Raw genomic sequence first — 57,671 nt, 5'->3', positions numbered from 1 at the left:
GGCGCCCTCCGGGTGGCCCTCGACCAGGTCGAGGAACAGCTCTTCGCCGTCAACCCGCCGGCCACGGACCCGGCGGCCCCCGCCCGCGTGTGAACGGCGACGGCGTCGGCGGGGTGAGTCCCGCCGACGCCGATCCGTTCGCACCTCGGGGGTTCCCGGATTCAGACCTCCAGCCGCCGCTGCGCCTCGTCGAGCGCCCGGCGGACGAACGCCACGGGTAGCGGGCCCGCCTCGGGCGGAACACTCACGACGGTCTCCGCCCAGGTGCCGTGCTCCGGGCTGATCATCGCGAGCTCCGAACCCCGCTCGTCGAGCCGCCGGTCACGGAACTCAGTTCTCGGGCACCTGGGACAGGGCGACCGAGACGGTCCGCGCCACCACCTGGATGTACATCGGCCCCACGAGGGACAGCCACGCCGTCTCCCCGGGACCCGCCGGGGAGCGGGGGCCGAGCGGTGGCAGCCCCTCGGGCCACTCCGGCTGGTCCGAGGGGATGTGGGTCAGGGTGATCTCGTCGACGAAGGCGCCGGCGAGGTCGAGGAAGTTCCCGGCCGAGACGTACACGATGCCCGTCATCGACACGATGGCGTCGGGGCGTTCGGGGCCGTACCGGAGGAAGACGTCCACGCCGCCTCCCTCCCGTGAGCTGTCGACGAGGAACCTTTCGATGAAGTGCCCGTCCAGGGAACGGAGGATCTCCGAGACCCTCCCGCAATAGACCGCAAAGTCACTACTCGCAGGCAATGTTCTCTCCGTGATCGTGCAGCTGGGTCTTGTCCCCGTTCTGATCCCAGCGCTGCGGACGGTTCTTCATGCGGGGCCCGCGGTCGACGACCGTTGTCCGCGTCACCCGCCCGTCGCTCAGCCGAATGGTCAGCTTACTTCCGTTGCTGCCGTCGTAGGTGACGTATCCGCCAGGCGAGGTCGAGCGGTAGGTGAACCCGCCGGCGACCGCGAGGACGTCGGCCTCGGCCAGGGTCTTCCCGGAGAGATCGGGGAGGCGGGCGACATCGGGCAGATCGTCCTTGTCACCCGGTTCCCCCTCCGGGTACCCGTCGCAGGACGGGGCGTCGACCGTCGGCGGCTTCTTGCCGCCCCTGCCCGCGTCGTCGGTGCGCGGCGTCCCGTCGAGGGCGCCGAGCGGGAGACGGCCGGCGGCCTGGGAGTCGGCGCAGGCGTCGAGGGTCCCTCCGGTGCCGCAGCCCGCGCCGGGATCGGCGGGGTTGTCGATGTGCGGGTCGGGGCTGCCGCTGTCGAGCGGGGTGGGGAGCTGGACGGGGTCGGAGAAGTCGATCAGCAGCCGGCTGAGCGTCTCCCAGAGGTGCCGGATGCTGACCTGCGGCCCGCTCTTGGTCCAGGAGCCGTCGGAGTAGTGGGAGGTGATGAAGGTGGTGTCGGTGATCCAGGTGTCGGTGCGGGTGTAGAGGTAGGTGTCGTCCCACCAGTGGCTGACCTCGGTGCGGACGTCCTGGGTGACGGCCCGGGTGGTGCCGGTGAGGTACGGGGGCGGGGGCGGTGTGGGCCGGGGCTTGGGCGGCTGCGTTCCGGTGCCTGTGCCGGTGCCCTTGGCCGTGCCGGTGCCCTTACCCGTTCCGGTGCCCTTGCCGGTACCGGTGCCGGTGACCCCGACCGCCTTCGGCACGCCGCTGGTGCCCGGGTCGGTCGCGGCCTGCGGGCTCGCGCCGGTGCCGTTGGAGACCGGGGTCAGGCTGCCGTCGGCGTTGACCAGCTCGTAGATGAGGTAGCCGGCGACGGCCACCACGACGATGGTGCCGACGACGAGCGCGACGACGCAGCCGACGCTGCAGAGGGCGGCGGCGCCGGCCGCCTCGGCGACCGTGGCCCCGGCGGCGATGATCTCGCCGCCCGCGACGGCGACCGTCTCGGCGGCGACGGCGCCCGCGCTGAGCGCCGTCTCCACGACGGCCGCTCCCGCGCCGGCGAGGGCCCGGAGGCCGGACGTGATGGCCCCCGCACTGATGTTGAACCCGCCGATGCTGAAGTGGCCGCTCGGGTCCCAGTTGCCGACCGGGTCGGCGTTGCCGTACGCGTAGCGGTTGGTGGCGGCGGCGGAGCCGAGACCGGGCACGCGGTCGTCGGCGGAGGTGAAGGTACCGGTGCCCGGGTCGTACCAGCGGGCCTGGGCGTGGACCCGGCCGGTGGCGGGATCCGTCCAACCGCCCTGGTAGCCGAGGTCGGGGGCGCTGCCGGAGGAGGCGGTGCGCTTGCCGAAGGCGCTGTAGGAGCGGCCGGCCGCCAGCGCGCCGCTGCCGGTGTCGGTGGTGCCGAGGACGTCGTGGTGGGCGTTGGTGAGCAGGGTGCGGGCGGCGCCGCCGCCCGCGGGGGCGGCCGCGAGCGGGGTGCCGTCGAGGGTCCGGGCGTAGGCGTAACTGCCGTCGGAGTCGGGCTCCTTGGCGAGGCCGGGGTAGGTGAACGCGGCGGCAGCGGCGCCACCGGCGGTCGCGGCGGTGAGCCGGTCGAGGGCGTCGTAGGCGTAGGAGCGGCCGTCGACGCCGGTCAGCCGGCCGAGCGCGTCGTAGCGGTTGGTGGAGGAGCCTGTGACGGCGCCGGACGCGTTCTTCGTCGTGGCGGTGGCGAGGGTGCCGCGCGGGGTGAACGTGTAGGCGGTGGTGGAGCCGTCGGGCGCGGTGGTGCCGGTCAGGCGGTTGCGCGGGTCGTAGGCGGCCGTGGTGGTCCCGGTGGTGGTGTGCTGCGCGGGCGTGCCGGTCCAGTCGACGACGGAGGTGCGGTTGCCGACGGCGTCCCAGGTGTAGTCGGTGCCGGTGGCGGCGGTGGTGTTGTGCGTCCGGGTGAGGCGGCCCGCCGGGTCGTAGCCGTACTGCTCGCCGTGCGGGTCGGCGGTGCCGGTGGAACCGCTGGTGAGCATGCGGCCCGACGGGTCCCAGCTGTAGGTGAGCTGGGTGGAGACGTGGCCGGTCGGGTCGGTGACGGTGTCGGTGGTGATCCGGCCGAGCCCGTCGTGGCCGAGGGTGCGGCTGGGGCCGGCGGTCTGGCCCGAGCGGCGCTGTTCGGTGGTGACCTGGCCGGCCAGGTCGTGGGTCAGGGTGCGGGTGAGGCCGGAGAGGCTGTCGGTGACGGTGCCGAGGTCGTCGTTGCCGCTCCACGTGTAGGTGACGCGGGCGCCGCCGGGGGCGGTCTCGGTGAGCGGACGGGCCGCGGTGTCGTAGGTGTAGGCGCTGGTGCCGAGCGGGCCCTGGCTGCCCTTCAGCAGCCCGCGGTCGTCCCAGGCGAACGTCTGGGTACCGCCGGGCGCGGAGGCGGAGGTGATGCGGCCGGCGAGGTCGTAGCCGAACGCGCGGGAGGCGTCGGCGTCGCCGCCGGTGCCGTTCTCGGCGACCGTCCGGCCGAGTCCGTCGTACGTGAACGCCCTGCGGACGCCGCCGGGTTCGGTGACGGTGACGGGCTGTCCGGCCGCGTCGTAGGCGCTGGTCGTGGTCCGGTCCGCGGCGGACTGGTCGGCGGGCACGGCCGGCAGGGACTGCGCCTCGGCCAGGCCGAGGGTGTTGTACCGCTGGTGGGTCGCGTTGCCGTTGGCGTCGGTGATCCGGGTGAGCCGGCCGAGCAGGTCGTGGCCGAGGCCGGTGACCGGGGCGGACGCGGCGTCGCCGGGGCGGACCTGCGGGTCCGTGAAGGAGGTGGCCTGGTTGCGGGCGTCGTACGCGGTGCGCCAGACCTGGCCGCCGGGGTCGGTGAGGGTGACGACGTTCCCGGCGGCGTCGTAGCCGTAGCCGGTCCGGGTGAGCACGGTGCCGGCCTGGTCGGCGGCCGACGTGGCGGTGGCCCGGCCGGCCAGGTCGTACGTGGTGGTGGAGGTGCGGCCGAGCGGGTCGGTGACGGTCGAGACGCGGCCCGCCAGGTCGTAGGCGTAGCGGGTGGTGCCGCGGCCCGCCGGGGTGCTGGAGGTCAGCTCGCCGAGCTTGTCGTAGGTGTAGCCGGTGGAGGTGTCGCCGAGGGTCTCGGAGAGCACGTCGCCGAAGTCGTCGTAGGTGTAGGTGGTGGTGTACCGGTCCGGGGTGGCGGTGCCGTTGCGGACCACCGAGGTGGCGGAGAGCCGTCGGTCCATGCCGTCGTAGACGGCGAGGGACTGGGCGCCGGAGGGGTCGATGACCGACAGGACGTTGCCGTTGTCGTCACGGGCGACGACGGTGACGCCGGGCGTGGCTCCCGGGGCGGCCGGCGGGAGGGTGGTGCGGACGAGCCGGTCCCGCAGGTCGTAGGTGAAGGTGGTGGTGCGGCCGAGCGCGTCGGTGGCCGAGGTGGTGTTGCCGTCCGCGTCGTACGTCCACTTCCGCACCGGGTTCAGCGCGGTGCCGGCGCCCGGCGGGGTGTAGGCCGGCAGCCTGGCCTCGGTCCGGTGGCCCTGCTTGTCGTAGAGGTAGCGGGTGACCAGGCCGGTGGCGTCCCGGACGTCGGTCAGTTCGCCGAAGGTGTTGTAGCCCCGGGTGCCGGTGGCCTGCTGGGCGGCGGGGGCGGCGCCGGGGGTGCCGTCCTCGACCGGGGTCGCGGGGGTGCTCGTGGCGGAGAGCCGGCCGAGCAGGTCGTAGCCGTGCGTGGTGGTGTACGCCGGGTCGGCCTGGCCGGGGGCGCCGGGCTGCGGCATGCCGCGCGGGTCGGTGGTGGCGAGGACCCGGCCCTGGGTGTCCCGGCGGAAGCCGGTCACCAGGGCGGTGCCGGCGTCGGGCCGGACGAGCGTGCGGACGAGCTGGCCGGTGGTCTGGTCCCAGACGTTCTCGCGGGTCTCGGTCCGGGTGCCGTCGCTGATCGTGGTCGCGGTGACCAGCCCGGCCGTGTCGTAGGCGCTGGTGGCTGTCCGGCCGAGGCCGCCCGGGTCGGCGGTGGTGGTGGTGAGGCGGTTGGCGGCGTCGTAGGCGTAGGTCGTGGTGCGGGCGGTCGGACCGCTGCCTCGGACGTCCTTGACGACGTTGCCGGCCTTGTCGTACGTGAAGGTGTGGAGGGTGATCTCGCGGGTGCTCGTACCCGCCTGGTTCACCAGGGAGTAGGTCTCGGTGAGCACCAGGTCGTCGGCCGTGTAGGTGTACGTGACCAGGTGCTGCATGGCGTCGGTGGCTGCGGCGAGACGGCCGCCGGCGTCGTAGGCGAAGGTCTGCAGCCGGACGCTGCGGGGCGGCGAGTCGGCGGCGGGGTCGTCGACGAAGTTCTTCAGGTCGACGGCGGTGAGTCGGCCGTTGGTGTCGTAGCCGTAGACGTAGTGCGCGCCGTTCGGGCTCCAGGTGTCGGTGACGTTGCCGAGCTGGTCGTACGTCACGCGCTTGGTGGTGACGCCGTCCTGGGTGACGGTGGTGAGCCGGTCCTGCGCGTCGTAGCCGTAGGTGGTGGTGCGCGGCGCGTCGCCGCCCTGGGCCTGCGCGGTGAGGTCGGTGACGGTGCGGCTCGCCAGGTTGTTGTCCGGGTCGTAGGCGTAGGTCGTGCGGGCCTGGTGGGTGACGCCGGTGACCGGGTTCGTCACGGCGGCGCCGGTCTCGGTGGCCAGGCGGCCGGCCTTGTCGTAGGTGTAGGCGGTGGCCACGCCGTCGGGGTGGGCGGCGTCGGCGACGGTGCGCCGGACCACCCGGCCGAGGTCGTCGAAGAAGGTGTTGAGGATCTGCCCGGCGGGGGTGGTGACCTGGGACTGGTCGCCGCGGTGGGTGTAGCCGTAGGTGGTGGCCCGGCCCGCCGGGTCGGTCACCGAGACGGGGACGTTGCAGGTCGAACCGTTGTACTGCGGGGTGGAGTTGACGTTGGGCGGGCTGAGCACCTCCTGGCAGGCCCAGGTGGTGGTGGTCACCCCGCCGGCCGGTCCGGTCTCGGTGCGCCGGCTGCCGGCCGTGTTGTAGGTCAGGGTGGTGGTGTGGCCGTTGGCGTCGGTGACCTCCAGCGGCACGCCGTTGCGCGGGTCACCGGCCCAGTCGCCGTTGCCGTAGTAGGTGGTCCGCTCGGTCAGCGGCTCCAGCGCGGTCCGGTACCGGGTGGTGGTGGTCAGCTGGTTGGTGCCGAAGTTCCAGCCGTACCGGACGACGTTGCCGTTCTCGTCGACGGCGGACGTGAGGTGCCCGAAGGCGTCGTACCCGAACATCCGGGTCCGGCCGGGTGGCGGCGTCGGCGTGCCGTACCAGCGGTAGGCCAACTGGCCTTCCTGGTTGTACTGGTAGTAGGTGTGGATGCCACGCGGGTCGGTGCGGTGGACGACCAGGCTGGGGGTCGGGCCGCTGGTGTCGGTGGTGCGGTCGTACGTCCAGCCGTTGTCCACGCCGGTGGCGGCGTTGTCGGCCCTGCCCACGTGCTGGACCAGGTTGCCGTCGTAGGCGACCGTGGTGACGTTCTCCGCGCGGGCCTTCTGGACCTTGACCAGCCGGTTGGGGCCGCTGGCCCGGGACGTCTCGTAGGTGTACGCGGTGCAGTTGCCGCCCGGGTCGCAGACCTTGGTCAGGTAGTCGCCGGTGTAGGTGTAGTACCAGGTGACGGCGCCGGTCTCGAAGTGCCGGGAGCTGGTGGAGACCGAGGTGACGTGGCCCCGGTTGTCCCAGTTGAGGAAGAGCCGGCGGTCGGACGACGCCAGGTTGAGCTGCGAGGTGGAGAGCTGCGAGCCCACGTAGTCGCGGTCCAGCCGCAGGTTTCCGGCCCCCTGCTGGCGGGTGATCTGGCGGACCCTGTCCCCCAGGTAGTAGTCCATGCCGCTCATCCGAAGGTGGCCGGCGTCCACCCACTCGCCGAACCCGCTGCCGCCGAACTCCGGGACGAGGGCGCCCCCGGGGTTCCGGCCGAAGTTGACCTTCCGGCCGTCCTCCAGGGCGAGGGTGGAGATGCCGTTCCCCGCGTCGGTGAGGCCCATGTCCCAGATCGACGTCCAGCCGATCCCGAACGAGCCGTTGGTGGAGCCGGCGCTGTTGTACGTCCGCTTGACCTGGAGTCCGATGCCCGGCTGCGGGAGGTCGAAGTCGGTTTCCTGGCGGGTGTAGTTGCCGAGGTAGAGGTTGACGCCGGTGTCGTCCAGGGCGCCCGGGTCGAGGCCCAGGTGGGCGGCGTCGTTCGGCGGCGGGACGACCACCGCGAACATACTCATCTCGCTGAACGGCGAGGTGTAGCCGGCGTCCTGGACGCGGACCCGCCAGTAGTAGGCGGTGTTCCAGCGCAGCGCGTCGGCCGGCGGCGTGAAGCTCGCGATCGTCCCGAAGGCGCCGGGGTGTGCGGCGACGTTGACCATGCCGGAGCCCCAGCAGCCGCCCACCGCGGGGTCGCTGGTCGGGCAGATCTGGAACTCGGCCGAGGTCTGCGTCGTGCCGTCGTCACCGACGAAGGCGGAGACCGTCGGGGTGCGGGTGGAGACGGTCGCACCGACCGCGGGCCAGCCGTCGCTCGCGGTGGGCGCGTAGTGCGGCACGGTCAGCGCGGCGGCCTGGGAGGCCGGCACTCCGTGGGACGAGAAGAAGCCGGCGCCGTTGGTCCGGTCCGCCATGTCGTAGGCCAGTAGGAAGTTCCCGGCCCCGAGGAAGGGGATGACGGCGCTGAGCGTGACGGACTGGCCCGGGGCGACGTCGAACGGCAGGGCGGTGAACGAGGCGGTGTAGTTCACCAGGGTCTGGTCGGACCGGTACAGGTGCAGGCCGAGGTGCTGGCCGGCGGGGGTCCAGGTGAAGTTCGAGGTGTTGGCGACGGTGAGCTGCAGGTACCCGATGGCGTCGTAGCGGGGGGCCAGTTGGAGCTGACCGACCTGGTAGGTGGCTCCGTAGGACTGGGCGGTGGTCTGCGCCGGCGCCTGTGGGGCCGCCTCCGCCTTCGGTGCCGCCTCCGCCTTCGGCGCGGCCAGTTGCTCCAGGGTCAGCGGGGCCGGGCCGGCGGGCGAGCGGCGCCGCTTGCCGGTGTCGTCCACCTCGGGCTGCGGGATGCGGTACTCGGGCAGCGCCTGCCGGGCCGCCAGCTCGTCGAGCTTCCTGCGGTGCTCCTCGGCGTCCGGCGCCGCGGCCGGCCCGGGGGCGGGCTTGCGGGGCGCGTCGGCCGCCTTGATCTCGGCGGCGATCCGGGCGCGCTCCTGCCCGAGCGGGCTGTCGTCGGCGGCCGGCACCTGCGTCGGCGGCGGCTCGGGGGTGCGCGGATCCGCGCTCACCCGGCCGGGCGGCAGCGGTGCGGAGACCACCGCGCGGTCCTTGGGCGCGGCCCAGGCGGCGGCCGGCGGGATGCCGAGACCGACGGCGACCAGCGCCAGGATGAGCAGTTGTGCGACACGACGCGCGGCCGGGCCGTCGCCGATCTTTCCGTACCAGTGCGAGTTCACGGCCCCACCCCAGGATCGCCGGACGCTTGGGTTGCCCGGAACGCTCGGGTCTCACGGAGCGCTCGGGTTGCACAGAGATCGTTCGGAACCTACCGATCCTTGTGCCCCAAGCCCAGGGGTGCCCCCGAACGGTTCCCTCCCGTTCAGGAACCCGTGACAACTCCGCGACCGGCGGGGCGGGGGTCGGCGCGGCGGCCGGGCCGGGGCGGACCGCGGTGGTCGCCGCGGCACAAAACCGGCCCGGGCCAGGACGCCTGTGGGAGCGTCCGGGCCCGGGCCTGAGGGTTTTCCGGGAATGGTTCAGGAAGCGGCGGCACCGACCGGGGTCGCGCCGACCGGGGTGACCTCGACGAGTCCGGTCTCGCCGAAGGTGAGCTTGCAGGTGTCGGCCCGGTAGGTGGAGACCGCGAGGGCGACCAGGCGGCCGGCCGCCGCGTACTGGGTGGTCATCACCAGGACCGGGGAGCCGGGCGGGCGCTCCAGCAGCGCGGCCTCGCCGGCCTCGGCGACGCCCAGCTCGACCGAGCGGGACTCGCCGTCGACCTCCAGCCGCTCCAGCTGGCGCAGCACCGAGCGGGCACGGTCGCTCTCGGCCCGGAAGCCGGGCAGGTGCGGCAGCGCGGCGGCGGGCACGTGCAGCGACTCGCTCGCCACGGTCTGCCCCTGGACGAGGCGGACCCGGCGGACGGTGTGGACGGTGGCGCCCTCCGGGACACCGAGCGCCACGGCCAGCCGGCCGGCGGCCGGGGCGGTGGTGCAGTCGACGGTGCGCCACGCCTGGCTGCGGGGGGCGCCGGGCCAGCCCTCCTCCTGCCGGTTGACCGGCACGCCGACCCGGGGGGCGGCGATCAGGGTGCCGATGCCGCGCCGGCGGACCAGGCGGCCCTCCAGCTCCAGCTGGTCGAGCGCCTGCCGCAGGGTGGCCCGGGCGACGCCGAAGCGGGCGGCGAGCTCGCGCTCGTTGGGGAGGATCTGACCGGTGGAGAACTCCGTGTCGATGGCGCGGAGCAGCACCGTGCGCAGGTGCCAGTACTTCGGTTCCGGTACGGCCGTGAGCTGCCCTGTCGTCCCCACCGCGTCCTCCACCCTGTTCTCTTCAGTCTGCGGAAAGAGGGCGGATCCGGCCCGCTGTCCGCTGTTGCGGCAGGTGGGAGAGCGGGCTTTTTCCGTCCTTCTTTATTAAAGGTCCTTGCAGTAAGTGACACTAGGGGCTGTGCCGGGAGATGGTCAAGACCAATGGCGGCGCTCGACGTGGTTGCCGCACAGTTTCATGGTGCGTTCACGACAGCTCCGCAAGCGGACGCGTCGGATGACACCCCCCGCCGGGCCTCTCGGTAGGCTGCTCGGGTGATCGTGGTGACGAGTGTGAACGTGAACGGAATCCGGGCTGCGGCCAAGAAGGGCTTCATCGAGTGGCTGGCCGCCACCGAGGCGGACGTGATCTGCCTGCAGGAGGTGCGCTCCGAGCCCGGGCAGCTGCCGGTCGAGCTGCGCGACCTGGACGGGTGGCACGCGGCCTGGGCCCCGGCCGCCACCAAGGGCCGGGCGGGCGTCGCAGTGCTCTCCCGCCGGGAGCCGAGCCGCACGGTGGTCGGCTTCGGCTCCGAGGAATTCGACAATTCGGGCAGATATCTCGAAATCGACCTCCCCGGCCTGACCGTGGCCAGCCTCTACCTCCCCTCCGGCGAAGTGGGTACCGAACGCCAGGAGGAGAAGGAACGCTTCATGGCGGAATTCCTCACCCACCTCGGCGCCCTCCGCACCCGGGCCGCCGCGGACGGCCGGGAGGTCGTGGTCTGCGGCGACTGGAACATCGCCCACCGCCCCGAGGACCTCAAGAACTGGAAGGCCAACCAGAAGTCCGCCGGATTCCTCCCCGAGGAACGCGCCTGGCTCTCCCGCGTCTTCGACGAGGCCGGCTACGTGGACGTCGTCCGCCGCCTCCACCCCGACGGCACCGGCCCGTACACCTGGTGGTCCTATCGCGGCCGCGCCTTCGACAACGACACCGGCTGGAGGATCGACCTCCAGGTCGCCACCCCCGGTCTGGTCGCCAAGGCCACCGACGCCCGCGTCGAACGCGCCGACACCCACGCCGAACGCTGGTCCGACCACGCCCCGGTCACCGTGGCCTACGACCTCGAGTCCTGACCACCCGTTGACGGCCGCGACAGCGGCCAGGTCCGTCCACCGTGGTCGGCCGTCCGACCTCCGTGCAGGTCGCTGCCCATGCCACCGACCCAGCCACCGACACCGACTACGACCAGTGGTGGTCCCCCTCGACCACACCGGCCACCGCCGGTACGCCTGAGCCACCGCTCCGGCGACCCCGGGACCCGGGATCGCCCGGGTCGGGCAGGGGGTGTGGCCCCGGGGGTGCACTTTCGGGGATGGGAGCGGCGGGTGCCGGCGGTGTAGGGAGAAGAGGCAAGGCAGCGGTAGGCGACCGGGAGGGCCAGTGCGCGCGAGGGCGGACGATCGCAGGGGGAACGGCGGCGAGCGGGCCGGCGGAGGTGACCGCAAGGCCCGGGAGACGCGGGTGAGCGGGCCCGTGGCGGAGGCGATGTCCCCGGAGCAGGCCCGTGAGCTGCAGCGGAGCATCGGCAACGCGGTCGTGGCCCGGATCGCGCGGGGCGGGCGGGGCGAACACGATTCGGACCCTGTCCAGCGGTCCGGTGTGCACGAGGTGCTGCGGGGGGCCGGGCGGCCGCTCCAAGGGCCGGTGCGCGAGGAGATGGAGGGGCGGCTAGGGGCGGACTTCTCCGATGTGCGGCTGCACACCGGCGCGGCGGCCCAGCGGTCCGCCGCCGAGATCGGTGCGCGGGCCTACACGTCCGGCAGGGACGTCGTCATCGGGCACGGGGGCGGCGACCGGCACACCCTCGCGCACGAGCTGACGCATGTGATCCAGCAGCGGAAGGGGGCCGTCGCCGGTACCGACCGGGGGGACGGGCTGCGGGTCAGCGATCCCGGTGACTCCTTCGAACGCGACGCCGAGGCCAACGCGCGACGCGTGATGGCGCGGCCGGCCGGTCGGCCGGATGCGGTCCGGCGGGCGGAGCCGGGCGGCGGCGCCGCAGGGGACGGCGGGCCCGCCGTGCAACGGAAGCTGGGGTTCGAGACGGAGATCGACATGCCCGTCGAGACGTCCGGCGGCGCGGCGTACGAGGGCGACACCGACCTGGCCCAGAGCACCGCGGGGGACTTCAAGCTGGTCTCCGACAAGCGGTCGTTGCGCGACGGGGCCGACTACTCGAACGTGGAGTTCGTGACCGGGGCCGTCCCGGTGGTCGGCACGGGGAGCGAGTCCGGGCCGGCGGCCCTCGATCGGCTGGTCGACGAGATCAGGACGGTGCGCGAGGCGTTCTACCGGGAGACCGAGAAGACCCCCTTGGCGGACCTGGGCCTGGAGCTGGAGATCCTGCCCGCAGGGCAGGACGCCCGGATCGCCCCGGATCTCGACTTCCCGAACTACGCCGGCGCCCAGGGCATGGGCGACGGGCTGTTCGTCCACTACTCGGTCGGTGTGCCACTGGCCGGGATGCCGATGTTCTTCGATCACCTCCGGGGTGCCGCTCCCCACGTCCAGGGGGCGCCGCTCCCCCGCGCCCGGTTCCGGCTCTCGCAGGCGAGGACGTTCGCCGGCCAGGTCGTGGCCCGGTACGAACAGGGCCAGGCGTCGGCGCGCAAGCGCAAGCGGCTGGAGACGGACGCCCTGGACGGCTACAGCCAGCTGTTCTTCACCCAGGTCGCGGCCATGGCCGACTACCTCGCGCAGGATCAGGACCAGGGCCAGATCAAGAACCTGACGGTCGTGCTGTCCCGGTCCCGGCTCACGGACGTCCGCGCGCTCCTCGACCCCGGGTTCCAGGACTTCCTGCGGGACGACAGCGAGGTGATCGTCGACCTGCTCGCCCAGTTCCAGGAGGATCCCGGCGACGGCAGTGCGAACCTGGAGTTCCGCGACGAAGCCACCCGGGAGATCGACGGCCTCCCGGTGACCCTCCTCCAATTCGCCGAGTCGACGCTGAAGGGCGTCCCCCAGGTGCCCCAGCAGAGCGTGTTCGGCGGGATGAACCAGATCGACCCGCACGAGGAGGAGGGCGCCATGATGGTCCCCTTCGAGATCCGGACCATGGGCTCCCTGATGAAGACCTGGGACGAGCTCAAGACCGAGCTGCGCGACCTGGCGGGCTGGGCGGAGGAGGCGTACCAGCACGACCGGACGCTGGCCGGCGACACGGCCCGCAGGCGCACCGGTTCGTGACGCGCACCGGTGCGTGACACGTACCGGCATCCGGCGAGGGCCGGCCCGTGACACGGGCCGGCCCTCGGTACTCCCCGACACGCCGGGGACGGCCGCTGCCCCTCCCGGCGTCCGAACGGTCGGACGGGCGCCGGGAGGGATCGGATTCAGCCGTATTTGAGTGACCGTCAGATTCACGTTCGAACGCCGGGCCGGAGCTTCCCAGGGCCGCCGAAATGAGAATGTACAGTCACGAGCAGGGTGCCTTCCCAGCCTCCGAACCGTCGGTTTTCGGCCGGAACGAGTGAGGCTCACCTTTTCTCACGGGACAACCTGACAGACCATGCGTGTGGCATCTGTTCACCTGAGGTCGCTCAACACGCCGCTCACGTTGAGGACCTCGTGGCACTCCTGGGCCTGCACGCCGGTGGCCGGAGTTCCCGGCTTCGCGCAGGTCACCTGGACCGTCACGGTCTGGTTCTCAGTGATCCTGATGGGGGTGACCCAGTGGTAGTCCTGGTTACGGAACGTCTCCAGCGCGATCGTCGTGATCTTGCGGTCGCCGAAACCGATCGTCACGACGCCCTCGTCGCCCTGGAAGTTGGCGACGACGATGTCCGTGATCCCGAACGTCTTGCCCACGGGCACGACGTAGGTGCCGACCTTGGTCTCCCCGCCGGCCGTCGTCAGGTCGATGGTGGCCGAACCCTGCTGTCCGCCGCCCGGTCCGGTCCCGGTGTCGCCGCCCGTTCCCGTTCCCGTTCCCGTTCCCGTTCCGGTACCGGTACCGCCCGCGCCCGCGCCGGGCAGGGCGCTCCCGGCCCCGGAGCCCGGCTGCCCGGGGCTCGCCACCGGGGTCCGGCCGCCGGCCGGCGCCTCGGTGGGGGTCGACTGCTGCTGGACCGCCTGGTCGGCGGCCTCCCTCGCGGTGCTGCGCACGGCGGGACGCACCAGCAGGAACCAGGCCAGCAACAGCGCGAGGAGCGCCGCCAGGGCCGCCAGCAGCCAGGTCGGGAAGATCGGTATCTGGACGAACTCGGCCTCCGGCCGCGGTCGCTCCCGGTCGTCCTCGCCGGCGTCGTCGGCCCGGGCCCCGGCCTTCGCCCCGGCCTTCGCCTCGGTCTCCGCCACGGTGACGGTGAACGGCCAGGTGGCCGGCTTCCCGAACCACACGGGCTTCCCGGCGCGGACCCGCAGCGCCACCTCCACCGACTCACCCGGCTCCAGCTTCGGAGCCGCGGGGCGGACGTCGAACTTCAGGTCCTCGCCGGGCTGGGCCGGGGTGAATCCCACCTGGACGGGGCGGTTGCCCTCGTTGTGGACGGCGAGGCGGTAGCGTCCGCGCAGCCAGCCGCGGCGGCGCTTGGGAGCGCTCTCGGCCCGAAGCTGCCGGAATCCCTCGACCCGCACGGTGGTCTCGGGGACCTTGACCGCCTCGGGGTGCTCGGTGGGCAGGACCCGCACGGCCAGGGGCACCTCGCCCGCCCGCACCCGCGGCGAACGCGGGGGCGCCAGGCGGATGGTCACCGTTTCCGAGGTGCCGGGGTAGAGGGAGACGCGGTCGGGCTCGACCGTCGTCCAGGCAGCGCAGTCACCGACGACTTCCAGGCGGTACGCCTCGACGATGTCGCCGTCGTTGCGAACGGTCAGGCTGGTGGTCGCGGTACCGCCCGGTGTCACCGTCACCGACGGAATGTCGAGGCCGGGCGCGCCGGGGCTGGGAGTGGCTGCTGGGGTCGTCACGCCGCGACGCTACGCCGCCGCCCCGCCCACCTCCACGGACGCGGGGGCAAGGCCCCGGGCAGCCGCGATGCCCCCGCGAACTCCGCCCAACTCCTGTGTCCAGGAGCTTTGTTGCCTTTGGGCCCCGCAGTACTCCCCTCATACGCATCATGGAACAGGTACGCCTCATGCTCCACACCGACCTCATCGGCACCGTCCACCCGTCCGGCACCGGCACCACGCGGCCGACCGTCCCGCCCCAGGGCCGCGCCCCGGCCCACAGCCCGGCCCACGCCCGGGCCGCGCACGACGCCGCGGCCGGCGAGCCCGGCGGACGGGTCACCGTGGCCGTGTACGCCTCGGACCCGGTCCTGTACGTCGGGATCGTCCAACAGCTGCGCCAGCGGCCCGAGGTAGAACTGGTCGACGACGCCGACGCGCACGAGGCGCGGGTCTCGCTCGTCGCCGTGGACAGCGTGGACGACGAGACGGCCGCCCTGCTGTACCGGCTGCGCCACAACTCCGCCACCCGCACCGGACTCGTGGTCGGCACCTTCGAATCGGGTGACGCCTTGCAGCGCGCCATCGAGTGCGGAGTCACCGCGGTGCTGCGGCGCGCGGAGGCCGATCAGGACCGGCTGCTGCGGCTGGTCCTGGCGATGGCGAACGGTGAGGGCGTCCTACCCGGCGACCTGCTCGCGAAGCTCCTCGACCACGTCGGCAGCCTGCAGCGGTCGGCCCTCGACCCGCACGCCGCGTCCCTGTCCACGCTGACCCCGCGCGAGGCGGACATGCTGCGCCTGGTGTCGGAGGGCCTGGACACCGCGGAGATCGCGCGCAACACCTCGTACTCCGAACGGACCGTCAAGAACGTCCTGCACGAGGTCATCACCCGGCTCCAGTTGCGCAACCGCTCCCACGCCGTCGGCTACGCGCTGCGCAACGGGCTGATCTGACCGGACCGGCACCGGCTGCCCGAAAGCGCAGCCGGTGCTTCCCCCGAGCGCGGCCCCGGGGCCCTGCCGGTCCGCGGCCGCGGACCGGCAGGGTGGCACCGTCGGACATGGATGCTGGACCGGACTGTGAGGTGGACCGTGATGGGCACGGGTGGCTCCGGCCGTCGGCGAGACCGCTGGGGCAGGGCCGGTGCGGCGCTGCTGCTGGTGCCTCTGCTCGCGGTGACGACGGCCGCCGGCCCGGGCGGCGCCGGGGACCGGCCCCCCGCGGACGGCACCGGGGCCCGGGCCGCGGCGGCCGATGCCGGGGAGAGCCGGATCGCGTACGCCGGTACCCGCCACCGGAGCCTCGGCCGGGTGGCGACGGACACGACGAGCCCCCCGCTGTTCGGCGAGGGCCCGGCGCACTTCGACGTCCAGCCCGCCGCCCTGGGCGACCGGCTGGTCTTCGCGAGCCGCCGCGACGAGCAGGCCCCGCAGGTCTACCTGCGCTCCGCCGACGGCTCGGTGCACCGCCTGACCAGCGGTCTGGACGCGGCGAACCCGCGGCTGACGCCGGACGGCCGGTCGGTCGTCTTCGACGCGGCCCGGCCCGCCGGGGCCGGTGGCACCCAGCGCGACCTGTGGCTCGTGCGCACCGACGGCAGCGGCCTCACCCGGCTGACCGACACCCCCGCGAACGAGGAGCACCCCACGGTCTCGCCCGACGGCGCGCGGCTGGCGTACTCCTCCGACGCCGATCGGGCCGCCGGCCGCCAGGTCTACGTCCGGCCGCTTCGGGGCGGGCCCGCCACCCGGGTCTCCGACCCCGCCGACGGCGCGGGCACCGAGCCGGTGTGGAACCCGGTGGACGGGCCGGCGACCCGGGACCGGATCGCCTACACCGCCACCGGACCGGACGGGCCCCGGCTGCGGTGGACCGACGGGCGCACCGGCGGGCCGCTGCTGGCGGGCCCGCGGGCCCAGTGGCGCACGCACGGGGCAGCCTGGCTGCCCGACGGGAACGACCTGCTCTTCCTCAGCCCGGACCGGACCTGTAGCTGCGAGGGCGACTGGGACCACGTCTTCCGGGTGGGAGCGCTCTCGGAGGACGAACCGAAGGTGGTGCTCAGCGAGGACCGCGAGGTCGGACCGGCCACCTGGCTCGGCCCGCTCCAGGGCGGTGGCGCGGTGGTCGAACGCGTCTCGGCGGACGGCCCGCACGTGGTGACCCTGCAGGACGTCCGGCCGGACGGCTCCGACCCCCGTGACCTCAACCGGACCGTCCTCAAGGAGGACCCGGCGGCCGACACCGAGACGGATCCGGCGAAGGACCCGCTGTTCCGGCCCGCCGCCGGGTACGACCCGTGGACCGAGCGGCAGAACTACACGCCCGACGGCCGCCGGATCGTGGTGACCCGCTTCGAGGACGCGCCGGCCGGACCGAACCTGCCGGCCGGGCGGATCGAACGGATCTGGATCGCGGACGCCGACGGCTCCGGCCCGACGGCGCTCCCGCTGGCGGGCCGCGGCCCCAGGGACTGGGACACCGATCCGACGTTCTCCCCGGACGGCCGGTACCTGGCCTTCACCCGGACCTCCCCCGGCGGGGTCGGCGGCGCCTCCGGTCCCGGACGGATCCTGATCGCGGACGCCGCCACCGGCGCGGTCCGGGGCGTGATCGTCCCGCCCGAGGGGCAGCTCCAGGGCGGCGACGCCCAGCCCACCTGGTCCTCCGACGGCTCGACCCTGGCGTTCACCCGCAACCAGGTGATCAACGGTGGCGGGGGCAACAAGCACGTGTGGACCGTGCCCGTGGACCGTCTGGACCGCCTGGACCGGCAGCGCGACCTGAGCGCCGCCCACTGCCCCGGCGCCTGCGAGGTCATCGACGACAGCCCGGCGTTCTCACCGGACGGCGCCACCATCGCCTTCAACCGCAAGAACGGCGCCGGCCGGGTCGACGAGCGCAACGGGATCCTGCTGGTCGCCGCGGCGGGCGGCGCCTGCCGGGTACTGCTGCCCGACGCGGCCCGCGACCGGCCGGGGGCCTGCGGCCGGGAGCTGCCCGACACCACCTCCACCGGGCCCTTCCAGCCCCGCGACGCCGCCTGGAGCTCCGACGGCAGGACGCTGGTGATCAGCTCCCGGGCCGCCCTCGCCGCCAACAGCCCGGAGAAGCTGTCCCTGGTGGACGCGGTCTCCGGGGCCCGCACCCCGCTCACCGCCGGGCTGCCGGGACGCCAGAAGGAACCGGGCGTCCAGCAGTCCGTGGACCTCGCGGTCCAGGCACCCGGCACGACCGCGCCGCTCACCGCGGGCGACTCCGGGACCGTCCGGGTGGACGTCGTCAACCACGGCCCGGCCGCCTCGCCCGGGACGAGGCTGACCGTCGCGCCCCCGGCAGGGGTGATCGTCACGGGCCTCGCCGCGCCCGGCGCCGTCTGCGACGCGGCGGCGCTGGTCTGCGCCCTGGGCGTGGTGCGCCCGGGCGACACCGTGCCGGTCACGGTCACCGTCACGGGGGTCGAGCCCGGCGACCAGCCCCTGGACTGGTCGGTCACCGGTGCCGTCCTCGACCCCCGTCCCAGCGACAACACCGGCCGGACCGTGGTGCCGGTGCGCCCGGCGCCGGCCCCGCCGACGCCCGGTCCGACCCCGACCCCGACCCCGACAGCGGCCCCGACAGCGGCCCCGACGCCGACCCCGACCCCGACAGCGGCCCCGACGCCGACGGCGGATCCGCCGCCGAACCCGGTGCCGCCGCCCCCGGTACTTCCGCCGCCTCCGACACCCGCCCCCGCTCCGCCGGCCCCGCCGCCGGTCCGCACGCCCCCGCCACTGCCGCCCGAGCCGCCGGCCGGCCCCGGGCTGAGCATCACGGCGCAGCCGAACCCCGGCTACGTGGGTGGTCGCGTGGTCCTCACGTACACCGTTCGCAACGGCCGCGAAGGGCTGGCCACCGGTCTGCGGCTCCGCGTGGGCCTGCCCGGGGGCGTGCCCCACGACGGGCCGCCGCCGGGCTGCGACCGGGCCTGGGTGTGCGCGCTGCCCGACCTCGCCCCGGGCGCCCGGACCGTCGTCCAGGTCGTCCTCAGCCCCGATCAGGCCCTCACCGGCCTGGTGACCGGCTCCCTGACCACCACCGGCACGGACGCCGACCCCGGGGACAACGAAGCCCGTCAGCAGCTGCGGATCCTCCAGCCGCGCATCGTCGCGGTCCCGCCGATCGGCAAGCCCGGTTTCGTCACCTCGGTACGCGGTGAGGACTTCCCGCCCGGCGCGCCGGTGCGGTTCACCTGGCAGCCGGGCATCACGGCCGCGGCGGCCCCGACCGTCCCCGGCCCGGACGGCCGGTTCATCGGCCAGTTGCTGATCCTCGCCAAGGATCAGACCGGCCCCCGGGTCATCACCGCGAGCGGCCCCGGCTTCTCCCCGGTGCGGACCGGCTTCCTGGTGGTCAGCGGCACCGTCCAGCCGCCCAACGAGATGATCCGCCGATGATCCACGAGGTCGACGAGGCGTTGCGCCGGCTGCTCGCGGAGTCCGGCCTGGACGCGTCGGGCGTCGACGTGGTGTTCGACGCGCCGACCCGCGACTGGGCGGCCCGCCGCAGCGCCCCGACGGTGTGCGTGTTCCTGTACGACGTCCGCGAGGACCACACCCGGCGCGCCAGCGGCGCGGGTGAGGTGTACGACGCGGACGGCTTCCTCGCCGCGCGCCGCGCCCCGGCCCGCTGGTTCGAGCTGACGTACCTCGTCACCACGTGGGCGAGCCGGCCGCAGGACGAACACCGGCTGCTCTCCCAGGTGCTGACGTGTCTGGTGTCCACCGACGCGCTGCCACCGCGCCTGCTCACCGGCTCGCTCGCCGAACTCGGCCTCATCGTGGGCCTGGACGGCGGCGGCACCGGGCTCGACGCGCCCGCCGCCTCCGACGTGTGGTCGGCGCTGGGCGGCGAGCTCAAGCCGTCGCTGGGGCTGCGGGTGAGGGCGCCGCTGGCCGGGGCCACCACTGCCGTCGCCCCACCGGTCACCGAGGGGCTCGTGGTCCGCGCCGCGGCCCGGACCGCACCGGAGGAGCCGGGGGCCGCGCGGCGCCTGCGCTACACGGAGGTGGCCGAGCCCGGTCCGGAGGGCTTCGGCGGCTCCCGGGAGCGGGGGCCGGCCCCCGCCCGCCGCCGACGCGGGGAGCGGCAGCCGTGACGCGGACCCTGGAACCCGCGGCCGCGACGCCGACCCCGGTCCCGTACCTGTGGGCGCGGCTGCGGGTCGTCGAGGAGCGGGTGCGCGAGGCCGTCGCGATCCGGCGCGCGCTCGACCCCGATCCGGACGATCCGTACCGCGGCCAGTTCCTCACCCCCGAGGCGGTCGCCCGCGTCCTGGACGAGGGACACCGGCCCGCTCCGCCCGCCCTGCCCGGTCCGGACGCGCCGCCGCCCGGCTCGCCGCTGGCCGTGCTCGCCGCCCGCTTCGCCCTGGCGCCCCTGGACCTGGACCTGCTGCTGGTGGCCCTGGCCCCGGACCTCGACACCCGCTTCGAGCGGCTCTACGGCTACCTCAACGACGACCTGACGCGCCGCCGGCCCACCGTCGGACTCGCCCTCGAACTGTGCGGGCACCGCGGGGTGGCGGCGGCCCGGTTCCGGCTGGCTCCCTCCGCGCCGCTCGTCGCGGGCGGTCTGCTGGAGGTCACCGAACCCGAACGGCCGCCCCTGTCCCGGGTGCTGACCGTCCCGGACCGCGTCACCTCGCACCTGCTGGGCGACACCGCGCCCGACCCGCTGCTGACCGGTGTGCTCGGCCGTCCGGCCGGTGATCCGGCCGTCGACCCGGCCGAGCTGCGCCGGGCCGCCGCCGCGGCCGGGACCGGCAGCGGCCATGTCCACCTGCGCAGCCGGGGCGGCGATGCCGAGGGGCTGGCCGTCGCCGCGCTGCGGGCGGGCGGGCTGCCGCCGCTGGCCCTGGACCCGGCGGCGCTGTCCCATGACCCCCGGGGCGTGCCGGCCGTCGCCCGGGCCGTCGCACGCGAGGCCCGGCTGCTGGGCGCGGGCGTCCTGCTGGGGCCGCTGGAGGAGCTCCCCGACCGGCCCGACGAGCGGGCCAGGGTCCTGCGCACGCTGTGCGACGCCCTGCGCGGCCTCCCCTTCCTCACCCACGGGACCGGCGGCTGGGAACCCGCCTGGGCGGCCGACACCCCCGTCACCCTGACGGTGGCGGCCCCCGCCCCCGACCGGCAGGTCGCACGCTGGCGGCACGCACTGGAGCGGGCCGGCGAGCAGCACGGCGCGGGGGGCGACGAGGGCGTCGGCGAGGACGGGGCCGAGGCGCTCGCCCGGTCCGTCGCCGCGCACCGCCTGGACGCCGGGCAGCTGCGGAGGGCCGCCGGCACCGCGGTGCGCACGGCCGCGCTCGACGGCCGCCCGGTCTCCCCCGACGACCTGCGCACGGCCGTCCGGGCCCAGAACGGCGCGGGGCTCGCCCGCCTCGCCCGCCGGGTCGAACCCGCGGTGGGCTGGGACGACCTGGTGCTCCCCGCCCCCACCCACCGCAGCCTGCGGGAGCTCGCGGTGCGCGCCCGCCACCGCGAACAGGTGCTCGGGCAGTGGGGCATGCGGCCCGGCGGCGGGCGGGGGCGCGGGGTGATCGCGCTGTTCGCGGGTTCGTCCGGTACCGGCAAGACGATGTCGGCCGAGGTGGTGGCGGCCGACCTGGGCATGGACCTGTACGTGGTGGACCTCTCCACGGTGGTCGACAAGTACGTCGGTGAGACCGAGAAGAACCTGGAGCGGATCTTCACCGAGGCCTCCGCCGTCAACGCGGTGCTGCTGTTCGACGAGGCGGACGCGATCTTCGGCAAGCGTTCGGAGGTCAAGGACGCCCACGACCGGCACGCCAACATGGAGTCGGCGTACCTGCTCCAGCGGATGGAGTCCTTCGACGGCATCGCCGTCCTGACCACCAACCTGCGCGCCAACCTGGACGAGGCCTTCACCCGCCGCCTGGACGTGGTCGCGGACTTCCCGGTGCCCGACGCCGACCAGCGCCTCGCCCTGTGGGACCGCTGCCTGGGCGACCGGGTGCCCCGGGGCGACGACCTCGACCTCCACTTCTGCGCGGACCGGTTCGACCTGGCCGGAGGCTCCATCCGGGCCTGCGCGGTGACCGCCGCGTACCTCGCCGCCGAGTCGGGTGGACCGCTGACGATGGCCCAGACGGTGGCGGCGGTCGCGCAGGAGTACCGCAAGCTCGGCCGGCTGGTGCTGGAGGGCGAGTTCGGATCGTACGTGGCCCAGGTCACGCGGGTCTGAACCGGGGCGGCCGACGGGCCGTCGCGGCGGGCCGGGGAGGGCCGGGGAGGGCAGCGCCCTTGCCCCCGGGCAGGTCCCCCGGTCCCTCCCGCCGGCCGCGGCCCGCCGGAAAGGCTGGGGGCGGGGCGCGGCGGCGCGCGACCGGGTCCGTCGACGGCGTTCAGCCGTCCGCCGTCCGCCGTCCGTAGAACCTGGCCGGAGATCCACCGAAGACCGTCCACCGAAGCTGTCCACCGAAGACCGGTGACACGAAGGAGCGAGCATGCCGACGTACCTCACCCCGGGGGTCTACGTGGAGGAGGTGCAGTCCGGTGCCCGCCCGATCGAAGGGGTCGGCACCGCCGTCGCCGCGTTCGTCGGGTTCGCCCGGACCGGCCCGTTCCACGAGCCGACGCTCGTCACCAGCTGGGACCAGTACTCCCAGCGCTTCGGCGGGTTCACCGAGGGTGCCTACCTGCCCCACGCGGTCTACGGGTACTTCGCCAACGGCGGCGGCGCCGCGTACGTCGTCCGGGTCGGCGGCTCCGACCGGGACAGCTCCGCGCCCGCCGCCGCGGGCCCCGAGCAGCCCGCGGCGGAGCCCGTCGCGCTCGGCGGGTTCCTGGTCGCGGCCCGGCCGGGCGTCACCGGCCTCTCGGTGGAGATCGCCGACGCGGACGGCGAGAACCCGCCCGAGGACCGGTTCAGGCTGCTGGTCCACCGCGACGGGGCGGTGGCCGAGACCTTCGAGGTGTCGGCCCGCCGGAACGTCAAGGGCTACCTCGTCACCCAGGCCCGCGGCTCGGCGCTGATCGAGGTCACCGAGCAGCGCGGCACCGCCCAGGGCCGGCCCGCGAACCAGACCGCGGCCCTGCCCGACGCCCCCACAGCCGTACCCGCCCCGGCCGTCGGCCAGGGCGCGGCGGCCCGGCTCGACCCGGCCGAGTACGTCGGCGACGCGGCGGCCCGCACCGGGCTCGGCGGCCTGGAGACCATCGACGAGATCACCATGGTCGCGGTGCCCGACCTGATGGGCTCCCACCAGCGCGGTGACATCGATGCCGAGGGCGTGCGCACCGTCCAGCTCGCCGTGATCTCGCACTGCGAGCAGATGGGCGACCGGGTCGCCGTCCTGGACGCCCCGCCCGGTCTCTCCGCACAGCAGGTCCGGACCTGGCGCAACGACGAGGCGGGCTACGACTCCCGCTACGCCACCCTCTACTACCCGTGGATCCGGGTCTTCGACCCGGCCGCCGGGCGCAACGCCACCGTCCCGCCGAGCGGCCACATCGCCGGCGTGTGGGCGCGCAGCGACGCCGAGCGCGGGGTGCACAAGGCCCCCGCCAACGAGGTGATCCGCGGCGCGGTCGACCTGGAACTGCGTCTGAGCAAGGGCGAGCAGGACCTGCTCAACCCGATCGGGGTGAACTGCGTCCGGGCCTTCCCCGGCCGGGGCATCCGGATCTGGGGCGCCCGCACCCTCTCCTCCGATCCGGCCTGGCGCTACCTGAACGTGCGCCGCCTCTTCAACTACCTGGAGGAGTCCATCCTCCTGGGCACCCAGTGGGTGGTCTTCGAGCCGAACGACGACCGGCTCTGGTCGAGCATCCGGCGCAACGCCACCGCGTTCCTCACCGAGGAGTGGCGGCGCGGCGCGCTGTTCGGGCGGACGGCCGCGGAGGCGTTCTACGTCAAGTGCGACCGGGACAACAACCCGCAGGAATCGATCGACCAGGGCCGCGTGATCTGCGAGATCGGCGTGGCACCGGTCAAGCCGGCCGAGTTCGTGGTGTTCCGGCTGGCGCAGTTCTCCGACAGCACCAGCCTCATCGACGAGTGACCCGCAGGTCCGGCGCTCCCGGGACCGCCGGGACGAGCAGCAAGGAAAGGTGACAGACAGTCATGGCAGAGGGCGATGCTCTTTCCACCCATATCTTCGGCGTTCAGCTCGGTGGCTACCTGGTCGAGTCGATCCAGGAGATCAGCGGCCTGACCGTCGAGGAGGAGGTCGTCGAGGTCCGGCAGGTCAGCAAGGACGGCAAGCAGATCATCCGCAAGCAGCCCGGCGCCCGTCAGGCCGGCGAGGTCACGATCACCCGGGGACTCGACAAGAGCAGCGAGTTCACCACGTGGATCAAGGAGACCCTGAACAACGGGGCCGTCGACACCGCTCGGCAGAACCTCACCATCGAGATCAAGGACTCCACGGGCGAGACCGTCCGGCGCATCCAGCTGATGAACGGCTGGGCCTCCAAATGGGAGGGCCCCTCCCTCAAAGCCGGCGAGTCCGCTGCGGCCACGGAGTCCGTGACCATCGTGTTCGAGGAGATCATCGTCGAATGAGGCGACGTACGGTGACGGCGGGCAGCCTGGAGGAGATCCTCCAGGCCACGGCGCCCGCCCCGGCCCCGGCACCGCCGACGGCACCCCCCGCCGGCGCTCCGGCGCGGCGCGAGGAGCACGCGCTGCGCACCGAGTTCGAGTTCGAACTGCCGCGCGGGTACGTGGACGAGGCGGGCACCCTGCACCGCCACGGCTCGATGCGCCTGGCCACCGCCCGCGACGAGCTGCGGCCCCAGATCGACCTGCGGGTCAAGGAGAACCCGGCGTACCTGAGCGTGGTACTGCTCAGCCAGGTCATCACCCGGCTCGGCACCGTCACCGACGTGCACGCCGGGGTCGTGGAGCGGATGTACGCGACCGACGTCGCGTTCCTCCAGGACTTCTACCGGCGCGTCAACAGCGAGGGCCACACCCGAGCGGCGGTCACCTGCCCGCACTGCGACGGCGGCTTCGAGGTCGACCTCTCCGGTGGGCGCCTGGGGGAATCGTGACGTACGCGCTCCCCCGGCTCAGGGAGGAGATCGCGTACATCGCCTACCACTTCCACTGGCAACGCGACGAGATCCTCGACCTGACCCATGCCGAACGCCGGCAGTGGGTCACCGAGATCGCTCAGATCAACTCCCGAATGAACGAAGGAGGTTGAGCAAATGGCGTGGCGGGACAGGGTCCGCCGGCGCGGTGCCGTGCCGAGCGGCGCGCCCTCGGACGGCGTGGGCACGGGTGCGGCGGGCGCGGCGGGTGCGGCGGGTGCGGTCCGGGAGACTGCCGCCGGCCGGGGCCCAGGCGTGCCCGCGGACTGGGACGGCGGCTGGCGCCGCACCGCGCCACCCCTCCTGACCGTGTCCCGGGCGCCGATGAGCGTCAGTGACGGACTCGCCTTCCGGGACGGGCTGGCCGCCTGGCGCGATCCGTCCTTCGACACCGGCCTCGCCCACGCCCTGCTGCCGACCGCCCCGACCGGCCTCGTCCGCGGCATCGCCCGCCCCGCCGTCGCGCACCCCACCCACAGCGGAGGCGGCCCGCTGCTGCTCAGAGCGCTGCGCCCGTCCGACGCGGACGCCGCGCCGGGGGCGGGGACGGGGGCGGGGACGGGGACGGGGGCACCACAGCCGGAGGCACCTCCCGCACCGCGTGCGCGGGCCACCGGGCGGGCGCAGCCAGGTGGGTCGGGTGCACGCGGGTCGGGTGCGCGTGCTTCGGCGAAGGGCGCTCCGGTGTCCGCACAGGCCGCGCCCGCGGTCAGCGCCGGCACCGGCCGCTCGCGGGCCGACGAGCGCCCGGGTCGGTCCGGCGGCGGGCGGGAGGCCCCCTCGGCGGCCGGTGGGGCGGCCGGTGCACCCGGCACCCGTGGCCGCCCGCCCGCGCAGTCCGCGGCGGTGCTCGGTCCGGACGCGCTCGGCGCGGACGCCGCTCCCGTCGTCCAGCGAGCCGAAGCGACCGCCGCAGCCCCAGGGGCCGGCCGTACGCCGGCGCCCGCACGACTCCCGCTGGTCCGCCGCATCGCGGTGGTTCCCGGCGTCTCCGGCGGGGGCACCCCGGGGGCCGCCCCCGCCGACCGGCCCGCGCAACGGACCGCCACCGGAGCCGGATCCCTCCCCGCCGCCGGCGGCCGCCGTCCCGGCCCCCCTGGCGGAGAGGCTCCGGCGGACCGCGCCGAAGCGCCGCACGCCGTGGTGCGGACGCGCCCTGTCGGCCGGTCGCTGACCGTCGCCCGGGTGCCCGCCATCCCCAGGCGCCGGGTGCCCGCCGTACTCCCCGCCGTCCCCCCGGCACACACCGGCGGACCTTCCCCCGACGCACCCGTACAGCGGGCGGCCGACCACGCGCCCCCTCTCGGCACCCCGCCGACCGAAGTCCCGGCGCCCGCCGCGCCCGAGGACGTGGCCGGTCCCACCCCCGCCCCCACTCCCACTCCGGCACCGGCACCGGCACCGGCCATGCCTGTCGTCCAGCGGCAGGCGGAGACCGTCCCCGACCGGCCCGGCGCACCCGCGCGGGGCGCGGACGCGGCTCCCGTGCAACGCGCCGCCGACCGTCCTGCCCCGGGCGCTTCGGCGTCCGAACTCCCACCTCCCAGCCGACCCTTGGCGACGGAAGCCGCCATCACCGCACCAGCCGCGCCCATGCTCCAGCACCGGGCGGAAGCCGGCTCCGACGCACCCCTGCAACGCGCGACCGACCACCTCACCCTCGGCACACCGACACCCGAACCCTCCACTCCCGCAACACCCTTGGGACCAGACCCCGCCACCCCCACACCAACCATGCCGATCGTCCAGCACCAGGCGGAAACCGGCTCCGACGCACCCCTGCAACGCACGGCCGGCCGGCCGACCCTCGGCACACCGACACCCGAACCCTCCACTCCCGCAACACCCTTGGGACCAGACCCCGCCACCCCCACACCAACCATGCCGATCGTCCAGCACCAGGCGGAAACCGGCTCCGACGCACCCGTGCAACGCGCGGCCGGCCGACCGACCCTCGGTCCGCCGCTGGCCGAACTCCCCGCCACCGCAGCACCCTTGGGTGCCGGTGCGACCTTCCGGGCGCAGGCCGGTGAAGCCCCCTCCGCGGGCGCGCCCCCGGGGCCGGCCCTGCCGGTCGTGCAGCGGCAGCCGGAGGCTCCGGCTGCCGAGGGCGGCCCTGGGCGGACCGCGCGGCGTCCGCGCGCCGGGTTGGGGGCCCCGCTGCCCGTGATGCCACCGACCGCCAACCACCCCGCGGCCCCGTCCACCGTCCAGCGCGCGGCCGTGCCCGTGCCGGGAGCGGGACAGCACCCCGCGGCCACGGCCACGTCACCGGCTCCCCCGTCACCGGCTCCCACGTCCCCGACCACTGCGTCCCGGCACGGCGGTCGCGCCGGAGTTCCCGCGCCACCCGCCGGCGCCCGGACGAGTGGGCCGGTCCCGCTCGTCCTCGCCGGTCGGGCCGGGGCACCGGGCCGGGCACCGGCCGCTCCGCACCGCAGCGTCCAGCTCCTCGCGGCGCGGCCCCTGGCCCTCGGCAGCGGCCGGGACATGGGGAGCGCGACGGCCCCCGTCACTACCGCCCGCGCGGTGAGCCGCCCCGTGGTCGCGGCACGCTGGGCCGCCCCGCCCTCCGCCGCCGCGCCGCAGCACGTCCAGCGAGCGCCCGGCTCCCCCCGCCCGCACCCGGCGTCCGCGTCCGGCCCCCTTCGCCCGTCCGAACCCCTTCGTGGACCCGAAGCCCTCTACACCTCCGGCTCCGGGCACCCGTCCGGCCCGCCGCCCGTGACCGCCCCGCACGCGCCACCGCTGGTGGTCCAGCCTTCCCGGGCCACGTCCTCGGCGCGGCCCGTACCCGTGGTGCCGCTGGTGCGGTCCAGGACGCCGGACCCCGGCGGCACGCCGGGAGACCCCCCGGCGACGCCCCCGCCCCCGCCCCCGCTCCCCGTGCAACGCGACACCGGCAGCATCCGCGGAACCGTCCCGGCCACCACCGCCCCCGCCCCGCGCGCCACCGCCCCCGGCACCACCACCCCGGCCACCACCACGGCCGCGGACCAGCGGGTCACCACCTCCGACCGAACCGGCGGAAGTCCGCGTGACGCCGGACCACCGGCCGGCGATCTCGACCTGGACGACCTGGCGCGCCGCCTGCTCGACCCGGTCGCCCGCCTGCTGCGCGCCGAGCTGCGGCGCGGCCGGGACCGCGCGGGCAGGACCTTCGACGGCCGCCGCTGAGCACCCGCACGAACGAGAAACGGACGACGGACCGATGACGGACAACATCTTCGCGACCAGTGTGTTCTTCCGGCTGGCGATCGGCGGCAACGACCTGGGCGCCTTCCACACCTGCTCCGGCATGGGCGCCGAGGTCGAGATGGAGAGCTACGCCGAGGGCGGCAACAACGGGTTCACCTGGCAGCTCCCGGGTCGCGTGACCTGGTCGAACATCACCTTCACCCGGCCGGTCACCGCCGACACGGCGAAGATCGGCCGCTGGCTGGACGAGACGCTGCGGCGGGTCGAACCGAAGGACGGCGAGATCGTGGCCCTGCGGCCCGATCTGAGCCGGATCATCAGCTGGCAGGTCTTCGGGATCGTCCCGGTCCGCTGGCAGGGTCCGTCCTTCGACCCCGCCAACTCCGCGGCCGCGGTGGAGACCCTGGAGATCGCCCACGCGGGACTCCTCCCCGCCTGACCGTCCCACCACCGCCCCGTCCCACGACCGCCGCACTCCCGCTCCGGAAGGAAGCCACACCATGGCCTTCTCGGCACGCGCCAGCCGCGCCAGGGCCCAGCTCACCCTGAAAGAGCCCCCGGCCTCGGTCGGGGCCAAGCCCGGCGGGACGATCGCCCGGCTCGACCTCCAGTTCAACCCCTCGACCCTGCAACTGGGCAAGACGACCGAATGGCGACGGTCCCCGTCCCGGATGGCGGGGCAGTCGGCGCTGCCCGAGTTCGTGGGCAGCGGCCCGCGCACCCTGAGCCTGGAGGTCTTCCTGGACTCCACCGCCACCCACGACGACTCGGTGGAGCAGGCGGTCGAGAAGCTGATGAAGGCGTGCGTGCCGACCCCGGCCAGTCTCGGCCGCAAGAAGCCGGCGAGCCCCTGGGTGCGCTTCGAGTGGGGCAGCGCGCGAACCACCTCGTTCGACGGGGTGCTGTCGAACCTGTCGGTCTCGTACACGCTCTTCGACGTGGACGGCACGCCGTTGCGGGCGACCTGCTCGCTGTCCATCGAGGAGGCGAGCGTCGAACCGCCCGGCCAGAACCCGACGTCGGGCGCGCGCACCGCGCGCAGCACGCACACCCTGGTGGCGGGCGACAGCCTGGCGATGCTGGCCTGGCGCGAGTACGGCGACGCGACGGCCTGGCGGGTCATCGCGGAGGCGAACGGCATCGACGACCCGATGGCGCTCGCCCCGGGCGCCGAGTTGGTGGTGCCGGCCCTGCGGGACGACGACCACGCCCTTGCGACCGGCGGCAGGCACGCCTTCGACAACGGACTCCACCACGGACTCGACAACGGACGAAGCAGCGGCAACGGGTTGGGCGACGGCAGCGGCGAGGGGGAACGGTGAGCGGGTTCGATTCCGGGGGCAGGTCCTTCGCGGCCGACCCGATCGTGGAGGCCCCCGGCGAGCTGCCGCAGATCTGGGCGGCGCAGCTGGTCAGCTGCGTGGTCGACGAGAACGTGGGCCTGCCGGACGCCGCCGTGCTCACCTACCGCGACCCCGACCACGAGTTCCTGCGCTCCACCGGCGTCACCGTCGGTTCCCCGCTGCGCGTGTCGGTGACGACGGCGAAGGGGCAGGCGCGGGAGCGGCTGTTCAACGGGGAGGTCACGGCCCTGGAGATCGACCGGGACGGCACCGGGTCGTTCACCGTCCTCCGCGCCTACTCCAGGGCCCACCGGCTCCAGCGCGGCCGCAAGGTCGTCGCGTACCGGAACATGACGGCCGCGGACATCGTCCGCAAGGTGGCTGCGGGCGCCGGCCTGGCCGTCGGGACGGTGGAGGCCGCGCCGGTGATGTACCGGCAGCTGTCCCAGGCGAACGTCTCCGACTGGGAGTTCCTGCAGTTCCTCGCGGGCGAGAGCGGTGCGCGGGTGCGCGTCGACGACAAGGGGCTGCTCCAGTTCACCAGGCCCGCGAAGGCGTCCGGGGCGCCCTCCCCCTCGACGTCGGCCGCGCTCGACCCGATGGTCCTGGAGTACGGGCGCAACCTGCTGGCGCTGCGGGCCGCGCTGTCGGCCGCCGACGGCGCCTCGAAGGTGCAGGTGCGCGGCTGGGACGTCGCCACGAAGCGGCCGTTGGTCGCCGAGCAGCCGTCCGTGGTCAGCGACACCGTGGTGCCGGGGCTCGCTCCCGGGACGGCCGCCCGGTTCGGGAAGTCGGCCGTGGCCGTCACCGACACCCCCTACCGGACGCAGGCGGAGACGGCGGCGGTCGCCCGCGCGGCGGCGGCCCGGGTGAGCGCCGGCTTCGGCGACCTGGAGGCGGTGGCCGAGGGCAATCCGCTGCTGCGGGCGGGCAAACCGGTGGCGCTGGGCAACGTGGGGCCGGCGTTCTCCGGCCGGTACACGGCCACGGCCGTGCAGCACGTGCTGGAGCCGCACGGCGGCTACCGCACCACCGTGTGGGTCGGCGCGGGCCCGGACCGCTCCCTGCCCGGTCTGATGACCGGCGCCGACGCTCCGGGGCGCGGCCCGCGCATCCCCGGTGTGGCGATCGGCGTGGTGACGGACGTGCGCGAGCCGAACGGCTCCGAACGCGGCGCGGTGCGTCTGACGTTCCCCTGGCTGGACGACACGTACGTCACCGACTGGGTGCGCACCGTCCAGTGGGGCGGCAAGGGCGGTGGCGGGGTGGTGAGTCCCGAGGTCAACGACGAGGTGCTGGTCGGGTTCGAGCAGGGCCTGTTGGACAGCCCGTACGTGATCGGCGGGCTCTACAACGGGGTGGACCAGCCCTCGCCGCACGAGGTGCCGCTGGTCGACGCGACCAGCGGAAAGGTCAACCGCCGTTCGGTGGCCTCGCGTTCGGGTCACCGCGTGGAGCTGCTGGACGCGCCGGCGCCGGGCCCCTCGGGGCTGCGGCTGGTGACCGGGGACGAACGGCTGGAGGTCCGCCTGGACGACCGCCGGGACCGGATCGAACTCACCGTGTACGCGGGACGGAACCGTCCGCTGACCTCCGTCCTGCTGGACCGGAACGGCATCACGCTCGACGCCCGGCAGGGCACCGTGAAGGTGACCGGCCGGCAGGTGGACATCGACGGCACGGCCGGGGTCCGCATCGGCGGCCGGTCGGTCCAGGTGTCCGGGACGGCGGACGTCTCCGTCGACGGCGGCCTGCTCGCCGTCCTCAAGGCCCGCCTCATCCGGATCAACTGACCCCACGTGAGCACCCCCCTCGCCCTCGACCGTTCTCCCCTCTCCCCCTTCTACCCGAGGAGCCCCCGATGCCGGCCGCAGCCCGTACCGGTGACCCCACCAACCACGGTGGCCGGATCGCGACCCCGCCGCCCGGCACCGCCGCGCGGGTGGCAACGGTGCTGATCGGCGGGCGGCCCGCCGCCGTGGTGGGCAGCCTGCACGTCTGCCCGGTACCGCCGCACGCGGCCCTGGGGCCGGGGAACGTGCTGGTACCCAACCCGGCCGCGGTCACCGGGGGTGTGGTGCTGATCGGCGGACTGCCCGCCGCGCGGGCCCGCGACCAGACGGCGTGCGGCGCGGCGGTCCTGACCGGTGCGCCCGACGTGCTGATCGGAGGTCCGTGATGGGCGATCAGTTCATCGGCCGCGGCTGGGCGTTCCCGCTGCGGGTCGGGCCGACCGGCGGGATCGGCATGGTCGAGCGGGAGCGGGAACTGGAGGAGGCCATCCGCCTCGTGCTGGGCACCGCGCCCGGCGAGCGACCGATGCGGCCCGACTTCGGCTGCGGCATCCACGAGTACGTCTTCGCCCCCGGCGACGGCGTCACCGCCGGGCGGATCGCCCAGCAGGTGCGCGAGGCGCTGGAGCGCTGGGAGCCGCGGATCGCGGTGGACGAGGTCGTCGTGGCCTTCGACGCGGTGGAGACGGCCACCCTCTACATCGACGTGCGCTACACGGTGCGCACCACCAACGACCGGCGCAACCTGGTCTTCCCCTTCTACACGATCCCCTCCGAGGAGGGGACCGAGGAAACGGTCGCGGACTGATGGCCCTGCCCTCCCCCAACCTGGACGACCGACGGTTCCAGCAGCTCGTCGACGAGGCGAAGCGGTACGTGCAGCAGCGTGCCCCGGAGTGGACCGACCACAACGTCTCCGACCCGGGCGTCACCCTGATCGAGACGTTCGCCTACCTCGTGGACCAGCTGCTGTACCGGCTGAACCGGGTCCCGGACAAGAACTACCTGGCCTTCCTGGATCTGTTGGGCATCCGGCTGTACCCGCCGTCGGCGGCCGTCGCCGAGGTCGACTTCTGGCTGTCGGCCCCCCAACCGGACACGGTGACGCTGCCCGCGGGCACCGAGGTGACGACCGCGGCCGGCGAGACCGAGGCGGCCGTGGTCTTCGCCACCACCGACGACCTGCGCATCGTGCCGAGCGAGCTGACCCGGCTGGTCACCGCGCCCCGCGCCGGTGAGCAGACCGACCGGACGGGTGCCCTGGCCGAGGGCCGGGACATCCCGTGCTTCCAGGCCGCGCCCGAGCCCGGCGACGCGCTGCTGTTCGGCCTGCCGACGGCGGTGCCGCGCTGCGTGGTCGCGGTCCGCCTCGACAGCCGCGTCGAGGGCGTCGGCGTCGACCCGCGCCAGCCCCCGCTGGTGTGGGAGGCGTGGGACGGCGGCCGGTGGCAGCGCTGCGAGACCGGCTCCGACAGCACCGGCGGGTTGAACCGGCCCGGTGAGGTCATCGTGTACGTTCCGGCCGGACACACGGCGTCGCTGGTCAGCGGGACCCGGGCGGGCTGGCTGCGCTGCCGGGTCACCGAGGCGGAGCCGGGGCAGCCGTTCTACTCCGAGTCGCCGACGGTGCGCGAGGCCGCCGTCTTCACCGTCGGCGGCACGACGGCCGTGGAGCACGCCGAGCGGGTGACCGACGTACCGCTCGGCGTGTCGGAGGGGGTGGCGGGGCAGTCCTTCCGGCTCGGCCGCCCGCCCGTGCTGCTCGACGGGGAACCCCCCGTGGTGGAGGTGTCCTCGCCGGACGGGTGGCAGCGCTGGGAGGTGGTGGAGCACTTCGGGCGCTCGGGGCCGGCCGACCGGCACGTCCGGGTGGACGCCACCACCGGCGAGTTCGCGTTCCCGCCGGTGCTGCGCGAGGCCGACGGCACCCTGCGTCCGTGCGGGGCCGTACCGGCCAAGGGCGCCCGGATCCGCGTGGCCCGCTACCGCACCGGCGGCGGCCCGGCGGGCAACGTCTCCCGCGGCGCGGTCTCCGTCCTGCGCAGCTCCGTCCCCTACGTCGCCCGGGTCGTCAACCGGGAGGCGGCGCGCGGCGGTGTCGCCGGGGAGACCATCGACAACGCCAAGCTGCGGGCACCGGAGACGCTGCGCATGCAGGAGCGTGCGGTGACCGCCGAAGACTACGAGATCATCGCCCGGCAGGCGGCGCCCTCCGTTCGCCGGGTCCGCTGCCTGCCCGACCGGGACGCGGGCGCGGGCGCGGTCCGGGTCCTGGTGGTGCCGGACGCGGTGGCCGACGAGGGCGGCCGGCTGCGCTTCGAGCAGCTGATCCCGTCCGACCAGGTCCTCGCCAGGATCACCACGGCCCTCGACGAGCGGCGCCTGATCGGCACCCGGCTCCTCGTCGAGCCGCCGTTCTACCAGGGCGTCACCGTCGTCGCCCGGCTCTCGGTACCGGCCGCGGACGCCGACCGGGTGCGCGACGCGGCGCTCGACGCGCTCTACCGGCACCTCGACCCCTTGCGCGGCGGACCCGACGGAACGGGCCGGCCGTTCGGGCGGCCCGTGCAGTACGGGGAGGTGTTCGGCGTGCTGCAACGCGCCGTCGGGGAGGTGGTGGTGGAGGAGATCCGGCTGTTCGCCGCCGACCCGGTCACGGGCCGGCGCGGCGCCCCGGTCGACCGGATCGACGTCGGCGCGGGCGCGCTGGTCTTCTCCTACCAGCACCAGGTGGTCGTGACCGCGCCGGAGCCGGAGGTGCGCGGATGAGCCGGGCCGCCGTCCCGGGCCTGCCCAGCCGGCACCCGATCGGCGAGCAGCTGCCCGCGCTGTACGCCGACGACGACTTCGCGCAACGGTTCACAGCGGGGCTGGACACGGTACTGGCCCCGGTGTTCACCACCCTCGACAACCTGCCCTCGTACTTCGATCCGCGACTGGCCCCGGCCGACTTCCTGGCCTGGCTGGCCACCTGGGTGGGCGGCACCGACGACCCGCGCTGGCCACTGGCGCTGCGCCGCGAGGCGGTGGCCCGCGCGGCGGAACTGCACCGCTGGAGCGGCACCCGGCGCGGCCTGGTCGAGGCCCTGCGCCTGGTGCTGGGCGTGTCCGCCGAGATCACCGGGGACGGCGGGGCCGCCTGGTCGAGCACGGCCGGTGGCGCGCTGCCGCCCGCCCCGGCCGACGAGGTGGTCGTCCGGGTGTGGCCGCGGCACGGCGGAGCAGTGGACGCGGCGCACGAGGTGGACGCGGACCGGGTCCGGGCGCTGGTCCGGAGCCTGTGCCCGGTCCACACGGTCTGCCGGGTGGAGGTCCTCCCGGGACCGCCCACGAGCGAGGAGGAGCGACAGTGATGCGCGAGTGTCCCGCGTGCGGGGCGTCCAACGGCCCGACGGACGGCTTCTGCGGCAACTGCGGCTCGTACCTGGGCTGGTCGGACGCCCCGGCCACCCCGGCCACTCCGGCTGCCCCGGCCACCCCTGCTGCCCCGGTTGCCGACCCCCCGGCGGAAGCCGCCGCACCCCGGCGCGCCGACCCCTCGCCATCCGCCGAACCCCCTCGCCCCTCCGACCCTCCTCCCCCCGGCTCACCGCAGCCCGTGCGGCCGGCGAAGGCCGTCGCACCACGTCCGGTCGTCCGCCCGGTCCCGGTGGACGACGACGCCGCCGGGACGCCCTGCCCCTCCTGCGGCACGCCCAACCCGCCCGAGCGCCGCTTCTGCCGCCGCTGCGCGACCCCGCTCACGCCCGGTACGGCCCCACCGCCGCTCCCCTGGTGGCGGAGAATCTGGCGGTTGCGCCGCCGCACCCGGGCCGGCTCGGGCCGGACAACGCGCTTCCTGGTCATCCTGGCCGTGGTACTGGCCCTGTGCGCGGGCGGCTTCCTGCTGCTGCCGGCCGGCCGGAACCTGATCGAGGACACCCGGGACAAGCTGGGCAAGAGCAAGCCGGTGACCCCGGTCCGCGTGGAGGCGAGTGCCGAGGTGCCCGGCCGGCCGGCCGGCAACGCCACGGACGGGCTCAGCAACCGCTACTGGGGTGCACCGGGCCCTGGCGCCTCGGTCACCTACACCTTCGCCAAACCCTTCCGCCTGGTGGCCGTGATCGTCACCAACGGCGCCTCGACCTCACCCGAGGACTACGCCCGCGAGGGTCGGGCACTGCGGATCGACCTGGAGGTGACGGCCTCGGACGGCCGGAAGTCGGTCAGGAAGCTGACCCTGATCGACAAGCCCGGCCCTCAGACCTTCCCCACCGGCATCAGCGACGCCACCACCGTCCGCCTGACCCTCGACGCCCCCGCAGGCCTGGACGGCGACCGCCATCTCGCCCTGGCCGAGCTGGAGTTCTTCCAGCGGAGCTGAGTCCCCGTGGGCGCCGCGCTCACGGGGACCCACCGGGATGTTCACGTGGAGGTGCTCGGTGTGGTGCTCGGTGTGGTGCTCACCGGGGATGAACGTGCGAGCCGTCATCGCCGTGCCGGCCGGGCGGTCGACCGGTCCGGAAGGAGCTCGACGGAGTGGTCGGCTCAGTGGCGGGTGATCGCTGCCACTGCGCGGACGGCCCTGTCCACCTCCTGCGGGTCGGTCACCAGGCTGGGGCCGAGGCGGACCAGGGTGCCGCCGTACGGGGTGACGTCGGCGAGTACGCGGTGGTCGGACTCCAGGCGGGTGACCACCTGCCGGGGTGTCCGGTCGGCGACGGAGAAGCAGACGATGCCGCAGGAGAGTGCGTCGTCGTGGGGCGTGGCGACGCGGACGCCGGGGATCGCGGCCAGTCCTTCCTTGAGCTGCCGGGCCTGGGTGCGGATGCGGTTCGCGATCCGGTCCCGGCCGACAGAGGCGTGGAAGGCGAACGCCTCCGGGAGGGCCCAGCGGTGCTCGAAGGTGTGGAAACCGCCCGGGGTGGCCATCAGGCCGGGGTCGACGACCGGCGGCGGGTCCTCGCGTATCCAGCCGAAACTCGGGATGATCGGCTGGACGAGGGGCCAGGCGTCCTCGCGCCCCCAGAGGATGCCCGTGCCGCGCGGCCCGTACAGCCACTTGTGGGTGCCGGTGGCGAAGAAGTCGCAGCCGAGGTCCGCCACGGCGGTGTCGTCCGCGCCGAAACCGTGGACGCCGTCGACGCAGACGACGATGCGGTCGGCCGCGTCCCGGCGCGCGTTGATCCCCGCCACCGCGTCGGTGATCATCCGGATCGGGAGCATGACGCCCGTGCCGGAGTGGACCCAGGTCAGCGCGAGGACCCTGGTGCGCGGGGTCACGGCCGCCAGCAGGCGTCCCGTCAACTGGTCGGACGAGACACCGGCCGGGTCGTCGTAGAGGCTCACCCGGCGCACTGCGGCGCCGGTCAGCAGGGCGCGCTGGCGCAGGGCCTCATAGGTGGAGTGGAAGTCGTGCCGGGTGGTGAGGATCTCGTCCCCGGGCCGGAGCCGCAGCCCCTGGTAGAGGATCGCCAGCCCCATGGTGGTGCTGTCGGTCAGCGCCACCTCCAGGGGGCGGACGCCCAGGTAGTCGGCGGCGGCCACGCGCGCGGCCAGTTCGCGGTCCGCGTTCTCCCGGTGGTAGCGGCTCGGGTCCTCGTCCAGCTTGGTCCGGTGCGTCGCGATGGCGGCGCGCACACCGGCCGGATGGGCGGCGAACGTGAAGGCCGCGAACTGCGCGTAGGCGCGGGAGAGCCGGAACTGGTCACGAACGGAGTTCCAGTCGCCCGGCGCGAAGCTGCGGGGCGGGGTCGAGGCCTCGGGCGGTGCCGGGCTCGCGGCGGACGCCCGGACTCCGGCGAGCGGGGCCAGGGCCCCGCCCGCGAGCCCGGAGAGGACGAGCCGTCGGCGGTCGATGAGCGGTTTCATGTCTCCTGCGCCTGATCGCGTGGCCGGGTGTGGGTGGTCGGGGCGTGTGGTCGGGATGCGTCCGGGGCGCGTCGGCCTGCCGTGCCGACGCGCCCCGGACGACGATGTGTGCCGGGAACCGGGCCTGCACCACGGACCGCCCCGCTCGGTGGCGGCGCGGTCCGCTACGGTGCCGGGCGGCTCAGCAGAGCAGTGACTCGCGCCCGATTGCCACCGACCGAGCGGGTGTCAGGCCCGGCTGGGCCGAGCCCGTCGCGATCTCTGCGGGTGCGATGCAGCCCTGCTGGGCGGACCAGGCCCAGTAACCGTTGTAGAGGCCGCAGCGCCAGTCGTTGCCGTACTGGTCGCTGTAGGTCCGACCGTCCTTGGCCGGGGTGCACTCCGGCATGGAGGAGCACTCGTAGACCACCGAGCCGATCCGGCACCAGGACGTCCCGAGCAGGGCCGCGGTGCCTTCCTGGATCTGCGGACCGGCCACGGGAGCCTGTACGGCGACGGTCTCCGCCGACGGGGCCCCGGGGGCCGCGGCGGCGGCGACCCCCTGGACGGCGAACAGGGTCACCACGGCCAGCGCGAAGGCCGTCAGAGCGGAGCGGATGGATCGAGATACTGACACGATTGTCCTTTCCCGATGAGCGGTTGACGTGCGAGAGGCGTTGCCGCACGCAGGCCCGGTGGTCGTGCCCGCCTATTCACCGCCGGCTACTCGGGCGGGAACACCACGTTCCGGGTCGGCGTGTTGTAGCCGGGTGAGGACAGGAGGTCATGGAGGGCGGCCGTCACCTGCTCCGGGGGGACGAAATTCGTCAGGACCTGGGTGGGAACCGCCTGCGGGTCCGCCAGGATCGCCAGGAAGAGATGCTCGACTCCGACGTATCCGTGCCCGAGTTCGGACGCGATCCGGCCGGCTTCGTCGAGAATCGAGAGATAGCGCGGTGTAGCCGTTGGTACGTGGTCGTCCGCCATGGTGCCTCGATACCTCGTGCGTGGGCCCACCGGGATGGCGGGCGCGACTCAGCGCATCGTAGTAAGGAATCCGGAAAGCACGGAAGAGATCTCTTCTCGCCAGGCTGGCCGAATGCCCGTGCCCGCGCCCGCCGTCGCGCCGAGTCAGCATCGGCCCGGTCAAGAGCCCTGTGCAGATTGATGGTTGGGAAAGTCCGGCAAGGCCGACCCGAGTGGCGCGCCGGGGAAGTGCACACATTCCGCCGAGCCGGTCGGCTACGCGACGACTTTCCACCTGTTCGTGGCGGAACCGTCCTGTTTGCCGGCGCGGAATCCCCGGGCGTCACTCGAACGGGCCCGCGACCAAAGGGATTCCCGCCCACTCCGACACGGCCCGGCTCCGGCCCACCGCAACCCCCGCCACCCCGCCTCGGCGAGCTTCTCCTCCGGAATTCCCGCACCCGCACCGCCCCCGGCGACGCCGACCACGCTGCCCGCCCTCCGGAAGCGGCCATCCCCCCGACCACCGCCGCCCCTTCGCCGGGGAACGCCGTCCGGGCTGTAGCCGAGCCGAACGACCGGAACCGGCATCCTCGCCATCGCCCCGAACGACACGGTCACGCCGACGCACATGGCGGTGATCTTCGCGGCGGACCTGCCGCGAAGATCACCGCCATGTGCGTCACGACACGAAGTCGATCAGTTACCCAGTGACTTCTCAGGCGTGGCGATGGTGGCGCTTGTTACCGGTGAGCAGTCGGTAGAGGACGAGGAGGATGACCGAGCCGGCGATGGCGGCGATCCAGGTGGAGAGGTCGAAGAAGCCGTCGATGGAGTCGACGCCGAATATCACCTTGCCCAGCCAGCCGCCGAGCAGCCCGCCCGCAATGCCGATGAGGATCGTCACGATGACGCCCCCCGGGTCCTTGCCCGGCATCAGCGCCTTGGCAATGAGGCCCGCGAACAGTCCGATCAGAATCCATGCGATGACGCCCATGCGCTTCTCCTACCTCGATGAGTCTCGACGAGTGCAGCCGGTGACGCCACTCGTCTTCACCGCGTCGGGGTTTCCAAACGCCTGAATCTCCTCGGCATCTCCATCTCCCGGTCGTCTCCGCGGCAGACGGGCGGCCCCGGCTTCGTGTCGAGCGCACCTGCGGCAGGGACCGGTCCCGGACGCCGCCCGAGCCGCCGCACGTGGGCCGACCTGCGCGTTACCCCCGCCCGGCGGGCCCCGATGGAGTCCGTGCGAGGGCAGGGCCGTCTGCCCAATCGGGCAGTGTCGGCGCGCACCGCCCGATCCCCGAAAGCATCCCGTTGACACCGAAGTTGGTCTAGTCCACCGTGGTGATTTAAGGTCATCCAGATGAGTCCGGCGGGGCCCCGCAACCCGGCGCCGACGCCGCTCGTGACTCACCGGCGCCCCCTCAACTCAACTACTTCACCGCGGCTTTGAGCGAGCCTTGCGGGCATTGCCATGCCCTGGTCCTCGGACGGGCACATGGGTCTGACGATCGATTGGAGACGCCGCGTGCGCAGAACCTGTTCGGCCCTGCCGACCAGCCGCGCCCGTCCCGCCACGATCGCGGCCATGGGCAAGGAGGCCGTATACGCGGCGGGGAACCCCGGCGCGGAGGTCCGCTCCCCGGTCCCGGCCCCCTCGGGCGACGCCGCCTTCACCGACCGCGCCAGGACCGTCGGCGAGCTCCTCCCCGCACCGAACGTGTACGAGCAGATACCGCTGCCGTCGGCCACCGGGAGTGTCGGCAGCAACCACGTCGTCCCGCGTGCCGCCCCCGACGCCACCCCGACCGGCGTCGCACACGACCGACCCATCGTCAACCACTCATCACCGAAGCGCCGTTCCTGACACCTGCTGTACCGAATCCGACGATCAGACGGAGAACCCCACACCATGCAACGAGTCTGCCTCGCCCTGCCCACCATGCGTTCCTGCCCCGGCACCATCGTGGACCTCGCCGAGGAGGCGGCCTTCGCCGTCGCGAACTTCGGGGTCGAGGTACACATCCTCATCCTCGACACCACCGACTCCACCGACCCCGCCGGATTCGCGAAGAACGCGGACGCCGTGGCCTCGCTGGACCCCGCCCCCGGTGTGTTCGTCCACCACCTCGGCGAGGCGCAGCAGCGGGTGTTCCTGCGCCGGGTGGCGGAGCAGTCCGGCGCCCCCGACCCCGAGTTGCTGCTCGAACTGATGCTCCCGCCGGCCGTCGCCTACGGTTCCTGCGTCAACCGGATCTTCCTGGGCGCGGCCGCCCTGGGCTGCACCTCGGCGCACCTGCGCAACGACGACGCCGACTTCCAGGTCCTCGACGGTCAGAAGGTCTTCCCGATCCACCACGAGCTGCTCTCGATCGGCAAGCCGGCCGGCGAGGCGGTGGCCGGCGTGACCCGCTCCGAGCTCGACCCGGCCGACGCCGACAAGCCGGTGCTGCTGGTCAGCGGCTCCTTCACCGGCGAACTCAACGTGGACATCGGCGAGATCCGCGAGATCGACCCGGACATCTACCGCGACGTGGTGCGCCTGTGGACCCCGCCGGTGTGGCCGGACGAGGACAGGGACGCGATGGTGGACGTCTCCTTCAGGGGCACCGGCACCGAGCCGTTCAGCGCCGACGACTCCGTCCTCGGCGTGCCCGACATCTGGAACGTCTTCATGTGCAACGTCGCCCTGGACCACCGGGCCTACGAGGTGCTGCCGCTGCTGCCGTCGATCAGGACCCTCGGCTGCGACTACGTCCTGCTGCACGCCCTGGTCCACGCCAAGCTGCCCGGGGTCGTCCACAACCGCCACATCGTCAACTACTACACGCCCGAGCGCCGCATCGGCGACGGCTTCATCTCGTACCAGATGGGGTTCGTCAAGCTCCTGCTCTCGATGCTGTACCTCTACCCGGTCTACGGCGGGATGATCGACCTCGGCCGCGGGCTGCTGGACGAGCGGCACGGGCTGAAGATCGAGCCGATCCTCGAACTGGCGCGGGGCAGCGTCGACTGGGACCGGGCCGGGAACGAGCACTGCCTGGACGTCCTGGACCGCTCCTACCGCAAGCTGGGCGGCAAGTACGCCGAGCTCGCGGACGTGGTGGCCGGGCAGCGACAGCAGCTCCTGGACGACGCCCAGGAGGACGCCGAGCGCTGGGTGGTGCTGGTGGAGGCCTGGGCGGGCATGGCGGCGGCTGCCCACGCGGAGGGCCTCTACCCCGCCGTGGACGGGGCGACCGGGTGACCGAGGACTTCCTGATACGGCAGCTGACCGACGACGACTGGGACGCCGTGGTCGTGCTGGAGCACGACGCCTACGCGGCCGACGGCCTGTCGGAGGGCCGGGAGGCGCTGCAGTCCCGTGCTGTCGGCTCGCCGGAGACCTGCTTCGTACTGGAGCAGAACGGCACCGTCCGCGGCTACCTGCTGAGCCTGCCGTACCCGCCGCTGCGCTGCCCGGACCTCGCCCGGGCGGAGGACGCCGCGTTCGAGTCGGACAACCTGCACGTGCACGACCTGGTGATCGCCGAGGACCTGCGCGGCCGGGAGGTCGCGCTGGGGTTCATGCGGTACTTCCGGGCGCGGGCGGAGGCGATGGGCTTCCAGCAGATCTCGATGGTCGCGGTGCGCGGGGCGGACATCCTGCTGCGGATCATCGGCTACCGCTCGCACCGGGAGGTGGCCGTCCCCGCGTCCTACGGGCGACGCGCGGTCTACATGTCGATGCCGGTGCGCTGACTCCGGGGACGCGCGGACGATTGCACACCGCCTTCGGCCCGGGCGAACGCGCCCGGTGTGCCGGGCGGCGGAAGCGCCCTGAGCGCCGGGTGCCGGACCGTGGTCCCACCGTGGCGTGGGCCTCGGGCCGGCGGCGCCGTGACCGGCCGGGGGCTCCCCGCGATGAGCAGTGCCTCATCGCGGGGAGCCCCCGGTGGCGCCGGTGTCAGGCGTCGAGCCCGGTGGTCAGCCAGTCGTGCACGGCGACGGCGCACTCCTCCGAGTACTCCTCCAGCATGCTGAAGTGGTGGCCCGGGACGGTCGACGCCTCGTGCTGGAGCGGCCAGGACGAGCGCCGCTCCTCCGCCTCACCCTCCTCGGCCGACGGGTGCCGCAGCGGGTCCTGCGCCCTCACGAGCAGCGTCGGAACCGGCACGGCCTCCGGGCGCCACTCGGCGAACACGTCGAAGTACCCGCCCATCGCGCTGAACCGGGTGTCGTCGATGCTTCCGAAGACGTCACCGCGGTCGAGCATGGTGTCGATGAACCCGTACTGGATCGAGGCCGGCGGCGGGCTGTCCGGAGCGTAGGTGTCGAGCAGCACCAGGGCCGCCGGCCGCACACCGCCCCGTTCCAGTCGGCGCGCCACCGCGGCGGCCGTCCAGCCCCCGGACGAGTGCCCGAGCAGGACGAACGGCCGGTCGCCGAACCGGCGCTCGATCACCAGGGCCTGCTGCTCCACGATCGTCTCCAGATCGGCGGGCAGGAGCTCGCCCTTCACGAAGCCGGGCAGCGGGAGCGACAGCACCTCGCGCCGGCCGCCCGGCGGCGCCGAGAAGCGCGCGTACTGATACGGACTGGACAGCGCGCCCAGGGTGGGGAAGCAGACGATCGCCGCCCCGGCCGCCCCGGCCGGACCCGACGCCAGCGTCACCAGGTCCGACGCCAGCGCGACCGGCGCCGGGTCCTCGAACTTCTCCCTGATCCTGGCGGCCGCGATCAGCAGGTCGAGACCGTTCTCCAACTTCGCGCGCTCGTAGGCCTGGGTGAACATCGAGGCGAGGTAGCCGTCGGAGGCCGGCGCCGAGGCCGGGACCGGACCCGGAGGGACCGCGCGAGCGCCCGCCGAACCGGCCTGCCGCTCCGCGTCCGTCCCCTCCCCCGGTCCGGCCGGGCCCTGTGCGGCGAGCTCTCCGCACAGACTCCGAACCAGCGCCTCCGGGGTCGCGTAGTCGAACACGAGGGTCGACGGCAGGCGCAGCCCCGTCGCGTCGTTCAGCCGGTTCCGCAGCTCGACCGCCGTGAGCGAGTCGAACCCCTGCTCGATGAACCCCTTCTCCGGCCGGACCGCGGCCGCGGCACCGTGGCCGAGCACCGCGGCGGCCTGACCGCAGACGATGTCGGTCAGCACGGCCGGCCACTCGCTCTCCGACAGGCCGGTCAGCCGCCGCCCGAGGTCCTCCCTCGTCGCCGCGGTCCCGGTTCCCGACGTATACCGAGCAGGCGCTACGGGTGTCGCGTTCCTTCACGACGCCCCGTCCGGCCGGCCCGTCCGGCGTAGCGGGCCGGCGCCCCGGCATGTCCCGGACCGCGCAGCACCGTCGAACCGGTCCGCCGGAGCGGGCCGCAGCCCCTCGGACCCGGATCATTCCCGCACCACACGCCACAATGCACTTCTTCCTTCCCAGGAATCCCGTACATTCACAGTTCGGACGATCAAGCTTCAAATATCGACCACACGTTTCAGACATCGCCCCCTTCGGATGGCCCCGATGCTCTAGATTGACTTTCGGTTCGCACAGCTCGACGCGAAACGGCACACGATGATCTACAGGTCCGACGCTGTGGACGGCCGGCAGACAGCCGCATCCCGGCGGAAGACATGGAGGTGATCGATTCTTGGCGCCCGAACCGGGCGTCGGGTGTGAAGAGCAATCGTCGACGGTTTCCCACACGCTTCAGGACTCCGGTGGAATACGCACGCCCGCCGGCAGCCGGGTGGGATGTTCACGTAGCACCGCATGACGTGGTTTGCCATTCGGGGGGAGGCGGGGCCTCCCGAGGGCGGGATCAGTGCAGCACGGGAGGCGGGGGCTCCCGAGGGGAGGAACAGTGCGGGAGGTGCGAGCCTCCCGGGGGGAGGATCCGTGTATAGCGAACACGTCGAACCCACTGCTGACCTGGATGAGGCCGTGAAGCAGGGGGAAGGTGAATTAGCCAGCCCGTTTCTACCGGCGCGGGGGCGCCGGATGAACGGGAGAATCAGCCGGCCCGAGATCGAATGGGAACAACAGTACCGCCGCGCTGTGATCTTCAGCGATACTGCGGCCACCGCCTTCGTGGTCGCGGGGATAGGCCGCTTCTTCGGGGTTCGTGATGCGGCCAACTGGCACGAGAAATGGGGAATTCTCGCCTTCTTCACCGAGCTGCTGGTGATGGGGTCGCTGGCGATGACCCGGGCGTGGGCTCCGGCCGTACTCGGCCAGGGCGCCGAGGAATTCCGTCGGCTCGGACGATCGCTTTTCACCGCCGCCGTCGTGCTGGCGCTCGGCGGGATCGCCCTCACGTCGCACAACATCAAACTCTGGATCTTCGTCGCGATCCCGGCGATCACGCTCACCACCATGACCGAGCGGTACCTGCTGCGCCTCTGGCTGCACAAGCAGCGCAAGGAGGGGCGGTGCCTGCGCCCGGTGCTCGCTGCCGGGAGCCCGGCCACCGTCAGCGACCTCATCGCCCGGACCCGCAAGTTCCCGCACCTCGGCTGGCGGGTGGAGGCGGTGTGCACGCCGTACGCCCTCGGCCACAACCGTGACCGACTGGACGAGGTGCCGGTCGTCGGCCGGCTGACGGACGTCGCCAACCACGTCCGCCGCGACGGCTACCGGGTCGTCGCGGTCACACCGGACCCGCACTGGTCACCGGACCGGCTGCAGCGGCTGGCCTGGAACCTCGAAGGCGGCGACGCCGAGATGGTCGTGGCCCCCGTGCTGATGGAGGTCGCCGGCCCGCGGCTGCACGTCGACGCGGTGCTCGGGATCCCGATGCTGCGGGTCAGCATGCCGGCCTTCACCGGGGGCCGCCGGGTGGTCAAGGAGGTCGTCGACCGACTGGGTGCGATGTTCCTGCTGATCCTGTTCGCGCCGCTGATGGTGTTCGTCGCGCTGCTGGTGCTGGCGGACAGCCGGGGCGGGGTCTTCTACCGGCAGCACCGGGTCGGCAAGGACGGCCGGGAGTTCACCCTGATCAAGTTCCGCACCATGGTCGCCGGGGCCGACCGGGCGCGGGCCGAGCTGGCCGACCGCAACGAGGGCGCCGGCCTGTTGTTCAAGCTCCGCCGGGATCCGCGGGTGACGCGGATCGGAGGGGTGCTGCGCCGGTACTCGGTCGACGAGCTCCCGCAGCTCCTGAACGTGCTCACCGGCTCGATGTCGCTGGTCGGTCCGCGGCCTCCGCTACCGGAGGAGTCCGCCGCGTACGGGCCGGACATCCGGCGGCGGCTGCTCGTCAAGCCCGGGCTCACGGGTCTGTGGCAGATCAGCGGGCGCAGCGACCTGCCGTGGGAGGAGGCGGTACGGCTGGACCTGCGGTACGTGGAGGACTGGTCGCTCGCCCTGGACGCGGTGATTCTGTGGAAGACGCTGCGTGCGGTGCTCCAGGGGCAGGGGGCCTACTGATGGGTGGGGGGCGTCGACCGATCGACGCGCGGACGGCCGGCCACAAGGGCCTGCCCGAGGGGAGGAACGAGTCATGAGGGTCAGTGTCCTGGGGCTCGGCTACGTGGGCTGTGTGTCGGCCGCATGCCTGGCCAGCCTGGGTCACGAGGTCATCGGGGTGGACGTGAACCAGGTGAAGGTCGACCTGGTGAACGAGGGCAAGGCCCCGGTGGTCGAGGAGCGGATCGGCGAGCTCATCGCCGAGGTCGTGCGGACGGGAGCGTTGCGCGCCACCGCCGACGTCCGCGAGGCGATCATGGGCAGCGACGTGTCGCTGGTGTGCGTGGGCACGCCGTCGGAGCCCAACGGCAGCCTGTGCACCACCTATCTGGAGCGGGTCACCGAGCAGATCGGTGCCGCGGTGGCCGAGCGGGGCGGGCGGCAGACCGTCGTGTTCCGCAGCACCATGCTCCCGGGCACCTGTCTGAACCTGCTGGTGCCGATCCTGGAGAAGTACGCAGGCGGCACGGCCGGGGTGGACTTCGGGGTCGCGGTCAACCCGGAGTTCCTGCGCGAGGGCACGAGCGTGCGGGACTTCTTCGACCCGCCCAAGACCGTCATCGGCGAGCTGGACCCGGCGAGCGGCGACGTGGTCGCGTCGCTGTACGACGGTCTGCCCGGCGAGGTGTTCCGGGTGCCGGTCCCGACGGCCGAGGCCATCAAGTACGCGGACAACGCGTTCCACGGCCTCAAGATCGGCTTCGCGAACGAGCTGGGTGCGGTGTGCCGGGCGCTCGGGGTGGACTCGCACCAGGTGATCGACGTGTTCCTGGCCGACCGCAAGCTGAACATCAGCCCCGCCTACCTGCGGCCCGGCTTCGCCTTCGGCGGCTCCTGCCTGCCCAAGGACCTGCGCAGCCTGGTCCACGCGGCGCGGCAGGCCGACGTCGCGGTGCCCATCCTCTCCCACGTGCTGCCCTCCAACCACGAACACCTGCAGCGCGCGGTGGAGTTGGTCGAACGCACCGGCAGGCGCCGGGTGGGCCTGTTCGGCCTGTCCTTCAAGCCCGGTACCGACGACCTCCGCGAGAGCCCGCTCGTCGAGCTGGCGGAGCGGCTCTTCGGCAAGGGCTACGACCTGCGGATCTACGACCCCAACGTGAACCTCTCGCGGCTGCTCGGCGCGAACCGCGAGTACATCGAGACCAGGCTGCCGCACCTCGCGCAGCTGCTCGCGGAGTCCGTCGACGAGGTGCTCGACCATGCCGAGGTGTGCGTGGTCGGGACCAGGGACCCGGACGTGCTGTCGGCGTTGCCCCACGGTGACGGCCCGGTGATCGTCGACCTCGTCCACCTTCCCGACGCCGAGGCGCGCCGGACCGAGCCGGGGTACGTGGGCCTTGCCTGGTGACGCAACGGGCGGCGACGGGCGGGGCCGTCGCGCGCTGGTCCTGGTGGAGAACCTGTCGGTGCCGTTCGACCGGCGGGTGTGGCAGGAGTGCACGACGCTCCGTGACGCGGGCTGGACGGTCGACGTCATCTGCCCGCAGGGGAGCAAGCGCGACACGGAGCCGGAGGCGGTGATCGACGGGGTGCGGATCCACCGGTACCCGTTGCGCGCGGCCACCGGGGGACCGGCCGGCTACCTGCGGGAGTACGGATCGGCGTTGTGGCACACGGCCCGGCTGGCCCGCAGGGTCGGCCCGGTCGACGTGGTGCACGCCTGCAATCCGCCCGACCTGCTGTTCCTGCCGGCCCTGTGGCTGAAGCGGCGCGGTGCCCGGTTCGTGTTCGACCAGCACGACCTGGTGCCCGAGCTGTACCTCTCCCGGTTCGACCGCGGCGAGGATCTGCTCTACCGCGGCGTGTGCGCGCTGGAACGGCTGACCTACCGGGCCGCGGACGTGGTGCTCGCCACGAACGAGAGCTACCGGGACGTCGCGCTGAGCCGTGGCGGCCGGCGCCCGGACGACGTGTTCGTGGTGCGCAGCGCGCCCGACACCGGGCGGTTCCGGCCGGTGCCGCCCGAGCCGGAGCTGAAGCGCGGCAAGCCCCATCTGCTGTGCTACCTGGGCGTGATGGGGCCGCAGGACGGCGTCGACTACGCCCTGCGGGCCCTCGCGAAGCTGCGCGACGAGTGCGGGCGGACCGACTGGCACGCGGTGTTCGTCGGCGGGGGCGACACCTTCGACGCGATGGTGGAGCTGTCCCGGCAGCTCGGGCTGTCGGAGCAGGTGGAGTTCACCGGGCGCGTCCCGGACGCCGACCTGGTGCGGTACCTGTCCACCGCGGACGTGTGCCTCTCCCCCGACCCGCGCAATCCGCTCAACGACGTGTCGACCATGAACAAGGTCCTGGAGTACATGGTGATGGGCCGGCCGATCGTCTCGTTCGACCTCCGCGAGGCGCGGGTCTCCGCGGGTGACGCCGCCGTCTACGCGCCGGCCAACGACGAGGCCCGGTTCGCCGAACTCGTGGCGCAGTTGCTGGACGATCCGGAGAAGCGGGCCCTGATGGGCAAGGTCGGCCAGGAGCGGATCAACGGGCCGCTCGCCTGGCGGAACTCCCAGCGTTCGCTGCTCGCCGCCTACGCCGCCGCCTGCCGTGGCCGTGCCCCGGTGTCGGCGGGCGGCCGGGGCCGGGCCGGGAAGAGGCCGCTCCGTTGAGCGACGAAGCGATACGTCTGGTCACGGTCGGTCGGATCTTCCGTCGGCGGTGGCGGCTCCTCGCCGTCCTCGCCGTGGTGGGTGCGCTCGTCGGCTACGGCGGTTCCCTGCTGTTCCCGCCGCGCTACACGACGTCGGCGTCGGTCCTGCTGCCGGGGGCGTGGCAGGAGCGCGAGCTGATGACCCAGGCGCAGATCGCGACCAGTTCGGTGGTGCTCGACCGGGTGGCCGCCGAGCTCGGCCGAACCGGTGCCGGCACCGGGGCCGCGACCGGCACCAGCACCAGCACCAGCACCAGTGCCGGCACCGGCACCGACGAGCTGCGGGGCCGGGTGAGCGCCACGGCCGCGGACGGGAACATCATCAAGATCTCGGGGACGGGTGACACCCCGGAGCAGGCGCAGCAGCTCTCCGACCAGGTGGCCCGGCAGTTCGTCGCGTTCGCCGCACGGATCTCGGGCTCGGGCGAGGGCACGGAGCCCGAGGCGACGCAGCCCCAGGCCCTGCGGCAGATGGTGGCGCAGGCCAGCCGCCGCATCACCGACCTGGCGGACGCGGCCGATCCGGGGCAGACCGTGGAGAGCGTGCAGACCCGCACCGAGCTCGCGAAGCTGCGCACCACGCTGCAGGAGGCCGTCAACAAGCTGGACCAGGTCGACCCGGCGGCCGGCAAGGCCACCATGGTCGTCATGGGGGCGGCGGCCCGGCCGACCTCCGAGGCGCCGCCGACGGGGATGCAGCTCGTCGTGGCCGGGGCGCTGTCGGCCGTGCTGATCGCGGTCATCGGCCATCTCGCCTCCGCGCGGGTGAGTCGGCGGCTGCGCGGCGGGCCGGAGATCGCCACGGCGCTGGGTTCGACGCTCCTCGGCACCGTCGACGTGCCCGGTGGGCGGCCCGTGCAGCGGTCGAAGGGCCGTGGCCCGCGGGCCCTGGTCCGCCGGCTGCTGGACATCGACGTCCGGTGGGACCTGCCGACCCCGCACGCCTCCGGCGACGAGGCGGGCCGGCAGGTCCGCTACCGGCGGGTGTGCGCCCGGCTGCGCGACCAACTGCCCGCCCCCCAGCGGCTGCTGGTCGTCGTCCCGGAGGGTGACGAGACGGCCCGGCTGGCCGCCGGGCAGCTCGCCGCCGAGGCGGGGAGCGAGCCGCTGCTCCGGGTCGTCGGGGTCCCGATGTCACGGCCGCTGGTGCCGGACCGTGACGACGAGTCCGGTGCCCTGGTCGTGCTCAGCGCGGGCACCTGGACCGACGTGGAGCTCGCCGGCATCGTCGAGGCGTGTGCGGACGCCGAGCACGAGATCGTCGGCATCGTCGTCGCCGCCGCGGTCCGGGCCCGTCCCGAGCGGTCCGCCGGCCGTCGCGCGGGCGGCGCCGAACCGGCGCTCGCGGTCGGCCACGACACGGGGAGTGGCTCGGGGTGACGACGAGCATGACATCGGAGTCGGCGGCCACCCCTCCGCTGGTGGACCTGCAGTCGCTGGTGGTCGCGGTGCGCAGGCGGCGGCGCTTCTGGTGCCTCCTGGCGCTGCTGGGGCTGTTGGCCGGTTCGGCTGCGGCGGTGCTGCGGCCGGCGCCGCCGAGCGCGGTGACCACGGTGCTGGTCTCGCACCAGGCGGACCAGCCGAACGACCCCGGAACGCTGATCCGTACCGACGCGGCCCTGCTGCAGACCGTGGGGATCGCCGGTGCGGCCCTGAAGGCCGTCGGTTCCTCGGAGCTGCCGGAGGACTTCCTGCTGGAGTACGGGGCCGTCGGCCTGACCAACAACCTGTTGCAGATCACGGTGACGGGCAGCAGCGAGGAGGAGGCGGTGGCGCGGGCCAAGGCGCTCGCGGACGCGTTCGTCGCGGACCACGTGCGGCGGATCAGGGAGACCGCGGACGCGGAGGCCAAGTCCCTGCTCGACCAGCGCGACCGGATGCAGCAGGAGCTCACCCAGGTCAACAAGGAGATCGGGGACGCGCCGCAGCAGGGCGGGCCGAAGGCGTCGGCGTCCGCGAAGCTGGAGGCGCTGTACGCCAGCCGGGCCGAACTCACCTCGCGGATCGCCGACTTCGGCCGGCGTGCCGCCGAGGCGCACGTCGGCACGCCCCGGCTCGTCGCCGGTACGCAGATCGTGGACGCCCCGCACCCGGTGCGGCAGTCCCTGGTCGTGACCGCCGCCACCGACGCCGCGATCGGGCTCGTCCTCGGTCTGGTCGTCGGACTCACGGTGGCCGCGATCGGCTCGGTGGTGGCGGACCGCCCCGTGCTGCGCCGGGACATCGCGGCGAACCTCGGGGCCTCGGTCGTCGCGGAGCTGCGCCCGGTGCCCCGCCGGCCGGTCGGCCGGTGGCAGCTCGCCCGGACCCGGGCGGCACGGGCCAGGCTCACCACGACCCTGTTCCGCACCGTGCGCGGCTCCGCGGACGCGGTGTCGCTGCTGGACCTCGGCTGTGCGCGCACGACAAGCGCGATCGCCCTGGACCTCGCCGGGGCCCTGGCGGAGGAGGGGCCGGTGACCGTCGTCGACGGTCTGCCCGGCCCGCAGCTCGCCAGGCGCCGGCCGAAGCAGGGGGGCCCGACCGTGGTCCGCGGCGAGCGGGCCGCGGACGTGCCGTCCCAGGAGCGCCTGGTCGGCGTCGGCTCGGTGGCGCCCGGTACGGCGTGGACCGACCTGCGGTACCTCGGCACGCGGACCGTACTCGTGGTGCGGGCCGGGCACGGGAGCGCCGCGTGGCTGCACACCGTGGCGCGGCAACTCGCCGACCAGCGCATTCCGGTGATCGGTGTGGTGCTGGTCGACCCTGATCCGCGCGACCGGACCGACGGCACGCTGTGGGAGGGGCCGCACACCGCGACGCGCGGCCGGTACGAGCGGCCGGCCCGGCACAACGGCACGGGCCGGCGGCGGGCGGGGCTGACGACGATGTGGACCGCAAGGGTCCCGGACAGCGACCAGGAGGTGCGGTAGGACATGTGTGGCATCGCGGGTACGTACCGATGGCCGGACGGGAAGGTCGTGACCGACCTGCTCACCGAGACCCTCGCCCACCGCGGTCCCGACGGGGCGGGCCGCTACAGCCACCCCCTCGGTGCCGGCGAGGTGCACCTGGGGCACCGCAGGCTGGCCATCGTCGACCTGTCGGAGACCGGCGCCCAGCCGATGGTCTCGGACGGCCTCGTCCTGACCTACAACGGCGAGCTGTACAACGCGCCCGAGCTGCGCGCCGAACTGGCGGGCGCCGGGGTGCGGTTCCGCGGCACCTCCGACACCGAGGTGCTGCTGGAGGCCTGGCGGCGCTGGGGCACGGACTGCCTGCCCCGGCTGCGCGGCATGTTCGCGTTCGGGGTCTTCGACGAGCGGACCGGCGAGCTGGTGCTCGCCCGCGACCAGCTCGGCATCAAGCCGCTGTTCCTGGTGCGGCGCGGCGAGGGGCTGATGTTCGCCTCCGAGCTCAAGGCGCTGGCCGCCGCCGCCGGCGGGTCGCTGGAGGTGGACCCCGAGGCGCTGGTGGCCTCACTGCTGTACTACTGGGTGCCGGACTCACGGTGCGCGTTCCGCGAGGCGGAGAAGCTGCCGCCGGGGAGCTGGCTCCGGTGCCGGCCCGACGGCCGGGTGGACCGCGGCCGGTTCTGGCACCTGCGGGACGTCGCCGCGGAGGGCCGGGAGCGGGCCCTCGGCGGCGAACGGCCGGACCTCGCCGCCATCGTCGAGGAGTCGACCCGGCGTCACCTGCTCTCGGACGTGCCCGTGGCGACCTTCCTCTCCGGCGGGCTGGACTCCAGCTACCTGACCGCGCTGGCGGCCCGCGACCGGCCCGGGATCTCCGCCTACACGATCGGGTTCCGCGCCGAGGACGCCAGGTTCGAGGCGATGCCGGACGACCTCCGCTACGCCCGGCAGGTGGCCGAGCAGTTCGGCGTCGACCTGCACGAGATCGAGATCGCTCCGGACGTGCTCGACCTGCTGCCGCGGATGACGTACCACCTGGACGAGCCGATCGGCGACCCCGCCGCGATCAACACCTTCCTGATCTGCTCGGCCGCCCGGGAGGCCGGGGTCAAGGTGATGCTCTCGGGGATGGGGGCCGACGAGCTGTTCGCCGGCTACCGCAAGCACCTGGCCAACCAGCTCGCGCTGCGCTACCAGCGCGTGCCGCGGCCCCTGCGGCGCGGCCTGTCCGCGGCCGTGGACCGGCTGCCGGTCGCCACGGCCAACCGGGGGCTGCGGTCGGTGCGGTTCGCGAAGCGGTTCCTCTCCTTCGCCGACCTGCCGGAGGAGACCGCGTTCCGGCGCAGTTACACCATGTACGACCGGGCCGAGCTGCTGGCCCTGGTCGATCCGGACCTGGCCGGGACCGTCGACGACGTGCTGACCGAGCACGCGGACACCTACCAGGACAACGACCTCGACGACTTCGTCAACCGGATGTGCCTGGGGGACGCCCGGATGTTCCTGCCGGGCCTGAACCTCGCGTACACGGACCGGTCGAGCATGGCCGCGTCGACCGAGGTGCGGGTGCCGTACGTGGACGTCGAGGTGGTGAGGGCGGCGTTCGCCGTGCCCGGCGACCGCAAGATCGTCGGGCGGCAGGGGAAGGCCGTCCTGAAGGAGGCGGCCTCCTCGGTCCTGCCCCGGGAGATCGTGTACCGGCCCAAGGGCCTGTTCAGCGCCCCGCTGCGGGCCTGGATGAGCCGGGACCTGGCACCGCTGGTGCGCGAGGTGGTGAACGACGGCGTGCTCGTCAGTTCCGGGTTCCTGCGCCGGGACGCGCTGGCGCGGCTCGTCGCCGCGGACGCCGCCGGGCAGCAGGACTACTCCAAGCACCTGTGGCACGTGCTGACCCTGGAGTACTGGTACCGCGGCGCGACCTCCGGCTCCGGCCACAGCACTCACACGACGACGTAGTGCTGCTCATCCGACTCACGCGACTCACTTGACGGCGTAGGAACAAGGGGACTTCCGGTGAAACAGGTCGTGCAGAACTACAAGAGCGGTGAGCTGGCGGTGCTCGACGTGCCGGTGCCGGGGTGCAAGCCCGGGGGCGTGCTGGTCCGCAGCGCCTTCTCGCTGATATCCACCGGGACCGAGCTCATGAAGGTGTCCGAGGCCGGGATGTCGATGCTGGGCAAGGCCCGCTCCCGTCCGGACCAGGTGGCCAAGGTCATGCAGAGCGTGGCCACCAACGGGCTGCCCGCCACCTACCGCAAGGTGATGGGGAAGCTGGACTCCTACACGCCGCTGGGCTACTCGCTGTGCGGGGTGGTCGAGCAGGTCGGCGCCGGGATCGACGACGTGGCGGTCGGCGACCTCGTGTCCTGCGCCGGCAACGAGCACGCGCTGCACGCCGAGCTGAACTGGGTGCCGAAGAACCTCTACGCCCGGGTGCCCGACGGCCTCGCGCCCCGGCACGCGGCGTTCGGCACCGTCGGGTCGATCGCCCTGCAGGGCGTGCGGCAGGGCGAGCCGCAGCTCGGCGAGGCGGCGCTGGTCATCGGCCTCGGGCTGATCGGGCAGCTGGTGGTGCAGCTCCTCACCGCCTCAGGGGTCCGCGTCGTCGGGGCCGACCCCGACCCGGTGCGCTGCGAGCTCGCCGAGCGCCTGGGCGCCGTGGCCGCCGGCGATCCCGGGTCCGCGGCCGTGGAGGCCGCCGTCGCCGAGCTCACCGACGGCCACGGGGTCGACCAGGTGTACCTGGCCGCCGGCGGCGGCAGCAACCAGCCCGTCGAGCTGGCCGCCCGGCTGGCCCGGGACCGCGGCCGGGTCGTCGACATCGGCAAGTGCCGGCTGGACCTGCCCTGGAACGCGTACTACGAGAAGGAGCTCGACGTCCGGTTCTCCCGCTCGTACGGGCCCGGGCGCTACGACCCGGGGTACGAGCTGGAGGGGCGGGACTACCCGATCGGCTACGTGCGCTGGACCGAGCGCCGCAACCTGGCGTGCTTCCTCGACCTCGTCGCCCGCGGCCGCGTCGACGTCGAGCCGCTGATCTCCCACGTGGCCGACTTCGACGACGCCGTCGAGACGTACCAGCGGCTGAAGGACGGCGAGTTGAAGGCCGTGGCCGTGCTGTTCCGGTACCCCGGCCCCGCGGCGGAGGAGAGGCCGCCGGCCCCCTCGGTGGCGGTACCCGCGGTGCCCGCGGTGCGCCGCGGCGGCGGGGTCTCCGCCCCGGCCCGGTCCGCCGGGGCGCCGGTGCGGCTGGCGTTCGTCGGCGCGGGGAACTACGCGACGTCGATGATCCTGCCGCACCTGTCGCAGCGCGACGGCGTCACGCTGTCCACGGTCGTCACCACGACGGCGCTGTCGGCGGCGAACGCGCAGCGGAAGTTCGGCTTCGCCAAGGCGACCACCGACCTCGACGCCGTGCTGGACGACCCGGCCGTCGACGCGGTGTTCGTGGTCACCCGGCACAGTTCCCACGCCGACCTGACCCGCAGGGCGCTGCTCGCCGGCAAGACGGTGTTCGTGGAGAAGCCCCTGGCCCTCACCGAGGACGAACTGGCGGGCGTGCTCGCGGCGGTGGAGGAGTCCGGCAACGACCGGATCCAGGTGGGCTTCAACCGCCGGTTCGCGCCGCTGCTGCGGGAGGCCAGGAACCGGTTCGGCGCGCGGACCGGTCCGGCGAGCCTGCGCTACCTGGTCAACGCGGGCCGGCTCCAGCAGGGCAGCTGGTACCTCCGGCAGGACTCCGAGGGCTCGCGGTTCGCCGGCGAGGGCGGGCACTTCATCGACACCGCGAGCTGGCTGCTGGACGCCGACCCGGTCTCGGTGTACGCGGCCGCCCCGGCCGGCAACGAGGACCTCCAGGTCGTGCTGCGCTACCCGGACGGCTCCACCGCCACCATCAGCTACGTCACCACCGGCGCGTCCGGCTTCCCCAAGGAGACGCTGGACCTCGTCGCGGACGGCAAGGTGCTGAAGCTCGACGACTTCGTCCGCGCCTCGGTGTACGGCCGCAAGCGGTGGGTCAGCTCGCGGCTGCCCAAGGCCCGGGACAAGGGCCAGGCCGCCGAACTGGCCGCGTTCGTCGCGGCCGTGCGGACCGGCGGGCCGATGCCGGTGCCGCTGGAGTCGCTGGTCGCCACCACGGCGGCCACCCTCGCCGTGCAGGCCGGCCTGGTCGGCGGCGCGCCGGTGACCCTGGCGAGGGCGCGATGACCATGGGCACGGGCTGGTACCTGCGGCGGCTGTCCCGGATGGGGCCGCAGGAGATCGGCGGCCGGGTGGGCGACGCGGTGCGCCGGCGGCGGTGGCGGTCGGCGCCGCCGGACTGCCCGCCCGTCACGGGTGCCCGGTTCACCGCCGTGCTGCCCGCCGGGGCGGTCGCCGCGGTGCCGCCGGACGCCGGGAAGCGCCTCGTCGCCGAGGCGGACCGCCTGCTGGACGGGCACGCGGAGTTCTTCGGGGTGGACCGTGACGACCTGGTGGCGCCCGACTGGTGGCGCGACCCGAAGACGGGGCGGCGGGCGCCGTCCGGCTACGCCTTCGACGTGCCGTACCGGAGCGAGGACGCGGTCGGGGACGTCAAGCAGATCTGGGAGCTGTCCCGGCACCAGTACCTGACCGTGCTGGCCGCCGCCTACGCGGTCACCGGGGACGAGCGGTACGCCGAGCGCGTGGCCGAGCACCTGCGGTCGTGGTGGGCGGCCAACCCGCCGCTGCGCGGCGTGCACTGGATCAGCGGGATCGAGCTGGGCATCCGGCTGCTGTCCTGGGTGTGGGTGCGCCGGCTGCTCGACGGCTGGCCGGGCGCGGCCGGGCTGTTCGAGGACAACCCGGTGGCGCTGAACCAGATCTGGCACCACCAGCGCTGGCTGGCCGCCTTCCCCAGCCGGGGGTCGTCGGCGAACAACCACGTCATCGCCGAGGCCGCCGGGCAGTTCGCCGCGGCCTGCGCGTTCGGGTGGTTCCCCTCGTCGGCGCGCTGGCGGTCCGCCGCGCTGCGGTCGCTGGAGCGGCACCTGCGCGGCAACACCTTCGTCTCCGGCCTCAACCGCGAACTGGCCACCGAGTACCACGGGCTCGTCCTGGAGCTCGGTCTGGCCGCGGTGGCCGAGGCGGACGCCGCCGCCGTGCCGGTCCCCGCGTCCGTGCGGCTCGTCCTGCTGCGGATGACCGACGCGCTCGCGGCCGTCGTGGACAACCGGTTGCGGCCCCCGCGCCAGGGGGACGCGGACGACGGGCACGGACTCGTCCTGGACGGCGCGGGCACCGACCGCTGGGGCTCGCTGCTGGCGACCGGGGAGGCCGTGTTCGGCCGGCTCGCCTGGTGGCCCGCGGTGACCGGCACCGATGTGCGCACCCCGCTGCTGACCTCGCTCGTCCGGCCGTACGCGCGGAACGGGACCGTGGCCCGCCCGGCCGACCGGCCGTCCCACTTCGCCGACGCGGGCCTGACCGTCCTGCGCGGTCCGGAGGAGATCTGGTGCCGCTGCGACGGCGGTCCGCACGGGTTCCTGTCCATCGCCGCGCACGCCCACGCGGACGCGCTGTCCGTGGAGGTCCGGCACGACGGGGTCGACGTGCTCGCCGACCCGGGGACGTTCTGCTACCACGGGCAGCCCGAGTGGCGGCAGTACTTCCGGTCGACCCTGGGCCACAACACCCTGCAGCTGGACGGCGGTGACCAGTCCGTCTCCGGCGGCCCGTTCCTGTGGACCCGGCACGCCCGCACCCGCGTCCTGGTCGCGGACACCTCCGGCGGCGTGGCCCGCTGGAGCGCCGAACACGACGGCTACCAGCAGTCGGTGCACCGCCGCCGGGTGGAGCTGACCGCCGCGACCCGGGAGCTGCGGATCGTCGACGAGGTGCGCGGACCTCGCGGGGCCGTGCGCCTGGCGTTCCACCTCGGCCCGGCGGTCACCGCGGACCTGACGGGGCACCGGGCGGCGCTGACCTGGACCCGGGGCGGCGAGGACCGCTCCGCGGTGCTCGACCTGCCGGGGCAGCTGTCCTGGTCGGCGCACCGCGGCGAGACCGAACCGCCGCTGGGCTGGTACTCCGCCGGCTTCGGACGCAAGGAACCCGCCACCACGCTGGTCGGCACCGGCTTCACCGACGGCACGCAGGGGTTCACCACCGTGCTCGGTTTCCGCGGCTAGGGGGGCGCGTGGGGATCAGGAGACGGTACCGGGGGGCGTCGTCGGCGGCGGCGCTCACGCTCGCCCTGCTGCTGGCGACCGGCTGTACGAGCGCGTCGGACGCCCCGGCGGAGGCGACCGCCGCGTCGTCCGGGCCGGTGGCCGTGGCCCGGGTGTGCGCCTCCCCCGCGCCGGGGCCGGCGACGGCGCCGGCGGGCGCGGTGACGGTCGACCCCGCGGTGGTCGACGACCTGGCGGTGAAGACCAGGGACAACCCCCCGCGCACCACGTTCTGGCTCCGCCCGGGCACCCACACCCTCGAACCGGACCGCTACGCCCAGGTGATGGCCAAGGAGGGGAACACCTACCTCGGCGCGTCGGGCGCGGTGCTCGACGGCCGGAGGACCAACAACTACGCGTTCAGCGGTACCGCCCCCGACGTCACCATCCGCCACCTGACCGTGCAGGGCTTCGTCGCGCCGCACGACGAGGGCGTGGTCAACCACGACATGGCCGACGGGTGGGTGATCGAGCACGCGACGATCCAGGACAACTCCGGCGCCGGGCTGATGGCCGGTGCCCGCCAGCAGGTCCGCGCCAGCTGCCTGCGCAACAACGGGCAGTACGGCATGAACGCCTACAAGACCGGCGACTCCATCAAGGGCCTGCTGGTCGAGGGCAACGAGATCGTGGGCAACAACACCGACGACTGGGAGCGGCGGCAGCCGGGCTGCGGCTGCACCGGGGGCATCAAGTTCTGGGCCGTCGACGGCGCCGACGTCCGCGGCAACTGGGTGCACGACAACCGCGGCGCCGGGCTGTGGGCGGACAACAACAACAACGACTTCCTCGTCGAGGACAACGTGCTGGAGGCCAACGACGGCACCGCGCTGATGTACGAGACCAGCTACAACGCGATCATCAGGAACAACACGATCCGGCGCAACAACTGGGTCGAGGGCCGCCGGCACGCCGCCGCCGGCGACAACTTCCCGTACGCGGCGGTCTACGTGTCGGAGGCCGGCGGCGAACCCCGGATCCCGGCCCGCACCGACAGGATCGACATCTACCGG

42 protein-coding genes (2 of these 42 cut by a window edge) are annotated in these 57,671 nt (G+C 73.9%); 32 read left to right on the top strand and 10 right to left on the bottom strand.

From position 1 onward, the window contains the following. On the top strand, positions 1 to 93 hold the final stretch of the coding sequence (locus PUR56_RS42155; protein WP_329884113.1) for an ROK family protein. The gene continues 1,095 nt to the left of window position 1, outside the view; the window shows 93 of its 1,188 coding nt (coding positions 1,096-1,188); its start codon lies off the left edge, out of view; the stop codon is at positions 91 to 93. 68 nt (positions 94 to 161) lie between these two features. Here PUR56_RS42155 and PUR56_RS42150 read toward each other — a convergent pair whose 3' ends face one another. From PUR56_RS42150 to PUR56_RS42135, 4 genes are all read right to left on the bottom strand, one after another. After that, entirely contained in the window at positions 162 to 287 is a 126-nt protein-coding gene (locus PUR56_RS42150) for a hypothetical protein (RefSeq protein ID WP_329952892.1), read from the bottom strand. A gap of 43 nt (positions 288 to 330) precedes the next feature. Then, positions 331 to 627 (bottom strand): hypothetical protein, encoded by a 297-nt coding sequence (locus PUR56_RS42145; RefSeq protein WP_329952891.1) that lies wholly within the window; start codon positions 625 to 627, stop codon positions 331 to 333. 103 nt (positions 628 to 730) lie between these two features. Continuing rightward, on the bottom strand, positions 731 to 8,290 hold the full coding sequence (locus tag PUR56_RS42140; RefSeq protein ID WP_329952890.1) for an RHS repeat-associated core domain-containing protein: 7,560 nt from the start codon (positions 8,288 to 8,290) through the stop codon (positions 731 to 733). A gap of 300 nt (positions 8,291 to 8,590) precedes the next feature. After that, positions 8,591 to 9,364 carry a GntR family transcriptional regulator gene (locus tag PUR56_RS42135; RefSeq protein WP_329884152.1) on the bottom strand — a complete coding sequence of 258 codons (774 nt, stop codon included), beginning with the start codon at positions 9,362 to 9,364 and terminating at the stop codon, positions 8,591 to 8,593. A gap of 282 nt (positions 9,365 to 9,646) precedes the next feature. Here PUR56_RS42135 and PUR56_RS42130 point away from each other — a divergent pair, with 282 nt between their 5' ends. Together PUR56_RS42130 and PUR56_RS43740 are read left to right on the top strand one after the other, a co-directional pair. Beyond that, complete coding sequence (locus PUR56_RS42130) at positions 9,647 to 10,441, top strand: exodeoxyribonuclease III (RefSeq protein ID WP_380357144.1); 795 nt, start codon at positions 9,647 to 9,649, stop codon at positions 10,439 to 10,441. Between the two features lie 388 nt (positions 10,442 to 10,829). Next, complete coding sequence (locus tag PUR56_RS43740; RefSeq protein ID WP_443034634.1) at positions 10,830 to 12,557, top strand: eCIS core domain-containing protein; 1,728 nt, start codon at positions 10,830 to 10,832, stop codon at positions 12,555 to 12,557. A gap of 339 nt (positions 12,558 to 12,896) precedes the next feature. Here the strand turns inward: PUR56_RS43740 and PUR56_RS42120 are convergent, their stop codons facing one another. Next, entirely contained in the window at positions 12,897 to 14,279 is a 1,383-nt protein-coding gene (locus PUR56_RS42120; protein WP_329952889.1) for a COG1470 family protein, read from the bottom strand. A gap of 149 nt (positions 14,280 to 14,428) precedes the next feature. Here PUR56_RS42120 and PUR56_RS42115 point away from each other — a divergent pair, with 149 nt between their 5' ends. From PUR56_RS42115 to PUR56_RS42035, 17 genes are all read left to right on the top strand, one after another. Beyond that, complete coding sequence (locus PUR56_RS42115; RefSeq protein WP_329884130.1) at positions 14,429 to 15,214, top strand: helix-turn-helix transcriptional regulator; 786 nt, start codon at positions 14,429 to 14,431, stop codon at positions 15,212 to 15,214. 141 nt (positions 15,215 to 15,355) lie between these two features. Further along, positions 15,356 to 18,697: a hypothetical protein gene (locus PUR56_RS42110; RefSeq protein ID WP_329952888.1), complete on the top strand. Its 3,342-nt coding sequence runs from the start codon at positions 15,356 to 15,358 to the stop codon at positions 18,695 to 18,697. Continuing rightward, positions 18,694 to 19,398 carry a DUF4255 domain-containing protein gene (locus tag PUR56_RS42105; protein WP_329952887.1) on the top strand — a complete coding sequence of 235 codons (705 nt, stop codon included), beginning with the start codon at positions 18,694 to 18,696 and terminating at the stop codon, positions 19,396 to 19,398. The genes PUR56_RS42110 and PUR56_RS42105 overlap by 4 nt, the downstream gene beginning before the upstream one ends. Then, on the top strand, positions 19,395 to 21,503 hold the full coding sequence (locus PUR56_RS42100; RefSeq protein ID WP_329952886.1) for an ATP-binding protein: 2,109 nt from the start codon (positions 19,395 to 19,397) through the stop codon (positions 21,501 to 21,503). Before PUR56_RS42105 ends, PUR56_RS42100 begins: the two co-directional genes overlap by 4 nt. Before the next feature lie 262 nt (positions 21,504 to 21,765). After that, positions 21,766 to 23,322 (top strand): phage tail sheath family protein, encoded by a 1,557-nt coding sequence (locus PUR56_RS42095; protein ID WP_329952885.1) that lies wholly within the window; start codon positions 21,766 to 21,768, stop codon positions 23,320 to 23,322. A gap of 62 nt (positions 23,323 to 23,384) precedes the next feature. Next, positions 23,385 to 23,825, top strand: coding sequence for a phage tail protein (locus PUR56_RS42090; protein WP_329884140.1), 441 nt, complete (start codon positions 23,385 to 23,387; stop codon positions 23,823 to 23,825). Next, positions 23,822 to 24,316, top strand: coding sequence for a hypothetical protein (locus tag PUR56_RS42085; protein ID WP_329952884.1), 495 nt, complete (start codon positions 23,822 to 23,824; stop codon positions 24,314 to 24,316). Before PUR56_RS42090 ends, PUR56_RS42085 begins: the two co-directional genes overlap by 4 nt. Further along, positions 24,313 to 24,471 carry a DUF6760 family protein gene (locus PUR56_RS42080; RefSeq protein ID WP_167349762.1) on the top strand — a complete coding sequence of 53 codons (159 nt, stop codon included), beginning with the start codon at positions 24,313 to 24,315 and terminating at the stop codon, positions 24,469 to 24,471. Before PUR56_RS42085 ends, PUR56_RS42080 begins: the two co-directional genes overlap by 4 nt. A 2,773-nt stretch (positions 24,472 to 27,244) precedes the next feature. Continuing rightward, a complete protein-coding gene (locus tag PUR56_RS42075; RefSeq protein WP_329952883.1) occupies positions 27,245 to 27,535 on the top strand; it encodes a hypothetical protein in 291 nt (96 codons plus the stop codon). A 34-nt stretch (positions 27,536 to 27,569) separates the two neighbouring features. Further along, entirely contained in the window at positions 27,570 to 27,995 is a 426-nt protein-coding gene (locus PUR56_RS42070) for a phage tail protein (RefSeq protein WP_329952882.1), read from the top strand. Positions 27,996 to 28,056: 61 nt separating this feature from the next. Then, a complete protein-coding gene (locus PUR56_RS42065; RefSeq protein ID WP_329952881.1) occupies positions 28,057 to 28,878 on the top strand; it encodes a CIS tube protein in 822 nt (273 codons plus the stop codon). Then, on the top strand, positions 28,875 to 30,692 hold the full coding sequence (locus tag PUR56_RS42060; protein ID WP_329952880.1) for a VgrG-related protein: 1,818 nt from the start codon (positions 28,875 to 28,877) through the stop codon (positions 30,690 to 30,692). The genes PUR56_RS42065 and PUR56_RS42060 overlap by 4 nt, the downstream gene beginning before the upstream one ends. A 68-nt stretch (positions 30,693 to 30,760) precedes the next feature. After that, a complete protein-coding gene (locus PUR56_RS42055; RefSeq protein ID WP_329881658.1) occupies positions 30,761 to 31,078 on the top strand; it encodes a PAAR domain-containing protein in 318 nt (105 codons plus the stop codon). Next, positions 31,078 to 31,500 carry a GPW/gp25 family protein gene (locus PUR56_RS42050; RefSeq protein ID WP_329952879.1) on the top strand — a complete coding sequence of 141 codons (423 nt, stop codon included), beginning with the start codon at positions 31,078 to 31,080 and terminating at the stop codon, positions 31,498 to 31,500. The genes PUR56_RS42055 and PUR56_RS42050 overlap by 1 nt, the downstream gene beginning before the upstream one ends. Then, positions 31,500 to 33,461 (top strand): putative baseplate assembly protein, encoded by a 1,962-nt coding sequence (locus PUR56_RS42045; protein WP_329881656.1) that lies wholly within the window; start codon positions 31,500 to 31,502, stop codon positions 33,459 to 33,461. Before PUR56_RS42050 ends, PUR56_RS42045 begins: the two co-directional genes overlap by 1 nt. Further along, on the top strand, positions 33,458 to 34,045 hold the full coding sequence (locus tag PUR56_RS42040; RefSeq protein WP_329881655.1) for a phage tail protein: 588 nt from the start codon (positions 33,458 to 33,460) through the stop codon (positions 34,043 to 34,045). The genes PUR56_RS42045 and PUR56_RS42040 overlap by 4 nt, the downstream gene beginning before the upstream one ends. Next, the gene (locus PUR56_RS42035; RefSeq protein ID WP_329952878.1) at positions 34,045 to 35,055 is read left to right on the top strand and encodes an NADase-type glycan-binding domain-containing protein; all 1,011 of its coding nucleotides are present in this window, start codon (positions 34,045 to 34,047) and stop codon (positions 35,053 to 35,055) included. The genes PUR56_RS42040 and PUR56_RS42035 overlap by 1 nt, the downstream gene beginning before the upstream one ends. Before the next feature lie 164 nt (positions 35,056 to 35,219). Here PUR56_RS42035 and PUR56_RS42030 read toward each other — a convergent pair whose 3' ends face one another. From PUR56_RS42030 to PUR56_RS42015, 4 genes are all read right to left on the bottom strand, one after another. Continuing rightward, the gene (locus tag PUR56_RS42030; RefSeq protein WP_329952877.1) at positions 35,220 to 36,542 is read right to left on the bottom strand and encodes an aminotransferase class V-fold PLP-dependent enzyme; all 1,323 of its coding nucleotides are present in this window, start codon (positions 36,540 to 36,542) and stop codon (positions 35,220 to 35,222) included. A 181-nt stretch (positions 36,543 to 36,723) separates the two neighbouring features. After that, positions 36,724 to 37,158: a hypothetical protein gene (locus PUR56_RS42025; RefSeq protein ID WP_329952876.1), complete on the bottom strand. Its 435-nt coding sequence runs from the start codon at positions 37,156 to 37,158 to the stop codon at positions 36,724 to 36,726. 86 nt (positions 37,159 to 37,244) lie between these two features. Beyond that, a complete protein-coding gene (locus tag PUR56_RS42020; protein ID WP_329881651.1) occupies positions 37,245 to 37,508 on the bottom strand; it encodes a Clp protease N-terminal domain-containing protein in 264 nt (87 codons plus the stop codon). A 697-nt stretch (positions 37,509 to 38,205) separates the two neighbouring features. Beyond that, positions 38,206 to 38,484 (bottom strand): GlsB/YeaQ/YmgE family stress response membrane protein, encoded by a 279-nt coding sequence (locus PUR56_RS42015; protein ID WP_329952875.1) that lies wholly within the window; start codon positions 38,482 to 38,484, stop codon positions 38,206 to 38,208. Between the two features lie 534 nt (positions 38,485 to 39,018). Between PUR56_RS42015 and PUR56_RS42010 the strand changes: the two genes are divergently transcribed. From PUR56_RS42010 to PUR56_RS42000, 3 genes are read left to right on the top strand one after another with little or no spacing between them, the layout of a single operon-like run. After that, the gene (locus PUR56_RS42010) at positions 39,019 to 39,357 is read left to right on the top strand and encodes a DUF6271 family protein (RefSeq protein WP_329952874.1); all 339 of its coding nucleotides are present in this window, start codon (positions 39,019 to 39,021) and stop codon (positions 39,355 to 39,357) included. Between the two features lie 45 nt (positions 39,358 to 39,402). Continuing rightward, a complete protein-coding gene (locus PUR56_RS42005) occupies positions 39,403 to 40,737 on the top strand; it encodes a DUF6271 family protein (RefSeq protein ID WP_329952873.1) in 1,335 nt (444 codons plus the stop codon). After that, complete coding sequence (locus PUR56_RS42000; RefSeq protein ID WP_329952872.1) at positions 40,734 to 41,231, top strand: GNAT family N-acetyltransferase; 498 nt, start codon at positions 40,734 to 40,736, stop codon at positions 41,229 to 41,231. The genes PUR56_RS42005 and PUR56_RS42000 overlap by 4 nt, the downstream gene beginning before the upstream one ends. Positions 41,232 to 41,436: 205 nt before the next feature. On the opposite strand, the gene PUR56_RS41995 is transcribed toward PUR56_RS42000, so the two are convergent. After that, positions 41,437 to 42,621 (bottom strand): alpha/beta fold hydrolase, encoded by a 1,185-nt coding sequence (locus PUR56_RS41995; RefSeq protein ID WP_329952871.1) that lies wholly within the window; start codon positions 42,619 to 42,621, stop codon positions 41,437 to 41,439. 838 nt (positions 42,622 to 43,459) lie between these two features. Here PUR56_RS41995 and PUR56_RS41990 point away from each other — a divergent pair. From PUR56_RS41990 to PUR56_RS41950, 9 genes are all read left to right on the top strand, one after another. Continuing rightward, complete coding sequence (locus PUR56_RS41990; protein ID WP_329952870.1) at positions 43,460 to 44,887, top strand: sugar transferase; 1,428 nt, start codon at positions 43,460 to 43,462, stop codon at positions 44,885 to 44,887. A gap of 73 nt (positions 44,888 to 44,960) precedes the next feature. Next, positions 44,961 to 46,277 carry a nucleotide sugar dehydrogenase gene (locus PUR56_RS41985; RefSeq protein ID WP_329881645.1) on the top strand — a complete coding sequence of 439 codons (1,317 nt, stop codon included), beginning with the start codon at positions 44,961 to 44,963 and terminating at the stop codon, positions 46,275 to 46,277. After that, the gene (locus PUR56_RS41980; RefSeq protein ID WP_329952869.1) at positions 46,267 to 47,532 is read left to right on the top strand and encodes a glycosyltransferase family 4 protein; all 1,266 of its coding nucleotides are present in this window, start codon (positions 46,267 to 46,269) and stop codon (positions 47,530 to 47,532) included. Before PUR56_RS41985 ends, PUR56_RS41980 begins: the two co-directional genes overlap by 11 nt. Beyond that, positions 47,529 to 48,953, top strand: coding sequence for a polysaccharide biosynthesis protein (locus PUR56_RS41975; RefSeq protein WP_329952868.1), 1,425 nt, complete (start codon positions 47,529 to 47,531; stop codon positions 48,951 to 48,953). The genes PUR56_RS41980 and PUR56_RS41975 overlap by 4 nt, the downstream gene beginning before the upstream one ends. After that, complete coding sequence (locus PUR56_RS41970) at positions 48,950 to 50,485, top strand: polysaccharide biosynthesis protein (RefSeq protein WP_329952867.1); 1,536 nt, start codon at positions 48,950 to 48,952, stop codon at positions 50,483 to 50,485. The genes PUR56_RS41975 and PUR56_RS41970 overlap by 4 nt, the downstream gene beginning before the upstream one ends. Positions 50,486 to 50,488: 3 nt before the next feature. Continuing rightward, complete coding sequence (asnB, locus tag PUR56_RS41965; protein WP_329952866.1) at positions 50,489 to 52,423, top strand: asparagine synthase (glutamine-hydrolyzing); 1,935 nt, start codon at positions 50,489 to 50,491, stop codon at positions 52,421 to 52,423. A gap of 57 nt (positions 52,424 to 52,480) precedes the next feature. Next, complete coding sequence (locus PUR56_RS41960; RefSeq protein ID WP_329952865.1) at positions 52,481 to 54,676, top strand: bi-domain-containing oxidoreductase; 2,196 nt, start codon at positions 52,481 to 52,483, stop codon at positions 54,674 to 54,676. Continuing rightward, entirely contained in the window at positions 54,673 to 56,619 is a 1,947-nt protein-coding gene (locus PUR56_RS41955; protein WP_329952864.1) for an alginate lyase family protein, read from the top strand. Before PUR56_RS41960 ends, PUR56_RS41955 begins: the two co-directional genes overlap by 4 nt. A 14-nt stretch (positions 56,620 to 56,633) precedes the next feature. Further along, a protein-coding gene (locus tag PUR56_RS41950; RefSeq protein ID WP_443034636.1) for a right-handed parallel beta-helix repeat-containing protein crosses the window boundary here: on the top strand, positions 56,634 to 57,671 show its 5' portion. The gene runs 486 nt beyond the window's last position; the window shows 1,038 of its 1,524 coding nt (coding positions 1-1,038); the start codon lies at positions 56,634 to 56,636; its stop codon lies beyond the right edge, outside the window.

Source organism: Streptomyces sp. BE303, from assembly GCF_036290945.1.
Lineage (GTDB): Bacteria > Actinomycetota > Actinomycetes > Streptomycetales > Streptomycetaceae > Kitasatospora.
The sequence above is the reverse complement of the archived record's forward strand: the minus strand, read 5'-3'. Positions and strand labels throughout refer to the sequence as shown.

Coding starts and splice junctions, on each gene's coding strand:
- PUR56_RS42150 (WP_329952892.1), bottom strand. CDS start 287: ATGATCAGCCCGGAGCACGGCACCTGGGCGGAGACCGTCGTGAGTGTT.
- PUR56_RS42115 (WP_329884130.1), top strand. CDS start 14,429: ATGGAACAGGTACGCCTCATGCTCCACACCGACCTCATCGGCACCGTC.
- PUR56_RS42110 (WP_329952888.1), top strand. CDS start 15,356: ATGGGCACGGGTGGCTCCGGCCGTCGGCGAGACCGCTGGGGCAGGGCC.
- PUR56_RS42105 (WP_329952887.1), top strand. CDS start 18,694: ATGATCCACGAGGTCGACGAGGCGTTGCGCCGGCTGCTCGCGGAGTCC.
- PUR56_RS42095 (WP_329952885.1), top strand. CDS start 21,766: ATGCCGACGTACCTCACCCCGGGGGTCTACGTGGAGGAGGTGCAGTCC.
- PUR56_RS42090 (WP_329884140.1), top strand. CDS start 23,385: ATGGCAGAGGGCGATGCTCTTTCCACCCATATCTTCGGCGTTCAGCTC.
- PUR56_RS42085 (WP_329952884.1), top strand. CDS start 23,822: ATGAGGCGACGTACGGTGACGGCGGGCAGCCTGGAGGAGATCCTCCAG.
- PUR56_RS42070 (WP_329952882.1), top strand. CDS start 27,570: ATGACGGACAACATCTTCGCGACCAGTGTGTTCTTCCGGCTGGCGATC.
- PUR56_RS42065 (WP_329952881.1), top strand. CDS start 28,057: ATGGCCTTCTCGGCACGCGCCAGCCGCGCCAGGGCCCAGCTCACCCTG.
- PUR56_RS42055 (WP_329881658.1), top strand. CDS start 30,761: ATGCCGGCCGCAGCCCGTACCGGTGACCCCACCAACCACGGTGGCCGG.
- PUR56_RS42050 (WP_329952879.1), top strand. CDS start 31,078: ATGGGCGATCAGTTCATCGGCCGCGGCTGGGCGTTCCCGCTGCGGGTC.
- PUR56_RS42045 (WP_329881656.1), top strand. CDS start 31,500: ATGGCCCTGCCCTCCCCCAACCTGGACGACCGACGGTTCCAGCAGCTC.
- PUR56_RS42040 (WP_329881655.1), top strand. CDS start 33,458: ATGAGCCGGGCCGCCGTCCCGGGCCTGCCCAGCCGGCACCCGATCGGC.
- PUR56_RS42035 (WP_329952878.1), top strand. CDS start 34,045: ATGCGCGAGTGTCCCGCGTGCGGGGCGTCCAACGGCCCGACGGACGGC.
- PUR56_RS42030 (WP_329952877.1), bottom strand. CDS start 36,542: ATGAAACCGCTCATCGACCGCCGACGGCTCGTCCTCTCCGGGCTCGCG.
- PUR56_RS42020 (WP_329881651.1), bottom strand. CDS start 37,508: ATGGCGGACGACCACGTACCAACGGCTACACCGCGCTATCTCTCGATT.
- PUR56_RS42015 (WP_329952875.1), bottom strand. CDS start 38,484: ATGGGCGTCATCGCATGGATTCTGATCGGACTGTTCGCGGGCCTCATT.
- PUR56_RS42005 (WP_329952873.1), top strand. CDS start 39,403: ATGCAACGAGTCTGCCTCGCCCTGCCCACCATGCGTTCCTGCCCCGGC.
- PUR56_RS41990 (WP_329952870.1), top strand. CDS start 43,460: ATGAACGGGAGAATCAGCCGGCCCGAGATCGAATGGGAACAACAGTAC.
- PUR56_RS41985 (WP_329881645.1), top strand. CDS start 44,961: ATGAGGGTCAGTGTCCTGGGGCTCGGCTACGTGGGCTGTGTGTCGGCC.
- asnB (WP_329952866.1), top strand. CDS start 50,489: ATGTGTGGCATCGCGGGTACGTACCGATGGCCGGACGGGAAGGTCGTG.
- PUR56_RS41955 (WP_329952864.1), top strand. CDS start 54,673: ATGACCATGGGCACGGGCTGGTACCTGCGGCGGCTGTCCCGGATGGGG.